Source organism: Nitrincola sp. A-D6, from assembly GCF_000764495.1.
Classification (GTDB): domain Bacteria; phylum Pseudomonadota; class Gammaproteobacteria; order Pseudomonadales; family Balneatricaceae; genus Nitrincola.
Map to the genome: position 1 here is coordinate 1 of NZ_JRLB01000083.1, position 42604 is coordinate 42604.

General features: G+C 50.5%; 41 protein-coding genes and 8 pseudogenes. 28 read left to right on the forward strand and 21 right to left on the reverse strand.

Features of this window, described 5'->3' with window-relative positions; all coding sequences use genetic code 11:
* From LH51_RS13175 to LH51_RS13185, 4 genes and pseudogenes are all read right to left on the reverse strand, one after another.
* Nucleotides 1–370: pseudogene (locus tag LH51_RS13175) on the reverse strand (ABC transporter substrate-binding protein); the annotation flags it as partial.
* A gap of 6 nt (nucleotides 371–376) precedes the next feature.
* Nucleotides 377–1567, reverse strand: coding sequence for a transglycosylase SLT domain-containing protein (locus LH51_RS13180; RefSeq protein WP_052063773.1), 1191 nt, complete (start codon nucleotides 1565–1567; stop codon nucleotides 377–379).
* Nucleotides 1568–1629: 62 nt separating this feature from the next.
* Complete coding sequence (locus tag LH51_RS22860; RefSeq protein WP_235263735.1) at nucleotides 1630–1887, reverse strand: hydroxyacylglutathione hydrolase C-terminal domain-containing protein; 258 nt, start codon at nucleotides 1885–1887, stop codon at nucleotides 1630–1632.
* Entirely contained in the window at nucleotides 1857–2408 is a 552-nt protein-coding gene (locus LH51_RS13185) for an MBL fold metallo-hydrolase (protein WP_235263736.1), read from the reverse strand. The genes LH51_RS22860 and LH51_RS13185 overlap by 31 nt, the downstream gene beginning before the upstream one ends.
* A gap of 121 nt (nucleotides 2409–2529) precedes the next feature.
* Here LH51_RS13185 and LH51_RS13190 point away from each other — a divergent pair, with 121 nt between their 5' ends.
* The 4 genes and pseudogenes from LH51_RS13190 to nudC all read left to right on the forward strand — a co-directional run bounded on the left by LH51_RS13190 (nucleotide 2530) and on the right by nudC (nucleotide 5075).
* Nucleotides 2530–3306 carry a class I SAM-dependent methyltransferase gene (locus LH51_RS13190; RefSeq protein WP_036522864.1) on the forward strand — a complete coding sequence of 259 codons (777 nt, stop codon included), beginning with the start codon at nucleotides 2530–2532 and terminating at the stop codon, nucleotides 3304–3306.
* Nucleotides 3303–3748 (forward strand): annotated as a pseudogene (gene rnhA / locus LH51_RS13195) (ribonuclease HI). Before LH51_RS13190 ends, rnhA begins: the two are co-directional and overlap by 4 nt.
* Nucleotides 3748–4470 carry a DNA polymerase III subunit epsilon gene (gene dnaQ, locus LH51_RS13200; RefSeq protein WP_036522867.1) on the forward strand — a complete coding sequence of 241 codons (723 nt, stop codon included), beginning with the start codon at nucleotides 3748–3750 and terminating at the stop codon, nucleotides 4468–4470. The pseudogene rnhA and the gene dnaQ overlap by 1 nt, the downstream one beginning before the upstream one ends.
* 20 nt (nucleotides 4471–4490) lie before the next feature.
* On the forward strand, nucleotides 4491–5075 hold the full coding sequence (gene nudC / locus LH51_RS13205; protein WP_052063774.1) for an NAD(+) diphosphatase: 585 nt from the start codon (nucleotides 4491–4493) through the stop codon (nucleotides 5073–5075).
* Here nudC and LH51_RS13210 read toward each other — a convergent pair.
* Nucleotides 5065–5388, reverse strand: a complete 324-nt coding sequence (locus tag LH51_RS13210) for an SCP2 sterol-binding domain-containing protein (RefSeq protein ID WP_052063775.1) — start codon at nucleotides 5386–5388, stop codon at nucleotides 5065–5067. The two genes, nudC and LH51_RS13210, sit on opposite strands and share 11 nt — an antisense overlap.
* A 90-nt stretch (nucleotides 5389–5478) precedes the next feature.
* Here LH51_RS13210 and sohB point away from each other — a divergent pair, with 90 nt between their 5' ends.
* From sohB to LH51_RS13250, 9 genes and pseudogenes are all read left to right on the forward strand, one after another.
* Nucleotides 5479–6546, forward strand: a complete 1068-nt coding sequence (sohB, locus tag LH51_RS13215; protein WP_036522870.1) for a protease SohB — start codon at nucleotides 5479–5481, stop codon at nucleotides 6544–6546.
* 97 nt (nucleotides 6547–6643) lie between these two features.
* Nucleotides 6644–7300, forward strand: coding sequence for a TetR/AcrR family transcriptional regulator (locus LH51_RS13220; RefSeq protein ID WP_036522940.1), 657 nt, complete (start codon nucleotides 6644–6646; stop codon nucleotides 7298–7300).
* A complete protein-coding gene (locus LH51_RS13225) occupies nucleotides 7300–7788 on the forward strand; it encodes a L,D-transpeptidase (protein WP_036522873.1) in 489 nt (162 codons plus the stop codon). The genes LH51_RS13220 and LH51_RS13225 overlap by 1 nt, the downstream gene beginning before the upstream one ends.
* A gap of 8 nt (nucleotides 7789–7796) precedes the next feature.
* Nucleotides 7797–8813, forward strand: coding sequence for a beta-N-acetylhexosaminidase (gene nagZ / locus LH51_RS13230; protein ID WP_036522876.1), 1017 nt, complete (start codon nucleotides 7797–7799; stop codon nucleotides 8811–8813).
* A gap of 39 nt (nucleotides 8814–8852) precedes the next feature.
* Complete coding sequence (gene cydD / locus LH51_RS13235) at nucleotides 8853–10601, forward strand: thiol reductant ABC exporter subunit CydD (RefSeq protein WP_036522879.1); 1749 nt, start codon at nucleotides 8853–8855, stop codon at nucleotides 10599–10601.
* Complete coding sequence (locus LH51_RS22865) at nucleotides 10598–10783, forward strand: hypothetical protein (protein WP_052063776.1); 186 nt, start codon at nucleotides 10598–10600, stop codon at nucleotides 10781–10783. The genes cydD and LH51_RS22865 overlap by 4 nt, the downstream gene beginning before the upstream one ends.
* Nucleotides 10738–12255 (forward strand): thiol reductant ABC exporter subunit CydC, encoded by a 1518-nt coding sequence (gene cydC, locus LH51_RS13240; RefSeq protein ID WP_235263739.1) that lies wholly within the window; start codon nucleotides 10738–10740, stop codon nucleotides 12253–12255. Before LH51_RS22865 ends, cydC begins: the two co-directional genes overlap by 46 nt.
* 107 nt (nucleotides 12256–12362) lie before the next feature.
* Nucleotides 12363–13994, forward strand: coding sequence for an HDOD domain-containing protein (locus LH51_RS13245; protein ID WP_160173732.1), 1632 nt, complete (start codon nucleotides 12363–12365; stop codon nucleotides 13992–13994).
* Nucleotides 13925–14736: pseudogene (locus LH51_RS13250) on the forward strand (amidohydrolase). The gene LH51_RS13245 and the pseudogene LH51_RS13250 overlap by 70 nt, the downstream one beginning before the upstream one ends.
* Here the strand turns inward: LH51_RS13250 and LH51_RS13255 are convergent.
* Nucleotides 14733–15956, reverse strand: a complete 1224-nt coding sequence (locus tag LH51_RS13255) for an EAL and HDOD domain-containing protein (protein WP_036522885.1) — start codon at nucleotides 15954–15956, stop codon at nucleotides 14733–14735. The pseudogene LH51_RS13250 and the gene LH51_RS13255 overlap by 4 nt on opposite strands.
* A 119-nt stretch (nucleotides 15957–16075) precedes the next feature.
* Between LH51_RS13255 and ylqF the strand changes: the two genes are divergently transcribed.
* The 3 genes from ylqF to LH51_RS13270 are packed head-to-tail and all read left to right on the forward strand — an operon-like array spanning nucleotide 16076 to nucleotide 18416.
* Nucleotides 16076–16996, forward strand: a complete 921-nt coding sequence (gene ylqF / locus LH51_RS13260; RefSeq protein WP_036522888.1) for a ribosome biogenesis GTPase YlqF — start codon at nucleotides 16076–16078, stop codon at nucleotides 16994–16996.
* On the forward strand, nucleotides 16983–17333 hold the full coding sequence (locus tag LH51_RS13265) for a hypothetical protein (RefSeq protein WP_052063778.1): 351 nt from the start codon (nucleotides 16983–16985) through the stop codon (nucleotides 17331–17333). The genes ylqF and LH51_RS13265 overlap by 14 nt, the downstream gene beginning before the upstream one ends.
* 24 nt (nucleotides 17334–17357) lie before the next feature.
* Nucleotides 17358–18416 (forward strand): threonine aldolase family protein, encoded by a 1059-nt coding sequence (locus LH51_RS13270; protein ID WP_036522891.1) that lies wholly within the window; start codon nucleotides 17358–17360, stop codon nucleotides 18414–18416.
* A gap of 10 nt (nucleotides 18417–18426) precedes the next feature.
* Here LH51_RS13270 and LH51_RS13275 read toward each other — a convergent pair whose 3' ends face one another.
* Nucleotides 18427–19380: a DMT family transporter gene (locus LH51_RS13275; protein WP_081960820.1), complete on the reverse strand. Its 954-nt coding sequence runs from the start codon at nucleotides 19378–19380 to the stop codon at nucleotides 18427–18429.
* A 138-nt stretch (nucleotides 19381–19518) separates the two neighbouring features.
* On the opposite strand from LH51_RS13275, the gene LH51_RS13280 reads away from it, so the two are divergent.
* Nucleotides 19519–19983, forward strand: coding sequence for an Lrp/AsnC family transcriptional regulator (locus tag LH51_RS13280; protein WP_036522894.1), 465 nt, complete (start codon nucleotides 19519–19521; stop codon nucleotides 19981–19983).
* Between the two features lie 209 nt (nucleotides 19984–20192).
* Here the strand turns inward: LH51_RS13280 and LH51_RS13285 are convergent, their stop codons facing one another.
* The 10 genes and pseudogenes from LH51_RS13285 to LH51_RS13320 form a co-directional block, all read right to left on the reverse strand.
* Nucleotides 20193–21788: an isocitrate lyase gene (locus tag LH51_RS13285; protein WP_036522897.1), complete on the reverse strand. Its 1596-nt coding sequence runs from the start codon at nucleotides 21786–21788 to the stop codon at nucleotides 20193–20195.
* Between the two features lie 530 nt (nucleotides 21789–22318).
* Nucleotides 22319–22858 (reverse strand): winged helix domain-containing protein, encoded by a 540-nt coding sequence (locus LH51_RS22870; RefSeq protein ID WP_327125143.1) that lies wholly within the window; start codon nucleotides 22856–22858, stop codon nucleotides 22319–22321.
* Between the two features lie 38 nt (nucleotides 22859–22896).
* Nucleotides 22897–23511: a cupin domain-containing protein gene (locus tag LH51_RS22875; protein ID WP_235263738.1), complete on the reverse strand. Its 615-nt coding sequence runs from the start codon at nucleotides 23509–23511 to the stop codon at nucleotides 22897–22899.
* A 21-nt stretch (nucleotides 23512–23532) separates the two neighbouring features.
* Nucleotides 23533–24291 carry a tRNA (cytosine(32)/uridine(32)-2'-O)-methyltransferase TrmJ gene (gene trmJ / locus LH51_RS13295; protein WP_036522899.1) on the reverse strand — a complete coding sequence of 253 codons (759 nt, stop codon included), beginning with the start codon at nucleotides 24289–24291 and terminating at the stop codon, nucleotides 23533–23535.
* A gap of 11 nt (nucleotides 24292–24302) precedes the next feature.
* Nucleotides 24303–25667 (reverse strand): adenylosuccinate lyase, encoded by a 1365-nt coding sequence (gene purB, locus LH51_RS13300; protein ID WP_036522902.1) that lies wholly within the window; start codon nucleotides 25665–25667, stop codon nucleotides 24303–24305.
* Between the two features lie 59 nt (nucleotides 25668–25726).
* A complete protein-coding gene (locus LH51_RS23660) occupies nucleotides 25727–26149 on the reverse strand; it encodes a DUF489 family protein (RefSeq protein ID WP_268746577.1) in 423 nt (140 codons plus the stop codon).
* Nucleotides 26150–26168: 19 nt separating this feature from the next.
* Complete coding sequence (locus LH51_RS23665; protein ID WP_268746578.1) at nucleotides 26169–26411, reverse strand: DUF489 family protein; 243 nt, start codon at nucleotides 26409–26411, stop codon at nucleotides 26169–26171.
* A gap of 1 nt (nucleotide 26412) precedes the next feature.
* Nucleotides 26413–27533: pseudogene (gene mnmA / locus LH51_RS13310) on the reverse strand (tRNA 2-thiouridine(34) synthase MnmA).
* A 44-nt stretch (nucleotides 27534–27577) separates the two neighbouring features.
* On the reverse strand, nucleotides 27578–28210 hold the full coding sequence (locus LH51_RS13315; RefSeq protein ID WP_036522906.1) for a pseudouridine synthase: 633 nt from the start codon (nucleotides 28208–28210) through the stop codon (nucleotides 27578–27580).
* 43 nt (nucleotides 28211–28253) lie between these two features.
* The gene (locus LH51_RS13320) at nucleotides 28254–28478 is read right to left on the reverse strand and encodes a cold shock domain-containing protein (protein WP_036522911.1); all 225 of its coding nucleotides are present in this window, start codon (nucleotides 28476–28478) and stop codon (nucleotides 28254–28256) included.
* Nucleotides 28479–28729: 251 nt separating this feature from the next.
* Between LH51_RS13320 and clpS the strand changes: the two genes are divergently transcribed.
* Both clpS and clpA read left to right on the forward strand, forming a co-directional pair.
* Complete coding sequence (gene clpS / locus LH51_RS13325; protein ID WP_036522949.1) at nucleotides 28730–29065, forward strand: ATP-dependent Clp protease adapter ClpS; 336 nt, start codon at nucleotides 28730–28732, stop codon at nucleotides 29063–29065.
* A 12-nt stretch (nucleotides 29066–29077) separates the two neighbouring features.
* Nucleotides 29078–31335, forward strand: a pseudogene (gene clpA, locus LH51_RS13330) (ATP-dependent Clp protease ATP-binding subunit ClpA).
* A gap of 57 nt (nucleotides 31336–31392) precedes the next feature.
* Here the strand turns inward: clpA and infA are convergent.
* From infA to trxB, 4 genes and pseudogenes are all read right to left on the reverse strand, one after another.
* The gene (gene infA, locus LH51_RS13335) at nucleotides 31393–31611 is read right to left on the reverse strand and encodes a translation initiation factor IF-1 (RefSeq protein ID WP_036522914.1); all 219 of its coding nucleotides are present in this window, start codon (nucleotides 31609–31611) and stop codon (nucleotides 31393–31395) included.
* A gap of 81 nt (nucleotides 31612–31692) precedes the next feature.
* On the reverse strand, nucleotides 31693–32418 hold the full coding sequence (locus LH51_RS13340; RefSeq protein ID WP_036522917.1) for an arginyltransferase: 726 nt from the start codon (nucleotides 32416–32418) through the stop codon (nucleotides 31693–31695).
* Nucleotides 32415–33131: a leucyl/phenylalanyl-tRNA--protein transferase gene (gene aat / locus LH51_RS13345; protein ID WP_036522920.1), complete on the reverse strand. Its 717-nt coding sequence runs from the start codon at nucleotides 33129–33131 to the stop codon at nucleotides 32415–32417. The genes LH51_RS13340 and aat overlap by 4 nt, the downstream gene beginning before the upstream one ends.
* An 18-nt stretch (nucleotides 33132–33149) precedes the next feature.
* Nucleotides 33150–34104: pseudogene (trxB, locus tag LH51_RS13350) on the reverse strand (thioredoxin-disulfide reductase).
* Between the two features lie 152 nt (nucleotides 34105–34256).
* On the opposite strand from trxB, the pseudogene LH51_RS24830 reads away from it, so the two are divergent.
* The 9 genes and pseudogenes from LH51_RS24830 to msrB all read left to right on the forward strand — a co-directional run.
* A pseudogene (locus LH51_RS24830) lies at nucleotides 34257–34781 on the forward strand (DNA translocase FtsK 4TM domain-containing protein); the annotation flags it as partial.
* Between the two features lie 411 nt (nucleotides 34782–35192).
* Nucleotides 35193–36777 (forward strand): annotated as a pseudogene (locus tag LH51_RS24835) (DNA translocase FtsK); the annotation flags it as partial.
* A gap of 12 nt (nucleotides 36778–36789) precedes the next feature.
* Nucleotides 36790–37413, forward strand: a complete 624-nt coding sequence (gene lolA, locus LH51_RS13360) for an outer membrane lipoprotein chaperone LolA (RefSeq protein WP_036522923.1) — start codon at nucleotides 36790–36792, stop codon at nucleotides 37411–37413.
* Nucleotides 37413–38756 (forward strand): replication-associated recombination protein A, encoded by a 1344-nt coding sequence (locus LH51_RS13365; RefSeq protein ID WP_036522925.1) that lies wholly within the window; start codon nucleotides 37413–37415, stop codon nucleotides 38754–38756. Before lolA ends, LH51_RS13365 begins: the two co-directional genes overlap by 1 nt.
* Before the next feature lie 11 nt (nucleotides 38757–38767).
* The gene (gene crcB, locus LH51_RS13370) at nucleotides 38768–39142 is read left to right on the forward strand and encodes a fluoride efflux transporter CrcB (RefSeq protein WP_052063779.1); all 375 of its coding nucleotides are present in this window, start codon (nucleotides 38768–38770) and stop codon (nucleotides 39140–39142) included.
* Nucleotides 39143–39178: 36 nt separating this feature from the next.
* Nucleotides 39179–40453 carry a serine--tRNA ligase gene (serS, locus tag LH51_RS13375; protein WP_036522928.1) on the forward strand — a complete coding sequence of 425 codons (1275 nt, stop codon included), beginning with the start codon at nucleotides 39179–39181 and terminating at the stop codon, nucleotides 40451–40453.
* Between the two features lie 13 nt (nucleotides 40454–40466).
* Nucleotides 40467–40712, forward strand: coding sequence for an NAD(P)-binding protein (locus LH51_RS24365; RefSeq protein WP_327125149.1), 246 nt, complete (start codon nucleotides 40467–40469; stop codon nucleotides 40710–40712).
* Nucleotides 40709–41683, forward strand: a complete 975-nt coding sequence (locus LH51_RS13380; RefSeq protein ID WP_327125151.1) for an FAD-dependent monooxygenase — start codon at nucleotides 40709–40711, stop codon at nucleotides 41681–41683. The genes LH51_RS24365 and LH51_RS13380 overlap by 4 nt, the downstream gene beginning before the upstream one ends.
* A 40-nt stretch (nucleotides 41684–41723) precedes the next feature.
* Nucleotides 41724–42164: a peptide-methionine (R)-S-oxide reductase MsrB gene (gene msrB, locus LH51_RS13385; protein WP_052063780.1), complete on the forward strand. Its 441-nt coding sequence runs from the start codon at nucleotides 41724–41726 to the stop codon at nucleotides 42162–42164.
* Nucleotides 42165–42604 lie beyond the last annotated feature (440 nt).

Sequence of the window (42604 nt, forward strand, 5' to 3'; positions counted from 1 at the left end):
ATTCGATCCAGCTGCGATCATCTGGCAGGGTTATGCTTTTTGCAAGCTGTCCGTATACAGAAAATGGCTCGTCATCAGATTTGGTCGTGAGGCTATCGTACAGTAGACCGATACCTTCAGCAGGAGTGCCTTTGACTATGAACGGGTTAAAGCTGTCAAAGCTGCTGCCGACGGCAGATTGCACAACTCGGCCACCTTTTGGGGCGTCCGGGTTGACATAATCAAAGTGGGTAAAGTCAGCCGGGTATTTAAGATCACCATGCATGGCGATGCCATGCGTGATGGATGTGTCTGCAAAACTCCAACTGCTGAGGCTAAAAAAAAGAATACTTGCCGTAATGCGTGTCGTGCGTTGCAGGCGTTTTATCATAGAGTCTTAACCCGATTCAGATCTGGTGGTTTTCAATGCTATATTGGTGCTGTCAGCCGGAACAAGCAAGGTCTGGCCGACTCGAATATTGGAGTTATTTAGCTTGTTGGCTTGTTGCAGTGCAGAAACGGTGGTCCCATAACGATGAGCTATGGCACCGAGAGTGTCGCCTGAGTTAATAGTATAATGTTGATAATTTACTCTCTGGTCGCTTGGTAATACAACCAGTGCACTCTGAAACTGATCGGCTTGTTCCACCGGTACAAGTAAACGATGGGGTCCTTCGGGCGCTGTTGCCCAGCGGTTGAAGCCTGGATTTAAAAGCTTCAGCTCATCCAGGTCAATTTCAGCCAGTTCAGCGGCTTGAGAGAGATCAAGTTGTCCACCTGTATCTATCTCAGTAAAGTAAGGTTCAGCTGGAATGGCTTTCAGTTCAACACCAAGGCTGTCTGCGTCCCGAATCATTTTTGCAGTGGCCAGCAACTTGGGAACATAACGCATCGTTTCACCTGGCAGGCGTAAGGACCAGTAGTCAGTCGACTGGTTGGCGTTGCTATTGCGTTTTATTGCTCGCAGGACATTACCTTCGCCAGCATTGTAGGCTGCGAAGGTGAGCAACCAGTCACCGTCAAACATTTTATTTAGCTTTGTCAGATAGTTCAGTGCCGCGTCTGTTGAGGCAACAATGTCACGACGGCCGTCATACCACCAGTTGCTTTCCAGGCCAAAGTTACGTGCGGTGCCAGGAATGAACTGCCAGGGACCTGCCGCTCTTGATGGGGAGACTGCAAAAGGGTTGTAGCCACTTTCGATGAACGGAATCAGCGCGACTTCGGCTGGCATATCCCGGTCAAGCACCTGTTCAAGAATGTAGTGGTAGTAGGGCAGTGCGCGGTGGCTTATGGCGGTGAGGTGCTCAGGGTTACTTGCTAGCCAGTCAAGCTCATGTGCCATTCTGGTATCCTGCCGATCCAATTCCAGCAGCAGGTGTTCTCGAGTAAGGTCCCAGGCTGATACAGCCTGGGGCTCGGGTGGATTGATGCTACGTTGGTACAGGTTGCCCATACGTATTTTGGAAATCAGTACGCTGCGCTCATCGATACTCTGGCTGGTTTCCTGAGTGGGTTTGCTGCTTGCACAGCCGCTGATAACCGCTACGGCGAGCAAAGAGAGTAAACCTGTGCGTAATTTAGACATGACTACCTGAACCTGAATGTAAACTTAACCGCACATTCTAACAGTCAAGCACGCAGACGCAATCAAAAACTGTTTTTCCACTCCCTTAATAGTGCCAGGGTTTGCGCTGGAGTCTCTGGGTGTTCACCACTATGACCATACACGGTATGAATGACAGAGGTTTCACGGGTGCGCATGAAGGGATTGATGGCTTTTTCCAGACCGATTCGTGACGGTAGTGTTGGCAGGTCTTGTTCGCGCATGCTCCGGCATTTTTCGGTCATAATGCGTATATCCTGGTTTTCGGGTTCTACCGCATGGGCGAAGGCCAGATTAGCCAAGGTATATTCGTGCGCCGCACAAACCGGGTGTCATCCGGCAGGCCGGCAAAATAATCCATAGCCGCTTGCATCTGTTCAGCTGTACCTTCAAAAAGCCGACCACAACCAGCCATAAAGAGTGTATCACCACACAGCAATAAACCCGCTGACGGTGCATAATAGCTGATATGATCCAGGGTGTGACCAGGAACGGCTTTGATTTCAAATGCTGTATCTAGTAAATGAATCAAATCGCCTTCATTGAGGGGTTGCGTTATACCTTCAAAGGGTGAATTGGCTGGCCCGTAAACCGGACAGTAATCATTTTGCTGTTGAAGCTCTATGACGCCACCGGTATGGTCATCATGGTAATGGGTTATGAGTATGGCTGCCAGGTTTCTGTTATTTTCCTGAAGCCATTTCTGAACGCAATCTGCACTACCGGGGTCTACTATTATAACCCCTGAATCAGGGGCTTCAGGGTGACAGATTGCCCAGATATAATTGTCGTTAAATGCAGGAATGGGGGTCAGATTCAGCATGACATGCTCCGGTTAATGAAACTTTAGCCTTGATCGATTGTACTGTAATTACGCATGGCATGTTTAGTCAGTAGAGAAATAATCTGCTGAAACCTGTCTTTCATTCCACCGAGGATGCTGTATGAGCCAACCACAAAACATCTCTGCCGAGAACTTGACTGAAGCCCTTAAAGACTGGTTTGCTTCACCCTTGGGTCAGGAAATTGCAGACTGCGAACGTCAGATGGCCGATCAGTTGATTCACACAGCCTTTGGCTATCATCTGGTACAGATAGGCTATGATGCTTCGGTAAAACTGTATGAGCCCAGCCCGGTTTCACATAAGGTAATGCTCTGCCCGCGTATGGCTCTGGGTATGGATGAGCGCACTATTATTGCTTTGCCGCACGAACTTCCCTTACCCGATAGCACCATGGATGTGGTGATTCTGCATCATACTCTGGATTTTGCCGAGCAACCTCATCAGGTCCTGCGTGAGGCGGCGCGGGTATTGCGTCCAGGTGGGCACATGTTGGTTGTCAGTTTCAATCCAACCAGCTTCTGGGGAGTCTGCCGGCGCTGCAGGCGGGGCGATAAACTACCCTGGATGGCGCATGGATTTAGCCACTGGCGCCTGAACGATTGGGTGCGTTTACTGGATTTGACTGAACTCAAAAGTATCAGTGCTTTTCACCGTCCACCCTTAGAAAATGAACGCTGGCGCAAACGCATGGCTTTTCTGGAAAAGTGGGTGTCTCGCTTTCCGACGTACAGTGGTGTGGTGTTAATGATGCTCATCAGGAAAGATGTTGCTGGTGTGACCCCATTAAAACCTGCCTGGAAAACGCGTAAACTTATCCCTTTTCCGGTGGCAGAGCCATCTGCTCGTCATAAAAGTGCTAGAGGAAAGTCAGTTTGAGTTTAGTGGAAATATTTACCGATGGTGCCTGCAAGGGGAATCCTGGGCCTGGTGGCTGGGGTGCCTTGTTGCGTTATGAGGGTAAGCACAAAGAACTGTATGGCGGCGAGCAGATACAACGAACAATCGCATGGAAATGACCGCAGCGGTTGAGGCGCTTAAGTGCCTGAAGCGGCCTTGTCAGATCCGCTTAACAACAGATTCTCAGTATTTACGTAAAGGGATTACTGAGTGGCTTAAGGGTTGGAAAAAAAATGGCTGGAAAACGGCTTCAAAACAGCCAGTTAAAAATGCTGATCTGTGGCAGGCGCTTGATCAGGAGGTTGCCCGTCATCAAGTTGAGTGGTGCTGGGTGAAAGGGCATAGTGGTCATGTGGAGAACGAGATAGCCGATACCCTGGCGAATCGCGGTGTAGATGAATTCGGTAGACGAGAAGCCTGATGAGACAAATTATTCTGGATACAGAGACCACCGGTATCGATCCGGCACAAGGCCATAATATTATTGAAATTGGCTGTGTAGAGATGCAGTTACGCCGATTAACGGGTAACACCTATCATCAATATATCCAGCCGGACCGTGAAATTGAAGCGGAAGCTATCGCGGTACACGGGATTACCAATGCCTACCTTGAAGATAAACCGAAATTCGCATTGGTCTGCGATGCGTTTATTGAGTTTGTTCGAGGTGCTGAGCTGATTATTCATAACGCTGCATTTGATATAGGTTTTCTTAATGCCGAGCTAACCCGCAACGGTTATTCCGAGCGGATGGAAGATATCTGCCCTAAAATTACCGATACTCTGATGCTGGCTCGCAGAAAATTTCCTGGGCAGAAAAACAATTTGGATGCCCTATGCCGTCGTTTTGGCATTGAGCATTTTGATCGTGATTTGCATGGCGCTTTGCTTGATTCAAAAATTCTGGCCGAGGTTTACCTACTTCTCACTGGTGGACAAACTGCTCTTGCGCTTGGTCAGGAGGGCGAAGGTGATGATGGTGATGGTGTGACGAGTCGTCGACCTGTTAATACTGAAAGTCTAAACCTCCGGGTTATTGAGCCTTCTGCAGCAGAACTCCAGGCACATGAAGATTTTTTAGTTATGCTGGACAAAAAATCGGCTGGGAACTGTCTGTGGATTAAGCAGGTTGATGTCGTATAAACAACTAGTTAGAGCTTTTTATGCAAGATTTACGTGAAGCGTTATCCCAGGCAGTAGATGAAGCTGACTTTGCACGATTGTCGCGCAAAGCACAGCTGGATCGTTGGCAGCAGCAAGCACAGTTTTGTCATTGCTGTGCTACACCTTTGCAGCCTCATGCTGAGGAAGAAATTGCCCGGCAGTGCATAGGTTGCGGTCATGTACATTACCCGCCGGTTTCCCCCTGCATTATCGTGCTGGTTATCAAGGGGGATCAGTGCCTGCTGGCACATGCGGCCAATTTCTCTGCTGGGCGCTATAGCACCCTGGCTGGCTTTATTGAGCCAGGCGAAACTGCCGAGCAAGCCGTTGCCAGAGAGGTGCGTGAAGAGGTTGGAATTGAAGTGGCAAACATCCGCTATTTTAAAAGCCAGTCCTGGCCCTTTCCGCATGCGCTGATGCTGGGCTTTTTTGCTGAGTATGCCGGAGGAGAGATACAGCCAGATGGTGTTGAAATTCTGGCCGCTGACTGGTTCTGTGCCGATAAACTGCCATCGCTACCTCCCGCATTTGCTATTTCACGGCAGCTAATCGAGCATTTTTTAGCCGGCCGCGTCAGCGACTGAATAATTTACCCAGGCGTGTGGCCAGCATGACGTTACCTTCAGCACGCAGCTGACCTTGCATGAAGGCACTCATACCATCCTGCTCACCGTTGATGACCCGAATTAATGTGGCTTCATCCATCAGCAGGGTGATGTCAGGGTCGGGGTGGTCGCCATAACGGCTTTCGCAGTTGTTATCGGCAATGCGTAAGTAAAAAGCGGCTGCATTTGTAATTTTGAACTGATAAATGGCACTCAGGTTGTTAGATTGCTCCGGGTTAAATTTGGCAGGTAGTTTCTGGACAATTTTTTCAAGTGTAATATTTGTGCTCATGCTGTGACTTCCGGGCTCATTATTGCGTATATATGTTACATTAGCGCACCGCGAAAGCGAACCTGATACAACCCCCTGTAATTGGAGACGATGGTGATCGATTTTCTGACACAATATGGCCTGTTTCTGGCAAAAACATTGACATGGGTATTAGCTGTTTTGCTGGTTATTATCGTTGCGGCAAGCTTGGTTAGCCGCCGTCGACATCAGCAGGCTGAAGGTCATGTTGAGGTTAAAAACCTGAATGATAAGTACAAGGAGATGTATGAAGCACTGGAAGAAGCCGTGCTGGATGATGAGTTGCTACGTCAGCGCATCAAGCAGGAGCGTAAGCAGGAAAAGGCAGATGCCAAGGCGCGACGCAAAGCAGCTAAAAAGGGTGAGTTGGAGGAAACGGATAAAAAACGTATTTATGTATTGGATTTTGACGGGGATATCAGCGCTTCAGCTACAGATAATCTACGCGAGGAGGTGACTGCTATTTTAGCCATTGCCCGTCCAGAAATAGATGAGGTCGTGCTGAATCTGGAAAGTCCGGGTGGTATGGTGCATGCGTATGGTTTTGCCTCTTCGCAGTTGGAGCGCTTACGGCGTAAGCAGATTAATTTGACTGTGTGTGTCGATAAAGTTGCGGCAAGTGGTGGCTATATGATGGCCTGTATTGCCAATAAGATCCTTGCCGCTCCCTTTGCGGTCGTGGGTTCTATTGGAGTGGTTGCGCAGTTGCCAAACTTCCATCGTTTGCTTAAGAAAAACGACATTGACTATGAAATACTGACCGCTGGTGAGTACAAGCGTACCTTAACTGTATTTGGTCAGAATACTGATAAGGGGCGGGAGAAATTTGTTGAAGAGCTGGAAGAGACTCATCAGCTTTTTAAAACCTTTGTTACTGAGTATCGTCCGCAGTTGGATATCGCCAAGGTAGCAACGGGTGAAATCTGGTATGGCCGTCAGGCTATGGCAGAAAAATTAGTCGATCAACTGATGACCAGTGATGAATACCTCACAGAAGCGGCGGAAGAGGCTGATGTGTATAAAGTTAGCTATGAGCATAAAAAAGGCTTGCAGGACAGGTTGGGCGAGTTAGCTGCCGATTCGTCTGATCGTTTGTTACTGCGCTGGTGGCAACGCATCAGTCAGCGACCCTTAATGTAATCATTATCACTGACATTTAGCGTAAATTTTGTATAATGGGTATTAAATAGTTTCAAACGCAGGTTCATCTTTTTAAGGGAGTGCACGGAAGATGGTGATGAAGCGTCGAGTGAAAACCGCGACAAGGATCATACTGGCAGCAGAAGCCTTGTTTGCAGAGCAGGGTTTCACTGAAACCACCATGCGTCAAATAACCTCAGCAGCGGATGTCAATCTGGCTGCAGTCAATTATCACTTCCGCTCTAAGCAGGGATTGGTGAATGCTGTATGCGAGCGTCTGATGGAACCGCTTTGTGATGAGATAGAGTCAGCACTTGAAGATCGTCTGCTCGATTCTTCACCCGTGCGCATCGAGGAACTTCTTGAAATTCTGATGCGTGCGCTACTGAATGTCAGCCAGATTAATACCTTCTCGTTATCAGTTTTTATGCGCTTGTTAGAGCTGGCCTATATGAAAAATCAGGAAGAGCTGCGTGAGTTCTTTCTTACTGAGTATTGGCACAGGTTGGAAAAGTTCATGGACTGCCTGCGTAAGGATGCCGCACCGATGGAAGACAACGAGTTCTTCTGGAGGCTGCATTTTTCACTGGGTTCGATCGTGTTTACCTTGTCAAACTACCATATGCTGCTAACGTTGGAAAAAAGCAGCTTTAAAGATAGTGCCGAGATAGAACGTATCTTGCATCGCATGATACCGGTATTAGCGGCAGGAATGCAGGCACGTGGCGAAAAAACCTATTTTTGCCGTATCTGATGTCTGCCAGCACCCTTCATATTTCGATTGCTGCGCAACAGCTTAGCTTGCTTGTTCAGGGTAAGCCCGTGCGCCACTATAGGGTTTCTACTGCTAAAAATGGTGCAGGAAATACTGAAAATAGTGGTTGTACACCGCTGGGTTTGCATTATGTCCGTGCTAAAATCGGTGCCGGGTTACCCGTTAATTCGGTATTTGTCGGGCGTCGTTTTACCGGTGAATACTATACGTCTTCCCTGGCATCTCGCTATCCACAGCGAGACTGGATTCTGACACGTATTCTCTGGCTTTGTGGTTTGGAGCCCGGCTTTAACCGGCTGGGACAGGTCGATAGTATGCGCCGCTTTATCTATATTCATGGCACGCCGGATACTGAACCCATGGGGATCCCTTTATCGCATGGCTGTGTGCGTATGCGCAATGCTGATATTCTTGAACTTTTTGAGCTGATTCAGGCAGGCTGCCGGGTTAGTATTACTGCTGAGTGAGAAAATACATGGCAACAGGTGCCTTGATGCTGGACTTGGTTGGCACATCGCTGACCACAGAAGAAGCGATTACGTTGCAGCACCCCGAAGTGGGTGGGCTGATTTTATTCAGTCGCAACTACACGGATCCGGTACAGCTTCATGAGTTGATGCGCTCGGTCCGGTCGATACGTCCTGATCTGATCGTAGCCGTTGACCAGGAAGGGGGGCGGGTACAGCGCTTTCGTGAAGGCTTCACCAGATTGCCGCCAATGGCTGTATTGGGGCAGCTTTATCAACAGGATCCGGTGACTGCCTGCACGTCAGCACGTGAATTGGGCTGGCTTATGGCCGCTGAACTGCGTGCGTTCGATATTGATATCAGTTTCGCTCCGGTACTGGATATAGACTGGCAACAAAGCTCCATTATAGGTGATCGGGCCTTTGCCTCTGAGCCGGAAGCTTTAGCCGCTCTGGCGATTGCATTTATGCAGGGCATGCATGAAGCCGGTATGGCAGCAACAGGGAAGCATTTCCCCGGGCATGGTTGGGTACAGGCTGATTCACATCTGGAGTTGCCCGTTGATGAACGTGATGAAACCTGTCTTGAACAGTCTGACATACAGCCGTTTAAGGCGCTGATTGCAGCAGGGCTGGATGCTATTATGCCTGCACACGTGGTGTACAGTCAGGTTGATCCCCAACCAGCGGGTTTTTCGCAATACTGGTTGAAAGAAAAACTGCGTAAACAGCTGGGCTTTTCCGGTGTTATTTTTAGTGATGATCTGACCATGGAAGGTGCCAGTATTGCCGGTAATTATGCTGAGCGTTGCCGTAAAGCCTTGGCGGCCGGGTGCGATATGGTATTGGTGTGTAATCAGCCGGTTCATGCGCTGGAAGTTCTGGACTACCTGAAATCTCAGGTGGCGATTGTCAATCCGCGCATTGCCAAGATGCGCGGCAGACCTGATGACTCGTTTCTGAATAGCCAGCGCTTCAAACAGGCTCGTGAGCTGGCTGGCCGATGTATGGCGCTGATCGGATAGTGAGTTAACCCGCAGACTGATGAACATTTAAGAGTAATCATGCAAGCAACAACACGTGAGTCAACAGGTGAAAAGTCCCTCTGGTTGAAGGGGCTGCTAGGTACTGATAAACGCTGGGTTCGACTCAGTGTCGCCGCCGGTGTCTTTGCTGGACTGATGCTGGTGCTACAAGCGCATTTATTGGCCCGGGCTGTTAATGAAACCTTGTTTCAGGGGGCGCAGCTCAGTGATTTGAAAGGGGTGCTGTTGATCCTGTTGTTTGCGTTGTTGCTCCGTGCAGCCTCTGGTGTACTCAAAGAATGGAGTGGTCAGCGTGCCTCTGTTGGGGTGCGTTCACGCCTGCGAACAGAGTTGCTGGCCCGGCTGGCCCAGCTTGGACCTGCTTACAGCAAAAGTCAGCGCAGTGGCGAGCTTAGCAGTTTGTTGATGGAGCAAGTTGAAGCACTGGATGGTTTTATTGCCCGCTATCTGCCGCAAATGGCGCTGGCTGCTGTAATCCCGCTGGTTATTCTGGTATTTGTGTTACCTCTTAACTGGGCGGCGGCTCTGATTTTCCTGGCTACGGCACCCCTGATTCCCTTGTTTATGGCGCTGGTGGGTACCCGGGCGGCAGAAGCCAACCGACGTAATTTTCGTGCACTGGCACAGCTGAGTGGCTATTTTCTGGATGTGGTACAGGGACTCGGCACGCTTAAGCTGTTTTCCCGCAGTCGTGAGCAGCAAGGGGTGATAGCTGAGAATGCTGATGAGTTCCGTATCCGAACCATGCAGGTACTGCGCCTGGCATTTCTATCCTCAGCTGTGTTGGAGTTTTTTGCCTCTATATCCATTGCTATTCTGGCCGTCTATCTGGGTTTCAGCTTTCTGGGACTGTTGAATTTCGGTAGCTGGGGAGGTGAAATCACTCTGTATCATGCTCTGTTTTTATTGATACTGGCGCCTGAATTTTACTTACCCCTGCGGGAACTCGGTACGCATTACCATTCAAAACAAGAGGCCATAGCGGCGGCTGATCGCATCATTGATCTACTTCAGGAAAGTGAACACCTTGAGTCTGGCGGTATGCTTGAGTTACCCGAGCGTCAGCCAGATATCAGTCTAAAAGACATCAACTTCAGCTATCCAGGACAATCTCAGCCAGTATTAGAGAATTTCAGTTTACAGGTTGCTGCGGGGGAATGTGTTGCACTGGTAGGACCTAGTGGTGTGGGCAAGTCGACAGTATTGAATTTACTGGCGGGTTTTGAATGTCCGCAGCAGGGCATTGTGGCTATTAGTGGTGTTGCTTTGACTGAGTTGTCACGTTTGCAGTGGATGGACAGGGTCGCCTTTGTAAGCCAGCACACTACTTTATTTCCCGGCAGTATCCGCGACAATCTGTTGATGGCTAAGCCTCAGGCGACCAATGAACAGCTCAGAACTGCCTGTGATCAGGCGGCAGCCAGTGAGTTTATTGACCGCCTAAGTGCTGGTCTGGATACCCCGGTGGGTGAAGCTGGCGCCAATTTCTCCGGAGGTCAGATTCAGCGTATAGCATTAGCGCGTGCCTTTTTAAAGGATGCACCGGTACTGCTGTTGGATGAACCGACTGCCAGCCTGGATGTTGCCAGTGAAGCGCTGGTATTAAAGGCGTTGTCGCGCCTCTGTCGTGGACGAACCACCTTATTGCTGACGCATCGTCCCAGCACAATGCAGCTAGCTGACCGTCTGTGCGTGTTGCAGCAAGGTGCCTGTGTTGAAGCGGATGAGGCGTTAAGGAAGCAGTTGCAGGAGGCGGTGAGCTCATGACAGCTTTAATGCCATTTATTCGCTTGATGAAGCCGCACCTGGGCTGGGTGTTGTTGGGTAGCTTTCTTGGGTTGGTGACACTGCTATCCAGTATTGGACTGTTGACCTATCGGGTTGGTTTATTTCTGCCACCGCGCTGGCCGGGGTTTCAGTTGCTAGCGCACAGGCGTTTAATTACATGACCCCGGGTGGTGGGGTCAGGGGGTTCGCTATTGCCAGGACCGCCGGGCGTTATTTTGAACGAGTCACCACGCATGAAGCCACTTTCAGACTGCTGGCACAATTGCGTAGCTGGTTTTATGCCCATCTTGAACCCCTGAATCCGGCGCGTCTGCGCCATTTCCGCTCTGCTGACCTGCTTAACCGCCTGATCACTGATATTAATTCACTGGATAATCTTTATTTACGCGTAATTTCTCCCAGCCTTATTGCACTGGTTACCGGTCTACTAGTGTCGCTGTTTCTTGGGTGGATTGCGCCTTCGTTGGGTGTGATGCTGTTTGTGGCACTGTTGGTATCAGGTTTATTGATTCCTATGCTGGGGCATAAGCTTGGCGCTGCAACAGGACGGGAGATGGTTGGGCATACGTCTGCATTGCGCCAGCGTACTCTGAGTTATGTGCAGGGTATGATGGAACTGCATGTTTATTCAGCTCTGGAATTGCAGCAACAGGAGCTGAATCAAGCGCAACAAGCTTTATTACAGGCTCAGCTACGTATGAGTCTGGTCAGCGGAATGGTTGCAGCACTCATGACACTGGCGGCAGGGCTGACCACGCTACTGGCGTTAGTCATCGGTATCAATCTGGTAACAGAGGGCGTGTTATCGCCCGCCTGGCTGGCATTGGTGGTGTTTTGTGTGCTGGCAAGTTTTGAATCGGTGGCTTCACTGCCTCTGGCCTATCAATATTTGGGTAAAACCCGTGCGGCGGCCGAGAGTTTGCAGGAAGTAACTCAACAGCGTTCAGATATACACTTCCCGGATACAGCTGTTGTGATCAGTAACCCGGGTGAAATTCAGCTTGATCAGGTGGGGTTTGCCTATGATGACACTCCGGTTCTTCGCGATGTATCTCTACAGGTAAGTCCTGGTGAGAAGGTGGCATTGGTTGGCCACACCGGTAGTGGTAAAAGTTCAATTATCAATCTGTTGTCGCGTTTTTGGCTATATCAGCAGGGGCGTATCCTGCTGGGTGGCGTGGAGGTTGAGTCCTACCCCGAGCAGCAATTACGTGAGCAGATGGCGGTTTTATCTCAACCCGTGCAACTGTTTGCTGGCAGTGTGCGCAGTAACCTGCAGTTAGCCGACCCACAAGCCTCAGATGAGCAGATGCTGGCATTGTTGGATCAGCTGGGGTTGACTGAGATGCTGGGGAACGATGGTTTGAATCGTGAGGTAGGGGAAAGTGGTAACCGCTTATCAGGTGGACAGCGCAAACGTCTGGGTATTGCACGTGCCATGCTGAAAGATGCCCCTATACTCATTCTGGACGAACCCACTGAAGGATTAGATAACGCCACAGCTGTTCAGGTTATGCAGAGTGTATTCGGTTATCGGCCAGGGCAAACCCTGTTGATCATAACACACCACTTACAAGGCCTGGATCGTTATGATCAGGTCATTCGGCTGGATCAGGGTCGACGTTTGGATTAGGTGGTTTTTCTTGAGTCACCGGGTGCTTGAGTCTATGCTGAACACTATATAACAATCTAATTTCCCCTATCGATAAGTGTGGTATCTCCTTGAAGTATCAGGAAACCTTGAATACCATCTATGCGCGCCTTGACCGGCTGGGTGACTTGCCGGTATTCAGTGCAACGGTCAATCACATCCGTCAGATTAGTAGCGCTGGTGATACTGATGCCATGGCATTGGCTATTGCGGTGATGAAAGATGCCAACCTGACCACCAAACTGCTGCGTCTGGCTAACTCCAATCACTATAATCGTGGCAGTGGCAAAATTACGGCCATTTCGCGCGCAGTAGTGTTGATCGGTTTTGAACGCATACGCAACCTCTGTATGACGTTAAAACTGATCGAGAGCTTTGGTGAAAAAGAGCCAAATAGTGGTGTTGAAGATCTGCTGGTCGCCGCCGTGTTAAATGCTTCAACAGCGCGCGATCTGGCGCTTAGCGCAGGTATTGATGATGTTGAAGAAACCTATATCTGTGGTTTGTTGTTTAGTCTGGGCGAAATCGTTGTTGCGTTTGCCTTGCCTGATGTATACCGCTCCATGCTGGAACAGCGCAAGCAACGCCATTTGAGCTGGATTAATATTCAACAGCAGACTCTGGGTGGTGAGTTTGTAACTCTGGGGCGGGATTTGATTCAAAGCTGGGGATTTTCCAAGCGTGTTGTCAGTAGTCTACGTACGGGGGAGCCTCAACCGGGCGTATCAGAACAGGAGCGTCTGAATCAGCAGATTGTGTCCGGTTGCCACCAGTTGTTTGAGCAGGTTTACCAGCGCTCTCCGCAACTGGAAGGAAATGAATATACGGAACAACTGAAGCTGATGTCAGAGTTGACCCGTCAACCTGCGGAAAAGCTTGAAGAAACCTTCCATCACTCTGTACGGCAACTATGTGATCATATTGATCAGTATGGCCTGTCTCACCGTGCGTTGATTCCTCCTGTTTCGGCCAGTGGTAATGAATCTCTTGATGAGCTCAGTCGTAAAGTTTCCTTTTACGTACATGCACGCCAGGAGCAGCATCGTAACAGGAAAAGTCAGGAAGATGCTTACTCTGCTGAGCAACAGAAGCGCCTGGCCGAATACAATCAGTTACAGCTTAAGTATCTGGAAAAAATGAACGAGTTGATGACCGGTCAGGCTCCGACAACCCAGGTATTACTCACCTGTGTTGAAGGTATACAAGCCAGTAGCTCACTGGAGAGAGTCGCGTTCTGCCTTAGCGTTAATGCCGGTAAGCAATTGGTTGCGAAGCTGCTGGAAGGTGAGCAATTGGATCCACTGATGAGCTATTTCCAATTGAATCGGGCCGACAAAAACAGCCGCTTATTCTTTCATATTATGGATCGGGGCGTTGTGCTATTGGTGCCGGATGCCCGGGATCCAGGCTGGCAGAACCGCCTGCCAGATAGTTATCTGCAAAGTGTGATGCCAGTGGACTCATTGTTGTGCCCTTGGCAGTCTCAGGTAAAACCCTGGGATTACTCTATGCGGATAAAACTGAAACGGCAGGCCCGGTTGAAGATCGTGACTTTCGGGTGTTTAATCAGTTTTTGGTACAGTGTCGGATTGCATTGGAAATGGGTAAGCATTTTAGTGCGGATTCGTCTAATAAAGCCTAGGAGACGTTTATGCCATCCTCTCATTCATCTTTGCGCACCACCCTGGTGCAATGTGATTTACGCTGGGAGCATCCGGTAGAAAATTGTACCCGTATTGATGCGATGCTGGGTGGTTTGTGTTCAGATGATACTGATCTGATCGTTTTACCCGAGATGTTTGCTACCGGCTTTACTATGAATTCCCGCGAAATGGCACAACCCTATGCACAAAGTGAAGTAGTCAGCTGGATGCGTGATCAGGCCATGAAGCGGGGTTGTGTGGTTACCGGTAGTGTGGCTGTAAAACAAGATGAGCAGTATTTTAACCGCATGATCTGGGCAACACCTGAGGGGATCTGACGTTTTATGATAAACGCCATCTGTTTCGTATGGCGGGTGAGCATGAACGCTATGCCATGGGGCAGGACAGAGTTGTCGTTAGCTTAAAAGGTTTTCGTATACTGTTAAGCGTCTGCTATGACTTGCGCTTTCCGGTTTGGTTGCGGCAGCAGTCATCAACTGAACAACCTTTCGAATATGATCTACTGCTCTGTGTGGCTAACTGGCCCGCCCCACGGGCGCATCCCTGGCGTATATTGTTGCAGGCGCGTGCGGTGGAAAACCTGTGCTATGTAATTGGTGTTAATCGGGTAGGGGATGATGCCAAGGGTAATAACTACAGTGGCGATTCGATGTTAGTTGATTTCAAAGGGGAGCCAACGTGTGATTACCCCAAAGGTCAGCCTTTTATTAAAACCTGTGAGTTGGATAAAGCGGCATTAAATGGTTTTCGAGAAAGCTTTCCAGCCTGGCAGGATGCTGATAGTTACCTGGTATTCTAGTTACCCGCTGTATCATACAAAGCCTGCATGGAGTCTTTGGTCAGTTTCAGGCCACCACGATAGGCATTTTCATACAGCTCGCCGTCAAAGTCATCCGGTAACTTATCCCATTCACCACTTTCATAACTCATTACCTGCGCTAAAACATCACCCAGGGGGCCGCTGTTTTCACTTATAGCGGCTTTTATATCGTCAGCCAGGGGCAGTTGTTCCAGTAGTTCATCCCGTTGTATGTCCAGTAGCAAATGTATGCCAGACATCATACCGACCATAAAGTAGGCTGAGGCGGGCTGACGTTTCTGTTTTACCGCGATCAGTTCACACATGTGTGCACGGGTTAACAGGTTGCGAGTTAGTTCTTCCGGTTTACCCGTATGCGCGTCCAGAGATATAACAGTTGCCCACTTTCTGACTTGCTCTAGTCCTAACAGCACAACAGCCTGGGCAACAGATTCCACCTCTCTGACCAGTGCATAGGCCGCCGAGTTAACAATGCGCAACAGCTTATAGGTTAGAACGGGGTCTTGCAGAATCAGCTTTTCAATTTTTTCCGGGGTAGCCTTGGGATCACCGAGTATTTGCAGTAACTGAATCAGAACTACCTGATTAGCTTTAACTTTCTGACCGGCTATTGCACGGGGCTTACTGAGAAAGTTGCCCTGAAACAAGCTGAATTTGCTGGATACACAGAGTTCCAGCGTTTCATAATCACTGATATGGGTGGCCATCAATGGACGTTTCCATGGCGCCAGCTGTTGTCTCAAAGCCTGAATTTCGTCGGGTGTTTTATTATCAACACTGACTTTAATCAGATAGACCAGTTTTAACAATGAAGCAAAGGCTTGTGGGTCTTCAACGCTACTGACAGAAATGCGATAGCCTTCATTAATCAGTGGTAGCAGATTGCGCAGTACCTCTTTGGGATCAGTACCTTTAAGGCTGAACTCAAGAATGACCTGTTTTTTTGGCAGGCCTGGCAGGCCAGTTTGTTTAAGTAAGGCAAAGGACAGCGATATAAAGGCAGGTACTCTTTTTACCTCTCCCTGATCTGAAATGCTGGTATAGGCATCCAATACAGCGGCAGACGACAGGCTATCCTCTTCGGCACTGACCAATTGCTGAACAGATTCACTTTGGCATAGCAATTCGTAGGCAACAACTTTTTGATGGGCATCAAAGATCGGTTGTCGGGTAAGAAGAATTTGTGCCTGTGTGCCCATACCGATGGAAAACCTTAATTTCTACTGAGGAGTGGAGTCATGAAAGTGTATAATGTTTGCAGTAAGAGCGCACTAGTTTGTAGCACTGAATCCCTATAAGTTAAATAAGTCTGAAATCTATGAGTCAAATCAACTGGTTCCCAGGTCACATGCATAAGGCGCGAAAAGAGATCGCTGAAGTGATGAGTGATATAGACCTGGTAATCGAAGTACTGGATGCCCGCTTGCCGCGATCCAGCGAAAATCCGCTGGTTAATCAACTTCGCAAAGGCAAACCGGTGTTAAAAATCCTGAATAAGCAGGATCTGGCCGATCCACAGATTACTGAGGAATGGCTGGCACATTTTAATAGCCAGGAAGGTGTGCGGGCCATTGCCCTGGACGCATCACAACAGAAGTTAGTCAAACGCCTGCCAGAGATCTGCAAGCAAATGATACCGGCCAGAGCCAAGGCTGAGCGCCCGGTCCGAGCGATGATCATGGGGATACCCAATGTGGGTAAATCCACGCTTCTAAATGCCATACTCGGGCGTAAACTGGCAAAAGTGGGAAATGAGCCAGCGGTCACCCGTCAGCAGAAGCGCTACATGGTTCAAGGTGGACTGGCGCTGTCTGATACACCAGGTATACTCTGGCCAAAAATTGAGGATCTGGACTCCGGATACCGGCTGGCGGCAAGTGGTGCAATTAAAGATACAGCTATTGAACATGAGTTGGTCGCCACCTTTGCCGCGCGCTTTATGCTGGATCACTATGCCGATAATCTCAGAGAGCGCTACCGTTTGACAGATTTACCGGAGATCGCTGACGATCTGCTTGATGTCATTGGCCGAAAGCGCGGCTGTTTGCGCCCTGGTGGTGTTGTAGACAGACATAAAGCCTCAGAAATACTGATTAATGAGATGCGTGCCGGTACCCTGGGACGTATCAGTTTTGAAACCCTTACAGAATGGCAGCAAAAAGATGAAGCGGCTCGGCTCGCTGCGCTTGAAGCTGAACATGCAGCCGCGACCGGAGAGAAAAGTAATGACACGCATTAAAAAACAACGCAAGTCGGTTAAAGTCGTCATGATGGAAACAGCGCCGAAGAAAAAAGAGCGGCTGGCTGATCCGGATAGTTACGCAAGCCGCAAGCAGCAAGCGCAGAAGAAACGTAAAAAACACCTGTCAGTCTATGAAAAAGCACGCCTTGAAGCTGAGCAGCAAGCACGTAATGAGGCTTCTGGACGTCGCGGCTCACAGACCTTTGGCCCCTTGGCAGATAAAATTCGTAAACTCAATGCCAAGAAAAAACAGCAGGAGGCCCGTGCCTCCAAGTCAGCGGATGTTGAAGAGTCCAGCGACGTAACGGATGTAACCAAAGAGTCATCTGATTAAGTTACTCAAGGGGTAATGTTTTTAATGTATTTTGGTAGTGATAACCAAACTGGAGCCTCGGAGCAGGTACTCAAAGCCTTAGTTGAAGCGAACACAGGTGTTTGTGCATCCTACGGTGATGATCAATGGACCGCCGCCGCAGTCAAAGCCGTACAAGCCGTATTTGAATGCGACTGTGAAGTGTTCTTTGTCGCCAGTGGTACGGCAGCTAACTGCCTGGCCTTGTCTTCGATGGTACAGCCCTGGGAAGTGATTGTTTGTCACTCACAGGCGCATATTCTGGTAGATGAATCGACGGCACCGGAGTTTTTTACTGGTGGCGCCAGGCTATTAGCTCTAGGTGAGGGTGAAGCTAAAATCACCCCGGAGCAGCTTAGCAGGTTGCTGGCTACGCAAAGTCAGCATATACCCCATAACCCATTACTGGGAGTGTTGAGCCTGACTCAGGCGAACGAGGCGGGCCAGGTCTACAGCCCGGAAGAGGTGAAAACCCTGGCCGATATAGCTCACCAACAAGGTATGCGCGTACACATGGACGGGGCGCGCTTTGCCAATGCACTGGCGAGCCTGGACTGTTCAGCCGCCGAGCTAACCTGGAAAGCCGGCGTTGATGTGCTCTGTCTGGGTGCCAGTAAAAATGGCTGTCTCAGTGCTGAAATGGTTATCTTTTTTGATAAGAGCCTGGCACAGGGCTTTGTGCATCGGCGTAAGCGTACCGGGCATCTGTTGTCCAAAGGACGCTTATTCGGTGCTCAGGTAGTCGCCTGGTTCAAGGATCATCACTGGCTAACGCTGGCCACACAGGCTAATAAACATGCACAGGTGCTGGCCAGGGCTTTACAGAACACGCCAGGAGTCAGACTGGCCTGGAAAGTAGAGGCTAATGAAATATTTGCCTTGCTGCCGAGCCAGCTGGCTGAGGAATTGGAGGCAGCTGGTGCTGTGTTCTATGACTGGGGGCTGAGTGCCTTACCCGCCGGGCAACGCTGCGGCGCTAATCAGCGTTTCGTGCGCCTGGTCACCTCATTTGCTACCACCGATGAAGATGTGCAGCGCTTTTGTGACCTGTTAGCGAAAGGCTAGCAGGTCGGCTTTACACTGGTGGCTGAAATGCCAGTTGTGACCTTTTTTTGCGTAGACGAAAGCCACTGGCCTTAATCACCCCGCAGCAGATGAGTGCCATACCCAATAGGGCGGCCAGGCTTAGCTGCTCCCCTAGTAGCGGAATGGCAGCCAGTCCTGCTACAACCGGCGTCAGTGAGCCGATAGCGGCGGTGTTTTCTGCGCCAAGACGATTAATCGCAAAACCGTAAAAGAATCCAGCCAATAACCCGGCACCGAGTGCCTGGATGATCAGTTGCATTAACAACTCATCCTGATTCGCATCAGCCAGCCCGCTTTCTACCCAGCCAAACAGATAGAGTACAGCCAGAATCAGGGTGGATACCCAGCAGAGTAAGCCCGCTGCTGCCAGTGGAGGCAGACCGGCTACGCGCATGGAGACGGTGAACAAAGCCCAGCAAAAGCTGGCACCGAGCAATAACAGATCACCCTTCAATATATCCGCCTGCTGCTGCACCAGGGATGCCATCATCAGTAAGGTAACACCCGCCGTGATCAGGCTCAGGCCGATCAATCTATGCCGTGTTAAGGTTTCCCGATAGACCAGCACGGCAATCATCGTCACAAATACTGGAAAGGTGCCAGGTATGAGTAATCCCGCATGGGCAACGGGTGCGTAGTTCAGGCCGGTAGAACTCAGGTAGAAAAAAGGCACGCCAGCACCGATACTGATGCCGATCAGGTGTAGCCAGTGTGTGCGGCGTATAGCCACTCTGGCTTGCCACATAAAGGGCAATAGCAGTAAAGCTGGCAGGCTGTAGCGCATCATCGCCAGATCAAATGCAGTGAGTGCAGAGCTACTGGAAAATCGCACGGCGATTAACCAGCCTGACCAGATGCAAACAGTGAGTAAGGCTGCCGCTATGCCCAAATGCATGGCCGTACCGGTTGCGGTGATTCGATAGGCTGGTATGACAGTATTCATGAGCGCTTATCCGATAATATAGACCTGAAAGTTGGTTAATTATGGCGCGATCAAGGCAGGCATGTCCTTGCTAAATTGGAGGTGAAATGCTTTAGTATTGGCATATTATGCTAATTTACAGGATTGAATTGAGTTTATATGCCAAGTTTATCGCTAGATGCAACAGATATGCGTATTTTAATCTGTTTGCAACGCAACGGACGGCTTACCAATGTTGAGTTAGCTGAGCTGGTGAGCCTGTCACCTTCTCCTTGCTTGCGCCGTGTTCGTGCACTGGAAGAGGCGGGTATCATTACCGGATACCATTCATCGCTGAGCCGGGTAAAACTGAATCTGGGTATGACGGTGTTTGTCGATCTTCGCTTGAGTCACCACGATGACCGTGCCAGTGATGAATTTGAACAGGCCGTGCTGAAAATGCCGAACGTAATCAGTTGCTATCTGGTGTCTGGGGCGGCTGATTATCGGCTGGAAGTGGTGGTAGGTGATCTACAGGGGTATGAAGGTTTGTTGCGGCAGTTGCAGAGCCTGCCTTTCGTCAAGGATATTCACAGTAACTTCGTGATACGTGTCGTTAAGACTGAAACACCGTTACCCATTTGAGCCTGTGTCTTTGCTTTCTCCTGTAGATAACAGGAAGGCCAGCGACCCGAAGGTGGCCGGCCTCTGACCTGTGCCGCCAGACCCGTGGGGTCGGGGCTTTGCGGTCAGAGAGGCTATTCAACCTCTCTACATTCAGTGTAGAAGAGTTACAGGAAATGTAAAGAAAAACCCCGCACAGGGCGGGGTTCATTGAACTGCGTTCAGATATCTTAGAACTGGTTCATGGTGTTGTCTTTACCAGAGGCTTTCAGTGCCGCATCACCAGAGAAGTACTCTTTGTGATCGTCACCCATGTCCGAACCGGCCATGTTCTGGTGTTTAACACAGGCGATGCTCTGACGGATCTCTTTACGCTGAACACCTTCAACATAACCCAGCATACCTGCGTCACCGAAGTACTCTTTCGCCAGGTTGTCAGTTGACAGGGCGGCGGTGTGGTAAGTCGGCAGAGTGATCAGGTGGTGGAAGATGCCCGCTTCACGCGAGGCGTCAGCCTGGAAGGTACGGATGCGGTTATCAGCTTCGATCGCCAGTTCAGTTTCATCGTACTTGACGCTCATCAGATCAGCGCGATCGTAAGCAGAGACATCTGTACCGGCTTCAGCCATGGCATCAAATACCTGCTGACGGAAATTCAGTGTCCAGTTGAATGATGGGCTGTTGTTGTACACCAGCTTGGCATTCGGAACAGCTTCACGGATACGGTTAACCATGTCAGCGATCTGGCCAACGTGGGGTTTTTCAGTTTCGATCCACAGCAGGTCAGCACCGTTCTGCAGCGAGGTGATGCAGTCCAGAACAACACGGTCTACACCAGAGTCTTTCTTGAACTGGAACAAACCAGATGCCAGACGCTTAGGCTTGAGCAGTTTGCCATTGGCTTTAACAACTACGTCACCGTTGGCAATGTCGTCAGCACTGTTGATGTAATCACCATCCAGGAAGCTGTTGTACTTGTCGCCCAGGTCGCCAGGTGCGTTGGTTACAGCGATCTGTTTGGTCAGGCCTGCACCCAGGGAGTCGGTACGAGCAACGATGATGCCGTTGTCGATACCCAGTTCCAGGAAGGCGTAGCGAACCGCACGGATTTTAGCCAGGAAGTCAGAATGCGGCACGGTAACCTTGCCATCCTGGTGACCACACTGTTTCTCATCAGATACCTGGTTTTCGATCTGAATGGCGCAGGCACCGGCTTCGATCATGCGCTTGGCCAGCAGGTAAGTGGCTTCTTCGTTACCGAAACCGGCATCGATATCGGCAATGATTGGTACTACATGCGTTTCAAAGTTGTCGATTTTATCCTGAATCGCTTTTTCTTCAGCGGCATTGCCAGCGGCACGTGCGGCATCCAGTTGACGGAACAAACCACCCATTTCACGGGCATCAGCCTGACGCAGGAAGGTGTAAAGCTCTTCAATCAGTGCAGGTACTGAGGTTTTTTCATGCATTGACTGGTCAGGCAGGGGACCGAACTCAGAGCGCAGTGCGGCGATCATCCAGCCAGACAGGTAGAGGTAACGTTTTTTAGTGGTACCAAAATGCTTCTTGATCGCAATCAGCTTCTGCTGACCAATAAAACCATGCCAGCAACCCAGAGACTGAGTGTAAGCTGCGCTGTTGGCATCGTAATCAGCCATATCCTGGCGCATGATATCGGCGGTGTACTGAGCGATTTCCAGACCGGTTTTGAAACGGTTCTGAGCACGCATGCGAGCTGCATATTCAGGGTTGATGCCTTCAAAGGCTGGGCCAAACTCTTTTGTCAGTTTTGCAACAGCGTCAATGTCTTTATCGAGAGTAGACATGGTTTTTCCTTCTCAAAATTTTCGGTTTTAGGAAATAGAGCTTAAATTCTGACCACTAAACAGTCCTGCTGTCATGGCGTTGATTAAGTGAATGATGCGGTGAAGTCTTGGGAGAGTCAAAGCTAATTTTGTGCACAGCAGCAAAAGTGTAGTCATACTACAGACTTGAGAGTATCAAGAGTGTAATTTTACTACATTGTTAGCTGGTGGGTTATGGGCACGACAGCAAGCAACCAAGGCGGTTTCAGAGCAGCTGAAGCCCAAAATTAGACTTTTGTTCAGTTCGAATAGTCGGGTTTTGCACCTAGACTACTGGAATAAAAACTATGTTTTTTATTCCTATTAAGTCTATAAAAAGTTAACTACAAAAAATCAACCTGCGGTTTGAAATCACTGATTTTTAAGAAATTTATACCAAAGTTGCTGGACTTTAGTATTAGTCAACGCCCGCTACATTTGCATGCTGGAGCGGGCGTTGCTTTGTCGTGAAGTATACTGTCAGTTATTCTGAATCTTATTGTAAGTCCAGGTCAGGCATCGACATCTTCATCGTCATCTTCAGTTGCTTCACTGTAGAGCAACCCGCGCTTCAAGAGTTCACACAGCAGGTCCAGTGATTGTGCATCTGCAATATCCACGCTGTTAGCATCGACAGGCTGATAGAGACACAGACGCTTGACCAGTGACATGGCAGATTCGCTGCTAAGGACATAGTGCTCACCATCAGCGAATAACAGAATACCTTTGTCGCTGGCGCTCCAGGCCAGACGGCTGCCTTCATTTTGATACAGCTCACCTGCGTCATCGAGAAAGGCTAACAGATCGTCATGGCTGACATTGTCGGCATCTTCAGCGGCCAGTTCAGGGTATTTAGGCTCCGTGACCAAGCGGCCAAACCATTGACTGAAAAGCTGCTCGTCCTGGAAGATTGCCAGCAAACGCTGCCGGGTTTTTTCCAGGGCGGCGGCACTGATTTCACCAGGATCTGCTGGCAGTGTCAGGTCGGCATCGGTATAGCGCTCGTCATGACCAATACGCTCACCCATAAAGTCTGAAAAGCTACTGAGCATCTCATGAATGGCGGGTGCGCGAAATCCAATGGAGCAGGTCAGGCAGTCATCACCAATCGCAATACCATTGTGACCAATCCGCGGGGCAGATAGAGCATATCGCCGGGCTGTAGATCAAAGCTTTCCTCGGCGTGCCACTCTGGCAGGATCATGACTGGGGCATCATCACGTTTGGGCGAGTGCTCATCATATAAACCGCCAAACTCCCAGCGTCGGGTGCCGCTGGCCTGAATCAGAAAAACGTCGTAATTGTCATAGTGTGGGCCAACACCGCCGCCATCGACAGCATAGCTGATCATCAGATCATCGACTCGCCAGTTGGGAATAAAGTTAAAACGTCGCAGCAGGGCATGGGCTTCGGGTACCCAGTGGTCTACGGCTTGCACCAGCAGTGTCCAGTTGCGCTCAGGCAGACTGCTGAAGCGTTCGGCTGCAAACGGACCTTGCTCCATCTGCCAGCTGTCTGATGCCGGATCGAAGGCTATCAGGCGCGATTCGACCTCGGCTTCGCACGCCAGTCCGGCCAGTTCATCTGCCGCTACCGGGGAAACGAAGTCAGGAAACGCCTGGCGGATTACCAGCGGTTTTTTCTGCCAGTAATCGCGCAGAAAGGTCTCAACAGGCATATCACCAAGCGGGAAGGGCAGATTCATGGGCTTAACATCCATAAGGGATCAGTGTTTATCGGGAGTATGTTGGTGGGTCGATGGGTCTGACTTGCGTTCAAGGCTTTCCTCAACCGACGTCAGGATGCCTCGCAGGATACCCAGTTCAGTTTTTTCAGGTCGTGCGCGGTTAAAAAAACGCTTGAGCTTATCCAGTACCCGGCCTTCATGCTGTGGAATAATAAACTGGGTTGCACGTAACACCTTTTCCAGGTGTGCATAAAAGCGCGACATCTCATCCTGGCGTGGGTAGGGCGCCGCCTCTGTCGGGGTGTTAAGTGCTTTCTGACTGGTGCGCCAAAGTTCATAACAGACCAGTTGCACCGCCTGAGAAATATTCAGCACCGGGTAGGCCGGATTGGCATCGATATACAGATGGCGGTTACACGCCAGCATTTCTGCGTTGGTCAGTCCCATGGTTTCACGCCCAAACAGTATGGCGATGTTACCGTTATGACTTTCACTTAGCATCTGCTGCGCAGCCGTTTCCAGATCCAGCAGCGGTAAATCAAAGGTGCGCTCTCGGGCACTGGTGGCCACCACCAACTGACAGTCGGCAATGGCTTCATCCAGGCTGCTGACCACCTGTGCCTGTTCTAGCAGGTCTTTGGCTCCAGCCGCACGGGAGGTGGCTTCCGGATCAGGAAAAACACGGGGGTTGATCAGGGTTAACTGAGACAGCCCCATGTTTTTCATGGCCCGGGCAACGGCACCTATGTTGCCTGGATGATAGGTTTCAACCAGGACGATACGTATATTACTCAGCATGCTAGCGGCGCTTAGACACGTTTGGCCTGAGTGATCGCGTTGCCAATATAGCTGTGCGGTGTTAGTGCCAACAGATCCTGCTTCGCCTGCTCAGGAATATCCAACGTAGTGATAAAGGTCTGTAGCGTCTCACGCGTCATGGCCTGGCCACGGGTGAGATCCTTGAGCTTTTCATAGGGCTCTTCAATGGCATAGCGGCGCATAACCGTCTGAATCGGTTCAGCGAGAACTTCCCAGGCATTTTCAAGATCTGCATTGAGACGGGCGGGATTCACTTCCAGCTTGGAGATGCCTTTCAGGCTAGCCTGATAAGCGATCAGACTGTGAGCAAAACCCACACCCAGGTTACGCAATACAGTGGAGTCGGTAAGGTCACGCTGCCAGCGGGAGACCGGTAGCTTCTGTGCCAGATGCTGCATAATGGCGTTGGCCAGTCCCAGGTTGCCTTCCGAGTTTTCAAAGTCGATTGGGTTGACCTTGTGCGGCATGGTGGATGAACCCACTTCACCGGCTACCGTTTTCTGCTTGAAGTACCCCAGGGAGATATAACCCCAGACGTCACGGTCAAAATCGATCAGTATGGTGTTGAAACGGCATACGGCATCAAACAGCTCGGCAATATAATCATGCGGTTCTATTTGAGTCGTAAACGGGTTCATGGTCAGGCCGAGGGCTTCGATAAAGCGTTTGGCGTTGGCTTCCCAGTCGATTTCGGCATAGGCACTCAGGTGTGCGTTGTAGTTACCGACAGCACCATTGATTTTGCCCAGATATTCCATGGACTCAATCTGTTTAATTTGGCGCTGAAGACGGTAAGCGACATTGGCGAACTCTTTACCCACGGTGGTGGGAGAGGCCGTCTGACCGTGCGTGCGTGACAGCATCGGCTGTTCAGCATGGGTCTGTGCCAGGCCCGACAGCGCACTGACCAGTTGTTTCATCGGTTGTAGTAATTCGGCTGTACCATTTTTAAGCATCAGCGCATGCGACAGGTTGTTGATGTCTTCTGACGTGCAGGCGAAGTGAACAAATTCAGTAATATTAAGAAGTTCAGTGTTATTGTTGATCTTTTCCTTAATGAAATACTCAACCGCTTTGACATCGTGATTGGTGCGGCTTTCAATGGCTTTGATGCGTTCAGCATCCGCCAGGCTAAAGTCACTGACGATGTTGTTCAGCAGTACATCCGCTTCATGACTGAGACTGGCCAAGTCGGTAATCTGTGGGTGAGCGGCCAGTTGCTGTAACCAGCGGATCTCCACTTCAACACGGCAGCGGATCAAACCGAACTCACTGAAAGATTCGCGCAGTGCAGCGGTTTTGCTGCCATAGCGGCCATCGACGGGGGAAATAGCGGTAAGGGCGGAAAGCTCCATGAGCAACTGTCTCGCTTTTATCTACGGGTTAAAGGAATGGGCGATATTATACCTGATTTTTAACGCTGAATGCGCTTCAGCGAAGGACGAACTCTGGACTTAAAAAATATCAGGTGCCAGCGTTTGCCGCCTACCTGACGCCAGAGCATTGCCGCACGCACGGCCGCCAACAGCAGGGCGCGTATTTTGGCAGCATTTTCACTGTTTTGCAGGTTGCGTGGATCACCACTGACCTGGATACGGAAGCTGAAAGTGCTGAGGGTATCCTGGTAGAGTCCGCCGAGACCCGCTATGACATTAGCATGAGTAAAGGCAGAGGGAATAAAGCGGTCGTCTTTGTTATCTTCAGAAACCGCTGAATGGTCGCCAAAATACTGAGCCTTGCGATTTAACTCATCGAGACGTTTGCCTATCTCATTCAGCAGATCAGGGCGAGCACTGAGCTTGCGCTCAAGGTGCATGGCACTGAGTGCGTAGCGCATGACATCGGCATTATTCTCATTACGTTTTTTTGTCTACCACATCCTGCAGGGTGCGCAGACCGGTACTCAGGTTGAAGGGTAGCTCCGTTGCGCCGCCATAGATATCTTCGGTCATTTCCGGATTAGTGACAAAAAGGCTGGCGATGCTGGTTTCAAAACTGTTTTGCGGGACCATGCCGCGGCGTGCTATCTGATCAACCAGACTGGCCGCCTGAAAAATACCGGCCAGTGCAATGACCTGTTCATCGTGTTGTCTGGACATACTAGTGATTTACCTGGTTGGTTTTGCAGCGGCTGGTGGTTTCAATAACGCCCCCTCCCAGGCAGATATCATCCTGATACAGGACAACCGACTGGCCTGGAGTGACAGCGCGCTGGGGTTGTGTGAATGTGATTTTATATCCGCCTTGTCCGTCTGTGTCCAGGTGGCAGGACTGGTCGCTTTGGCGGTAGCGTACCTTGGCTTTGCAGTGCAAGGGAAGTTCTGGTGGCTGGCCATTGATCCAGAAAATATCAGACGCTGTCAGCCAGTCTGAAAAAAGCAGCGGGTGTTGTTGGCCCTGTACAGCAATCAATATGTTACGTTCCAGGTCTTTTGCGGCAGAGAACCAGGGGGCATCAGGAAAGTCTTTCAGTCCACCTATACCCAATCCCTGACGCTGCCCGAGGGTGTAGTACATCAAGCCCATATGCTCACCAATCACCTGGCCCTCCGGCGTTTCAATCTTGCCGGGTTGGGCGGGCAGGTATTGCTGCAGAAAATCACGAAAACGCCGCTCTCCGATAAAACAGATGCCGGTACTGTCTTTTTTATCATGGGTGACTAGATCAAATTCTTCCGCCAGAGCCCGAACAGCCGGTTTTTCCAGCTCACCAATCGGGAAAAGGGTTTGCTTTAATTGCGCTTCACCACCTGGTGCAGGAAATAGCTTTGATCTTTATTGTTGTCCAGACCTTTCAGCAGGCAGGTATGCCCATCACGCTCCACGCGGCGAACATAGTGTCCGGTGGCGATCATATCGGCACCCAAAAACTGCGCATACTCAAGGAAGGCTTTGAATTTAATTTCCCGGTTACACAAAATATCAGGGTTAGGTGTACGACCCGCTTTGTATTCAGCTAAAAAATGCTCGAAAACAAAGTCCCAGTACTCGGCGGCAAAATTGGCGGTATGCAGTGGAATATTCAGTTTGTCACACACGGCCTGGGCATCGGCCAGATCGACTTTAGCGGTGCAGTATTCGGTGCCATCATCTTCATCCCAGTTTTTCATAAACAGGCCTTCGACCTGATAGCCTTGTTGCAACAAGAGTAAGGCCGATACGGATGAGTCTACGCCGCCGGACATGCCGACGATAACTTTGGTTTGAGCGTTATCAGTCATGAGTGTGTGAGCAAATTCTGGTTCTGAATAAAAAACTTAGCATATCATTTTTGCGCTGTTTTCGCTGCTTTTCCGTGGCGTTTGATCGGTTTTCCACTGCGTTTAGGGGTGGCTGTTGGCTTTTTCTGCTCTGGAGCCGGCACATCTTCCTGTCGCCAGTCCCCCGGAGCCAGCCCATCCAGCGTCCAGTCACCTATGGCATAGCGAATCAGGCGTAAAGTTGGGTAACCAACTGCGGCAGTCATACGGCGTACCTGGCGGTTGCGCCCCTCGCGCAGCGTTAGCTCCAGCCATTGTGTCGGAATATGTTTACGTTCCCTGATTGGAGGTGTGCGCGGGAAACAATCGGGAGGGTCAATCAGGCGCGCTTTGGCTGGCAGGGTCATGCCATCTTTGAGTTTTACACCTTCGCGAAGCTTTTTAAGGGCGTTGGCGTCAGGAATACCTTCAACCTGAACCCGGTAGGTTTTTTCCAGTTTGTAGCGGGGGTTGGCCAGGTGTTGCTGAAGCTGCCCATGGTTGGTCAGCAGCAGCAATCCTTCGGAATCATAATCTAACCGTCCAGCCGCATAAAAACCTGGCTGGCTAATATAGTCAGCCAACGTTGTGCGGCCTTCGGCATCGGTGAAACAGCTTAATACCTGAAACGGTTTATGCAAAAGTATCAGTGTAGCGATGTCTGTTCTCCGAAAGCCTGCGCAGATCTAAAGTGGTTATTATTTAATCCATACGCGGCGGTGTATCTAAGGGTTTGATATTAATAGCATGCAGTCCTTTAGGACCGTTTTGGGTCTCAAACTCCACGGCTTGTCCGGCTTTAAGGCTTTTGTATCCATCTGCCATAATGGCAGAGAAGTGGGCGAATAGTTCTTCGTCGAATGCCTCACTTAAAATAAAGCCGTAACCCTTGGCGTTATTAAACCATTTGACTATACCTGTCTGCATTATCTGCTCCCCTGAGTTCCAATCATCAGGGCCATTTTTGGCCCGATATCCAATGATGACGCCTAGCTGTTACACTTTATGTAGGCCAGCGTTCCTTTACATCCATGCAGGGACTGCAGATACTTGTACCACTCCTGCAAAATGGAATTATATTACGTTAAGGTGATCAAACGAAAGTGCAGACAAAGCGAATGATGAAAAACAATCAAACCAGGTGTTTAATGAACAGTGATCGGCAGTGGTTAGTAGCAATGGCGGGCGATGATGCAGGTGATGAAAGCCAGCACCCGGCGGATGGTCAATTAGCGACAGCCAGTGTGAAGCCGGCATTGAAAAAACCACCGATGTACCGGGTGGTGCTGTTGAATGACGACTATACTCCGATGGATTTTGTGGTTGAAGTGTTGATGATTTTTTTCAATTTAAATCAGGAAAAGGCGACACAAGTGATGATATCGGTCCATACTCAGGGAAAAGGCGTATGTGGTGTGTACACGCGTGATGTTGCTGAAACCAAGGCAGCGCAAGTGAATCAGTATGCAAGAGCCAACAAACATCCGTTGTTGTGTGAAGTTGAGCAGGTATAACGAGGTAGCCCTATGTTGAATCGAGAGCTTGAAGAAACCCTGAGTGCTGCCTTTCGCGGTGCGCGCGACAAGCGTCATGAATACATGACAGTTGAACATCTGTTATTGGCATTGCTGGATAATCGGGATGCAGCTGAGGTGTTGCTGGCCTGTGGCGTTGACTTTAATCGTCTGCGTGATCAGTTGACGCAGTTCATTGAGGAAACAACGCCACTGCTGCCGGACAACGTTCCCAATGCTGAAACTCAGCCTACGCTGGGCTTTCAGCGAGTGCTGCAGCGTGCCGTATTTCATGTACAGTCTTCCGGGAAGTCAGATGTTAATGGTGCCAATGTCCTGGTAGCTATTTTTAGCGAACAGGAAAGCCATGCAGCCTTTGTCTTGCAGCAGCAGGGCATTGAGCGGGTTGATGTGGTGAACTTTATCTCCCACGGTATTTCCCGGGTGGGGGATACACCGGAGTCTGAGCAGATGGATGAAGAGGCTGCTGAAGCGGGTGGTGAAAGCCAGGGCAAGAGCGCATTGGCGCAGTATGCGGTTAACCTGAACCAGCAGGCAGCCCAGGGGCGGATTGATCCGCTGGTGGGTCGTGATCTGGAAGTTGAACGCGTGGTGCAGATACTCTCGCGTCGGCGTAAGAATAATCCTCTGTTGGTTGGTGAAGCAGGTGTTGGTAAAACCGCTATAGCAGAAGGTTTGGCCAAGCTGATTATTGAAGATTCTGTACCTGAGATAATTGCTGACAGCGTGGTTTACTCACTGGATTTGGGTGCGTTGCTGGCGGGTACCAAGTATCGTGGCGATTTTGAAAAGCGCCTTAAAAATCTGCTCAATGAAATCCGCCAGAAACCCAAGGCTATTCTGTTTATTGATGAGATACATACTATTATTGGTGCCGGTGCCGCCTCTGGCGGGTCCATGGATGCATCTAACCTACTCAAGCCACTGCTGGGTTCGGGTGAGATACGTTGTATCGGTTCCACTACCTTCCAGGAATTTCGTGGCATTTTTGAGAAGGATCGAGCGCTTGCGCGGCGTTTCCAGAAGGTGGATGTGCTGGAACCCAGCGTGGCTGATACCTATCAGATTCTCAAAGGGCTTAAATCCCGCTTCGAAGAACATCATGAACTGGAATATACCGATGCAGCCCTAAAAGCGGCGGCCGAGCTGGCGGATCGGTATATCAATGATAAGCATATGCCAGATAAGGCGATTGATGTGATCGACGAAAGTGGTGCCTACCAGCGCCTGCAAAAGCCTGAAAACCGTAAGAAAGTTATCGATGTGCCTGAAGTTGAAGCGGTTGTTGCAAAAATTGCCAGGATACCGCCTAAGAGTGTGTCAGCTTCTGATAAGGATCTGCTCAAGAAACTGGATAGCAACCTGAAAATGGTGGTGCTGGGTCAGGATGAAGCGATTGATACGCTGGCGGCAGCGATCAAGTTGTCTCGTGCCGGTTTGAAGGAGCCGAACAAGCCAGTTGGTTCCTTCCTGTTTGCCGGACCTACAGGTGTGGGTAAAACAGAGGTGACTGCTCAACTGGCACGTATTATGGGGATTGAGCTGGTACGCTTTGATATGTCTGAGTACATGGAGCGGCATACGGTGTCACGCCTGATTGGTGCCCCCCCGGGTATGTTGGCTTTGATCAGGGCGGCTTGCTGACTGAGGCGATCACTAAATCACCTCACTGTGTATTGTTGCTGGATGAGATAGAGAAAGCTCATCCGGAGGTGTTCAATATCCTGCTGCAGGTGATGGATAACGGCACGCTGACGGATAACAATGGCCGTAAAGCCGATTTCCGTAATGTTGTGTTGGTGATGACCACCAACGTGGGTGCTGAGGCCATGAGTCGGCCATCCATTGGTTTTACCCATCAGGATCACAGCACTGATGGAATGGAAGCCTTGAAGCGTTTGTTTACACCTGAGTTCCGCAATCGTCTCGATAGCGTTATTCAGTTCAAACCACTTAATCCAGAGGTGATTAAAGGGGTTGTAGACAAGTTCCTGACCGAGCTTCAAGCACAGTTGGATGATAAGCAGGTGGTCTTGAATGTCACCGAATCAGCCCGTAATTGGTTGGCTGAGCATGGTTACGATGAAAAAATGGGTGCACGACCGATGCGCCGCTTGATTCAGGAAAAAATCAAGAAGCCTCTGGCGGAAATGATACTCTTCGGAGAGCTTTCGGAGCGTGGTGGGGAGGTGCAAATATCAGCCGATGACGGGGATATTCAGCTAACCTGCGAGACGGTAGCAGCCTGAAGGCTGCTTATCGTCTGCCAGAATGAAAACGGCGGTAGTTAATATAACCGCCGTTTTTCAGCGTGCGCGATAAGTGATACGCCCTTTGCTCAGGTCATAAGGAGTGAGTTCAACCTTGACCTTGTCGCCCGTCAGAATACGGATGTAATGCTTACGCATCTTGCCGGAAATATGTGCCGTAACAACATGGCCATTTTCAAGCTCAACACGGAACATAGTGTTTGGGAGGGTGTCTATAACAGTCCCTTCCATTTCAAATGAATCTTCTTTCGCCATTCAGTGATTACCTCTGAGACTGGTTGATTAAAACCCTGTCCGGTTTCAAAGGCGCAGATTCTACCTGAAAAAGTGCCTGAATCAAAATGATTCCTGTCGAAAGTGTGTCCAATGGCCATCAATTAGCATTTCCATCGGTTTGAAAGCGGTTTTGTAACGCATTTTTCGACAATCTTTGACCCAGTAGCCTAAATACAAGTAGTGCATGCTCCGACGGCTGGCTTCCTGAAGCTGCCAGAGTATGGCATAAGTGCCCAGGCTGCGACGGGTTTCATCGGGATCAAAAAACGTGTAAAGCGCGGACATCGATTGGTGGAGGTGGTCGGTTACAGCAAGGCACAATAGCTTATCGTTTGGATCACGAAATTCATAAAACCAACTGTTGTCGAGTGCACCGTCAATCAGAAACTGATGGAACTGTTCTGGTGTCGCCGGGTACATATCGCCATCGGCGTGGCGAGCGTCAATATATTGCCTGTATAGCGTAAAGTATTCCCGCGACATGCAAGGGGCTTTACGTATTACTGTTAGATCACGGTTCATATTTATCAGCCGGCGCTGAGTTTTGCTGGGCTTGAAAAAGTCGACCGGTATGCGAATTGACTGGCAAGCCTGGCACTCTTCACAGTGTGGGCGATAGACATGACTGCCGCTGCGCCGGAACCCCAGTTCGGATAACTGACTGTAGGTGTCTGTTGTAATGAGTGTTTGTGGGTCAACAAACAAGGTTTTGGCTTGGCGACCGGATAGGTAGCTGCAATTGTGAGAGGGGGTTACGTAAAAGCGTAACGTCTGCATATCACTCATACTGTTTTACCTGCTACCTGACGGGCATCTACACTGAACTGCCACGTTTCCGGTTCGGGGTCGTCCAGGTGACGTGCAAGCAAGCCAAGAAATTCATTGCGAGGCATGAGTCCGGCACCAAGACTTTCTAAGTGACTATTGTAGACCTGACAGTCAATCAGTTGAAATTGCCATTGCTGTAATTGTACACAAAGATAGCTAAAAGCAATTTTGGAGGCGTTATCAGCGCGACTGAACATGGATTCACCAAAAAAAAGTGAGCCTATTCCCAGCCCATAGAGGCCGCCAATTAAGCGACTGTCTCGCCAGACCTCAACAGAGTGCGCAATGCCTCGGTGATGCAGTTGAGTATAAGCCGCCATAATTTCAGTGCTGATCCATGTGCCCGATTGTTGTGGGCGCGGCGCAGCGCAGGCTTTAATAACGTCAATAAAGGCGCGGTCGAAGGTGACGGTGTAGTCTTCATTCAGTATCTGCTTACGCAGGCGGCGTGAAATGTGCAGGTCAGACGGTCGGATGGTGCAGCGTGGATTGGGACTCCACCAGAGTACTGGCTCTCCAGGGTTATACCAAGGAAAAATGCCTTGGCGATAAGCGCTGAGCAGGCGCTGTGGAGACAAGCCTCCTCCCGCCGCAAGCAGGCCATCGGGTTGCACCAATGCCTGCTCAGGTGGAGGGAAGGGTGTGTCGGCATTGTCTAGCCAGGCGATCATGGTGGTCAGTACTCCAGATCAGACCTTTAGATCATCAAGGTAGCGCTCTGCATCCAATGCAGCCATACAGCCAAAGCCTGCTGAAGTAACCGCCTGGCGGTAGATGTGATCAGATACATCGCCAGCGGCAAACACTCCATCGATGCTGGTCATAGTGGCATTGCCATCCAGACCTGAACGAATCTTCAGGTAGCCATTGTGCATGTCCAGCTGATCGGTAAATAGATCCGTGTTGGGCTTGTGGCCAATCGCAATAAAGACCCCTTGCAGATCAATTTCCTGTGTATCACCTGTTTCGGTGCTTTTAACCCGCATACCGGTTACGCCCATATCATCACCCAGGACTTCATCCAGTTGATGATTCCAGAGCAGGCGTACGTTGCCATTTTCAGCACGCTCAAACAGTTTGTCCTGCAGTATTTTTTCACTGCGCAAAGAGTCACGACGGTGAACAAGTGTGACTTCAGCGGCGATGTTAGATAGATAGAGAGCTTCTTCAACAGCGGTGTTACCACCACCGATCACAGCGACTTTTTGACCGCGGTAAAAGAAACCGTCACAGGTAGCACAGGCACTGACACCTTTGCCTTTAAAGCTTCTTCAGACTCCAGGCCAAGGTATTGAGCGGAAGCGCCGGTTGCAATAATCAGGCATCGCAGGTGTATTCACCCATATCCCCCACCAGTTTAAAGGGTTTCTGTTGCAACTCTGCCGTATGAATGTGGTCAAAAATCACTTCTGTATTAAAACGTTCGGCATGATTTTGCATGCGTTGCATTAGCTCTGGTCCCTGGACGCCTTCGGCATCGCCTGGCCAATTGTCAACATCGGTTGTTGTCGTCAATTGACCACCTGCTTGCATACCGGTGATCACAACCGGATTCAGGTTAGCGCGTGCGGCGTAAACAGCGGCAGTGTAACCGGCAGGGCCGGAGCCGAGAATGATCAATCTGTGGTGTTTGTTCGTGCTCATGGTATGAAAATATCCTGTCAAAAGCGGCTCTATGAAAACTTATCGATGATGATAAACAAATAGCATGATAATAGTAACCTGTTGCCACTCCTGTCTTGAGGGTGGTTTGTGGCACAATGTGACTTCTGAAACTGAATAATGTTCCGATTGAGATGCGTAAGGATAAAAATGTGAGTGAGCGCGGTGTGTCCCGTCCGTTACCCCTGAGTCAACACCTGGCGCGTGTATTCAAGGAAGCGGGCCTGATCGTTATCCTGGGTGTGGCGTTGTTCCTGTGCCTGGCTGTATGGAGCTATGACCCTGCTGACCCAGGTTGGTCACATGCAGGTTACCATCCGCATGTGACTAATCGGGCCGGAGTGGCTGGTGCCTGGCTGGCGGATTTATTAATATCATTTACCGGTCTGGCGGCTTGGTTGATTCCCTTGCTGCTACTCTGGCCAGCGTTGCGCTTTTTATGGCGTCGCAAGGTGGGTATGCTGGATGCCATACCCTATCTGATGTTACGTTTTACCGGTGCATTGATTCTGTTACTGGGACTGGCGATGCTGTTGTCAGTCCATATTTCGAATCAGTTGCTTAACTTCCCCTTTACCGCAGGCGGATTGGTGGGTCACGCGCTATCAGATCTAAGTATTGCAGTGCTCAGTGTACCGGGCACTACCTTGCTGGCCTGGGTGCTGTTACTGTCGGGTCTGACATTGTTTATGGAGATATCCTGGCTGGCATTGATCGACTTTACCGGTCGGGTGCTATTTGCGGTGCCTAAATTATTCAGTCGTGCTTCTCAGGTCAGTATGCCATCGCTGAAAATGCCTGGCATCAAACTACCGGTTAAAAAAGTGGCTGATACACCGAGTAAACCAGTAAGTGCGGCGCCCTCTGCGGCAGCGCGCCGTGAACCCCGGCTTGAGTCAATGGTGGCGCGTGTACGACCCCCAGAGTCCCCAGCCGTGGAAACTCCGCCTTGGGAGGCTGCTGTAGCGGTGACAGCACCTCAGAGAACAAGCGTAGCTGAAACGTCTCAGTCGCAAACTGCAGAGACAGAACAACAGGTTGAACAGCGTCGTCATCTGAAAATTGTACCTTTATCAGAAACACATAAGCCGCTGGAAGAAATAGATAATTCGGTTGAAGCCAGCTCTGCAGCGGTTGTTGTTAAAATGCCGATGAAACTACCTTCACTTGATCTGCTGGATGCACCCGAACTGCAGCAGACTCAGGGTTATAGTGAAGAGCAACTGGAAAGCATGTCGCGTTTGCTTGAGGATAAACTCAAGGATTTCGGTGTAATTGCTGAAGTAGTTGAGGTGAATCCTGGGCCGGTAATTACGCGCTTTGAAATTCAGCCTGCACCGGGTGTTAAAGCCAGCAAGATAAGTAACCTGGCCAAGGATCTGGCACGTTCCATGACAGTATCCAGTGTGCGTGTAGTGGAGGTTATTCCAGGTAAATCCGTGGTGGGTATCGAAATACCCAATGAGTCCCGCCAAATTGTACACCTGAGTGAGGTTCTCAATTCTAAACCCTTTGCTGAAGCGCGCTCGAAACTGACGATTGCATTAGGAAATGATATCGGTGGTAACCCTGTGGTCACCAATCTGGCAAAAATGCCGCATCTTCTGGTGGCCGGTACGACCGGTTCCGGTAAATCAGTAGCGTTAACGCCATGCTGTTGAGCTTGTTGTTCAAAGCCACGCCTGAAGAAGTTCGCTTGATACTGGTTGACCCAAAGATGCTGGAATTGTCTATTTATGAAGGTATTCCACATCTTCTGACACCGGTCATCACCGATATGAAAGAAGCCGCGGGTGGTCTGCGTTGGTGTGTCGGTGAAATGGAGCGTCGCTATAAGTTAATGGCGAAAATGGGAGTTAGAAATATCGGTGGTTATAATGACAAGGTGCTGGAAGCTGAAGCCGCCGGGCAGCCACTAAAGGATCCATTATGGAAAGCTGAAGACTATGGCTTGCCAGCTGATGAGCCGCCGCCACCGCTGACTACCTTGCCTTATATTGTTGTGGTGATCGACGAGTTCGCCGATATGATCATGGTGGTGGGTAAGAAAGTAGAGGAGTTGATTGCCCGAATTGCCCAGAAAGCGCGTGCCGCGGGTATCCATTTAATCCTGGCAACACAGCGCCCCTCCGTGGATGTCATTACCGGTCTGATCAAGGCCAACGTACCCACCCGTATTGCTTTCCAGGTGTCGTCAAAAATCGATTCACGCACCATTTTGGATCAGTCAGGTGCTGAAAACCTGCTGGGTTACGGCGACATGCTCTATCTACCCGCAGGCACCAGTATTCCTAATCGTGTACATGGTGCGTTTGTTAGCGATGATGAGGTGCATCGTACCGTTGAGGCCTGGAAGCAGATGGGCCCCCGAACTATCTGGATGAGATTATGTCTGATGGCGGTGATGAAGGCGGTACGTTCGGCGGAGGTTCAGCTGGCATGTTCGATGATGAGCAGGACGAACTCTATGACGAAGCCGTCGCATTCGTAACGGACAGTCGCAAAGCTTCAATATCGGCGGTGCAGCGCCGACTGAAAATTGGCTACAACCGTGCCGCACGCATGATTGAAACCATGGAAGCAGCAGGTGTCGTGTCAACAGCGGGTAGTAATGGTCAGCGTGAAGTGTTGGCACCACCGCCCCCAAGAGATTAACAAGGAACCTTGATGAGAAAACTGATTGCTCTGTTTTGTTTATCACTGGCGTTACCCGTCAGTGCACAACCCCTGGATGAGCTAGCCTCGCTGCTATCCGGATATGATCGGTTTCAGGCTGATTTTGACCAGTCTATAGTCAACGAGCGGGGGGAGGCTGGTGAAAGCTCCAGCGGTTACTTTGCCATTTCGCGCCCGGACAAATTTGTCTGGAAAACCCTGACACCTTTTCCACAGGACATTATCTCTGATGGCGAGTATGTCTGGATCTATGATCCTGACCTGGAGCAGGCTACCCGAAAACCGGCCGAAGCCAACACCGATAGCGCCCCTGCGCTGATTCTGAATGGACGCATCCATGAGCTGGAAAAGCGTTATGACGTTAGCATAACCCAGAGTTATGAAGACGTTCAGGTGTTTGAGTTGCTGCCTAAAGCTTCTCAGGACGCTTTATTTTCAAGAGTGAGGTTGTTATTTAAGGATGCCGTTCTGTCTGAGCTGTTGTTGGACGATACACTGGGACAGCGCTCCGTTATCCAGCTTTCATCACAGCAGCTTAATCCGGAATTGGACGAGGCGATGTTTCAGTTTGAGCCACCAGAGGATGTTGATGTAATTCTGGATGCAACTTTCTGATGACCGATCTCTTCGCTGACAGTGAGCCAGTGGGTTATCAACCCCTGGCTGCTCGAATGCGTCCGCTGACACTGGATGAGTATGCGGGACAGCAGCACCTGCTGGCTCCCGGCAAACCTCTGCGCAAGGCAATAGAGCAGGGGTATGTGCATTCCATGATCCTCTGGGGGCCACCTGGTGTGGGGAAAACCACCCTGGCCCGCCTGATTGCGCATCAAAGTGATGCGCATTTTATCACCCTGTCAGCGGTGCTTTCCGGGGTAAAGGATATACGTCAGGCGGTAGAGGAAGCCAAACAGATACGCGCCCAGCGTGGGCGAAAAACCCTGCTGTTCGTGGATGAAGTACACAGATTCAATAAATCCCAGCAAGACGCCTTTCTGCCCTATGTGGAAGACGGCACGGTGGTTTTTATCGGTGCGACCACCGAAAATCCATCCTTTGAGTTGAATAATGCGTTGTTATCCCGAGCAAGGGTGTATTTATTACGTGGACTGGAAAACAGCGATATCCAGCAGGTGATAGATCGGGCGTTGTCCGATGAGCAGCGAGGACTAGGCCAGCGGCGCTTTGTTTTTGAAGAGGGCGTGATGCAACAGCTAGTGCTCGCGGCAGATGGAGATGCCCGGCGAGCCCTGAATTTACTGGAGCTGGCTACAGATCTGGCTGATCCTTCTGGTGAGGATGAAAAGATTACCGCGGCGGCACTGGATGAAGTGATGCAATCGGGTGGGCGCCGTTTTGATAAGGGCGGCGATCTGTTTTACGATATGATTTCAGCGTTTCATAAGTCGGTACGCGGTTCATCCCCGGATGGTGCCTTGTATTGGTATTGCCGTATGCTCGAAGGTGGCTGTGATCCACTCTATGTAGCCAGGCGTCTGGTCGCCATAGCGTCTGAAGATATCGGCAATGCAGATCCACGTGCGATGCAGGTGGCGATAGCCGCCTGGGATGCCTTTGAACGCGTCGGGCCTGCAGAAGGCGAGCGGGCGATTGCGCAGGCGGCTGTTTATTGTGCCTGTGCGCCCAAAAGTAATGCGCTGTACCAGGCTTTCAATCAATGCCGTGCTGATGTCCGCCAGGAAGCCTCACATGAGGTGCCGGTACATCTGCGTAATGCACCCACGGCATTAATGAAAGCGCAAGGCTATGGTGATGAGTACCGTTATGCGCATAATGAACCCGAGGCTTACGCTGCCGGAGAAAATTACCTGCCGGAGGCTATCAAGGATCGAAGCTATTATGATCCGGCGCCGCGAGGACTGGAAATCAAAATTGCCGAAAAACTGCGTTATCTGAAAGTTCAGGATCAGCAAAGTTCTAAGCAACGTTACAGATAGGAAAGCCCATTATGATGCACATGCTTGCGGTAGCTCTGGGAGGCGCATTAGGCGCTTCAGCCCGATATTGGCTGTCAGCCTGGCTTAATACCGGTGATTCGCGCCTGCCGCTGGGCACATTGGGCATCAATGTGCTGGGTTCATTGCTGATGGGTGTGGTATTTGTACTGATTATGGAAAAAGCCCGCTTGTCACCCGACATGCGCCCCTTGTTGATGACGGGGTTGTTGGGTGGCTTCACCACTTTCTCCACTTTCTCGCTGGAAGCCGTCACTCTGCTGAATGAAGGGCATCATAGTGCAGCGCTGATTTATATCTTATTGAGTGTTATCCTTTGCATAGCGGCCCTTTATCTTGGCCTGTGGTTTACCCGTTTATTTTTTTAACCCGACAGATTCATACTGTGACAGGAAGAGTCTTGCATGCTTGATCCGAAAATTGTTCGTGCGAACCCGGAAGAAATTACCCGGCTGTTGAAGAAAAAAGGCTTTGAGTTTCCACTTGAGCGTTTCAGTGCGTTGGAAGAGCAGCGCCGTAAACTGCAGGTAGATACTGAAAGTCTGCAAAATGAGCGCAATACCCGCTCAAAAAGCATAGGTAAAGCCAAAGCCTCAGGCGAAGATATTGCTCCGTTGCTGGCCGAGGTCGGGCAACTGGGTGAAAAGCTGGATCAGGCTAAAGCTGCCTTGCAGACGCTGCAGACAGAACTGGATGACTTGTTGTTGGGTATACCCAACCTGCCGGATGACAGTGTTCCTGAGGGGGCGTCCGAAGACGATAACGTTGAAGTCCGTCTCTGGGGTACGTTACCCAGCTTTGATTTTGAGCCGCTGGACCATGTGTCTCTGGGCGAGCGTGATACCCAACTGGATTTCGAAACAGCCGCAAAACTGACCGGCTCACGCTTTGCCGTGATGCGCGGTTCACTGGCGCGTCTGCACCGTGCCCTGGCGCAGTTTATGCTGGATACGCATACCGCTAATCACGGCTATACCGAAGTCAATGTACCCTTTATGGTGAATGCCGATTCACTCATGGGTACGGGTCAGCTACCCAAGTTTGAAGAAGATCTGTTCAAACTGCCCTTTGGTGACCGCTCCTATTACCTGATTCCAACGGCGGAAGTGCCTGTCACCAATCTGGTTCGTGATCAGATCGTCGATGCTGCAACGCTACCACTGAAGTTTGTCGCCCATACCCCTTGCTTCCGCTCCGAAGCCGGTGCCTCCGGGCGTGACACCCGTGGCATGATTCGCCAGCATCAGTTCGAGAAGGTTGAACTGGTGAATCTGGTGGAGCCATCATCTTCTATGCAGGCACTTGAAGAGCTGACCGGGCATGCTGAGCGTATATTGCAGTTATTGGTACTGCCTTATCGTGTGGTAAACCTCTGTGGCGGTGATATGGGCTTTGGTGCCACCAAAACCTACGATATTGAAGTCTGGTTGCCAGGGCAGCAGAAGTACCGTGAAATCTCTTCCTGTTCCAATATGGGTGATTTCCAGGCGCGTCGGATGTTAGCGCGCTGGCGTAATCCTGAAACCGGCAAGCCTGAACTGCTGCACACCTTGAATGGTTCCGGTCTGGCCGTAGGTCGTACGCTGGTGGCGGTGATGGAAAACTATCAGCAGGCGGACGGACGGATTCGTGTACCAGACGTGCTGCTGCCCTATATGGGCGGCATCACCCATGTTTAACAGGGACTAACAGATGAATACACACTACGATATCGTCATAGTTGGCGGCGGCATGGTCGGTTCGGCTATTGCCTGTGCGCTGGGTAACAGTCGCTATCAGATCGCGGTGATTGAACACGAATACCCGGCGGCGTTCGAGTTCTCTCAGCCGCAAGATTTGCGGGTATCGGCGCTGAGTGTGGCTTCAGAAACTCTGCTGCGTAATCTGGGTGTCTGGGAAGGTATTACCTCGCGTCGACTCTGCCTTATCAGCGCATGAAAGTCTGGGAATCCAGCGAATCCATGGCATCAACTGAGTTCCGGTCCGATGAAGTCGGGGAGCCCTGGTTGGGTAATATCGTTGAAAATCGCATCACCCAGCTGGCGCTGCTGGAAACCCTGAAACGCTTTGATAATATCGATCTGATCTGTCCCGCTAAAGTACAAACGATCGATTATTCACCGGGGTCCAGCCTGATTCAGCTGCAGGATGGTCGTGAGTTGGTCGCCCGTTTATTGGTCGGTGCCGATGGTGGTGAATCCAGGGTGCGTCAGGCGGCTGGTATAGGTATCCGTAAATGGGATTACAATCAGCATGCACTGGTTGCCTCCGTAGTGACAGACTACCCGCAGCAGGATATCACCTGGCAGCAGTTCACCCCGACCGGTCCGCTGGCGTTTCTGCCGCTGACAGGCAATCAGGGCTCACTGGTGTGGTACAACACACCCGATGAAGTGAAGCGCTTGCTCAGTCTGTCTGAGGCTGATTTTTTACAAGAGCTGCATAAAACCTTCCCTGACTGCCTGGGTCAGATCAATCAGGTGCTTGAGCGCGGCTTTTTCCCGCTGCGCCGTCAGCATGCCTTGACCTATGTGCAGGACGGCGTTGTGCTGGCCGGTGATGCCGCTCACATGATCCATCCATTAGCCGGGCAGGGGGTTAATATAGGTTTTATGGATGCGGCAATGTTGGCCGAGGTGCTGCTGGATGTGCAGGACCAGGGTGATGCCTTCTACAGTCAAGTGACTCTGGCTCGCTATGAGCAGGCGCGACGTAACCAAAACCTGTTGATGATGCAGTCGATGGATATGTTCTACCGTGTGTTCAGCAACGATCTGCTACCTTTAAAGTTGATACGTAATCTTGGCCTTGGCTTGGCGGAACGTCTGCCGTTTGCCAAACCGCGGGTGACCCGCTTTGCCATGGGGCTTGAAGGCCCGGTGCCCGAATTGGCACGTCGTGCCGTATAAGCCTGTGCATCTGCGTAAATTTACATTATGAGGTTAGGCTATGACCGATAACGACGATCTGAAAACACGACTGACTCCCTTGCAGTACCAAGTCACCCAGGAAGATGCCACTGAGCGGCCTTTTGATAATGCTTATTGGGATAATAAGGAAGTAGGGCTGTATGTGGATGTTATTTCCGGTGAAGCGCTATTTTCTTCAGCGGATAAATTTGAGTCAGGTAGCGGCTGGCCAAGCTTTGTAAGACCTGTTGTTAGCGATGCTGTAATCGAGCGGGAAGATAGTTCCCTGTTTGCAACGCGTACCGAAATCCGCAGTCGATCTGCCGATTCGCATCTGGGGCATGTATTTAACGATGGTCCTAATCCTACCGGGCTGCGCTATTGCATGAACTCGGCTTCACTGCACTTTATTCCGGTGGATGAGATGGAAGCCGAGGGTTACGGTGATTACCTGGATAAGGTTGGTAAGCCGTTAAGTTGATTTTTGGTGTCTTGCTGAGGTGGTACTATTACTTTGGTGTGACACGCTAGGTAGGTGCCATCGCTTACGGGCATGTTGAGGCTGTGTGCCACGCTGGGGTGGTGGTATCGCTTTGGTGTGATATTTGGGCTGGTGCCTCGCTGGGGAGGTGGTATCACTTTGGTGTGACACGCTTTTCGCCGTCCTGGCCGCTCGGCTGCCGCCTTCCCTGGCGGCAGACGGTCACTCCAAAGTGATACCACCACCCGCCGAACCTTTGTGCCAGTCCAAACAACAGACCGATCGAGATAAACTGCGAGTTCATGACATAAATTGCGATATTTAGATTTTGACTCTCAGTATGGCAAGAGGCTGTGCAAATACCGATTTGAAATCAACTGTACGCTGGCACCCAAGTGGTGAGGCTGATGGGATCGGATCTGGCTGACCCTGTGCGCAGG

Coding starts and splice junctions, on each gene's coding strand:
- LH51_RS13180 (WP_052063773.1), bottom strand. CDS start 1,567: ATGTCTAAATTACGCACAGGTTTACTCTCTTTGCTCGCCGTAGCGGTT.
- LH51_RS13185 (WP_235263736.1), bottom strand. CDS start 2,408: ATGCTGAATCTGACCCCCATTCCTGCATTTAACGACAATTATATCTGG.
- LH51_RS13190 (WP_036522864.1), top strand. CDS start 2,530: ATGAGCCAACCACAAAACATCTCTGCCGAGAACTTGACTGAAGCCCTT.
- dnaQ (WP_036522867.1), top strand. CDS start 3,748: ATGAGACAAATTATTCTGGATACAGAGACCACCGGTATCGATCCGGCA.
- nudC (WP_052063774.1), top strand. CDS start 4,491: ATGCAAGATTTACGTGAAGCGTTATCCCAGGCAGTAGATGAAGCTGAC.
- LH51_RS13210 (WP_052063775.1), bottom strand. CDS start 5,388: ATGAGCACAAATATTACACTTGAAAAAATTGTCCAGAAACTACCTGCC.
- sohB (WP_036522870.1), top strand. CDS start 5,479: ATGGTGATCGATTTTCTGACACAATATGGCCTGTTTCTGGCAAAAACA.
- LH51_RS13220 (WP_036522940.1), top strand. CDS start 6,644: ATGAAGCGTCGAGTGAAAACCGCGACAAGGATCATACTGGCAGCAGAA.
- LH51_RS13225 (WP_036522873.1), top strand. CDS start 7,300: ATGTCTGCCAGCACCCTTCATATTTCGATTGCTGCGCAACAGCTTAGC.
- nagZ (WP_036522876.1), top strand. CDS start 7,797: ATGGCAACAGGTGCCTTGATGCTGGACTTGGTTGGCACATCGCTGACC.
- cydD (WP_036522879.1), top strand. CDS start 8,853: ATGCAAGCAACAACACGTGAGTCAACAGGTGAAAAGTCCCTCTGGTTG.
- LH51_RS22865 (WP_052063776.1), top strand. CDS start 10,598: ATGACAGCTTTAATGCCATTTATTCGCTTGATGAAGCCGCACCTGGGC.
- LH51_RS13255 (WP_036522885.1), bottom strand. CDS start 15,956: ATGGGCACACAGGCACAAATTCTTCTTACCCGACAACCGATCTTTGAT.
- ylqF (WP_036522888.1), top strand. CDS start 16,076: ATGAGTCAAATCAACTGGTTCCCAGGTCACATGCATAAGGCGCGAAAA.
- LH51_RS13265 (WP_052063778.1), top strand. CDS start 16,983: ATGACACGCATTAAAAAACAACGCAAGTCGGTTAAAGTCGTCATGATG.
- LH51_RS13270 (WP_036522891.1), top strand. CDS start 17,358: ATGTATTTTGGTAGTGATAACCAAACTGGAGCCTCGGAGCAGGTACTC.
- LH51_RS13275 (WP_081960820.1), bottom strand. CDS start 19,380: ATGAATACTGTCATACCAGCCTATCGAATCACCGCAACCGGTACGGCC.
- LH51_RS13280 (WP_036522894.1), top strand. CDS start 19,519: ATGCCAAGTTTATCGCTAGATGCAACAGATATGCGTATTTTAATCTGT.
- LH51_RS13285 (WP_036522897.1), bottom strand. CDS start 21,788: ATGTCTACTCTCGATAAAGACATTGACGCTGTTGCAAAACTGACAAAA.
- LH51_RS22870 (WP_327125143.1), bottom strand. CDS start 22,858: ATGCTCAGTAGCTTTTCAGACTTTATGGGTGAGCGTATTGGTCATGAC.
- LH51_RS22875 (WP_235263738.1), bottom strand. CDS start 23,511: ATGAATCTGCCCTTCCCGCTTGGTGATATGCCTGTTGAGACCTTTCTG.
- trmJ (WP_036522899.1), bottom strand. CDS start 24,291: ATGCTGAGTAATATACGTATCGTCCTGGTTGAAACCTATCATCCAGGC.
- purB (WP_036522902.1), bottom strand. CDS start 25,667: ATGGAGCTTTCCGCCCTTACCGCTATTTCCCCCGTCGATGGCCGCTAT.
- LH51_RS23660 (WP_268746577.1), bottom strand. CDS start 26,149: ATGCGCTACGCACTCAGTGCCATGCACCTTGAGCGCAAGCTCAGTGCT.
- LH51_RS23665 (WP_268746578.1), bottom strand. CDS start 26,411: ATGTCCAGACAACACGATGAACAGGTCATTGCACTGGCCGGTATTTTT.
- LH51_RS13320 (WP_036522911.1), bottom strand. CDS start 28,478: ATGCAGACAGGTATAGTCAAATGGTTTAATAACGCCAAGGGTTACGGC.
- clpS (WP_036522949.1), top strand. CDS start 28,730: ATGGCGGGCGATGATGCAGGTGATGAAAGCCAGCACCCGGCGGATGGT.
- infA (WP_036522914.1), bottom strand. CDS start 31,611: ATGGCGAAAGAAGATTCATTTGAAATGGAAGGGACTGTTATAGACACC.
- LH51_RS13340 (WP_036522917.1), bottom strand. CDS start 32,418: ATGAGTGATATGCAGACGTTACGCTTTTACGTAACCCCCTCTCACAAT.
- aat (WP_036522920.1), bottom strand. CDS start 33,131: ATGATCGCCTGGCTAGACAATGCCGACACACCCTTCCCTCCACCTGAG.
- lolA (WP_036522923.1), top strand. CDS start 36,790: ATGAGAAAACTGATTGCTCTGTTTTGTTTATCACTGGCGTTACCCGTC.
- LH51_RS13365 (WP_036522925.1), top strand. CDS start 37,413: ATGACCGATCTCTTCGCTGACAGTGAGCCAGTGGGTTATCAACCCCTG.
- crcB (WP_052063779.1), top strand. CDS start 38,768: ATGATGCACATGCTTGCGGTAGCTCTGGGAGGCGCATTAGGCGCTTCA.
- serS (WP_036522928.1), top strand. CDS start 39,179: ATGCTTGATCCGAAAATTGTTCGTGCGAACCCGGAAGAAATTACCCGG.
- LH51_RS24365 (WP_327125149.1), top strand. CDS start 40,467: ATGAATACACACTACGATATCGTCATAGTTGGCGGCGGCATGGTCGGT.
- LH51_RS13380 (WP_327125151.1), top strand. CDS start 40,709: ATGAAAGTCTGGGAATCCAGCGAATCCATGGCATCAACTGAGTTCCGG.
- msrB (WP_052063780.1), top strand. CDS start 41,724: ATGACCGATAACGACGATCTGAAAACACGACTGACTCCCTTGCAGTAC.